35 protein-coding genes (2 of these 35 running past the window's edge) are annotated in these 57,671 nt (G+C 62.3%); 17 read left to right on the forward strand and 18 right to left on the reverse strand.

The features are described from left to right. Positions 1-84, forward strand: partial view of a transcriptional regulator MetR gene (metR, locus tag BMX59_RS01605; RefSeq protein WP_071488687.1) — the 3' portion only. 834 nt of this gene lie to the left of the window's left edge; 84 of the gene's 918 nt are visible here — the last part of the coding sequence; its start codon lies off the left edge, out of view; it ends in the stop codon at positions 82-84. An 11-nt stretch (positions 85-95) separates the two neighbouring features. Here the strand turns inward: metR and BMX59_RS01610 are convergent, their stop codons facing one another. Further along, positions 96-518, reverse strand: coding sequence for an NUDIX hydrolase (locus BMX59_RS01610; protein WP_071488686.1), 423 nt, complete (start codon positions 516-518; stop codon positions 96-98). 141 nt (positions 519-659) lie between these two features. Between BMX59_RS01610 and BMX59_RS01615 the strand changes: the two genes are divergently transcribed. Then, positions 660-4,853 carry a DUF6543 domain-containing protein gene (locus BMX59_RS01615; RefSeq protein WP_139212838.1) on the forward strand — a complete coding sequence of 1,398 codons (4,194 nt, stop codon included), beginning with the start codon at positions 660-662 and terminating at the stop codon, positions 4,851-4,853. 26 nt (positions 4,854-4,879) lie between these two features. Here the strand turns inward: BMX59_RS01615 and BMX59_RS01620 are convergent, their stop codons facing one another. Then, on the reverse strand, positions 4,880-6,181 hold the full coding sequence (locus BMX59_RS01620) for a response regulator c-di-GMP phosphodiesterase, NosR family (protein ID WP_092241029.1): 1,302 nt from the start codon (positions 6,179-6,181) through the stop codon (positions 4,880-4,882). A 219-nt stretch (positions 6,182-6,400) separates the two neighbouring features. On the opposite strand from BMX59_RS01620, the gene BMX59_RS01625 reads away from it, so the two are divergent. Genes BMX59_RS01625 through BMX59_RS01640 form a run of 4 tightly spaced genes read left to right on the forward strand, consistent with a single transcriptional unit; the run spans position 6,401 to position 12,450 of the window. Then, the gene (locus BMX59_RS01625) at positions 6,401-8,275 is read left to right on the forward strand and encodes a putative bifunctional diguanylate cyclase/phosphodiesterase (RefSeq protein WP_093119483.1); all 1,875 of its coding nucleotides are present in this window, start codon (positions 6,401-6,403) and stop codon (positions 8,273-8,275) included. Between the two features lie 58 nt (positions 8,276-8,333). Next, on the forward strand, positions 8,334-9,263 hold the full coding sequence (locus BMX59_RS01630) for a cytochrome-c peroxidase (RefSeq protein WP_371914361.1): 930 nt from the start codon (positions 8,334-8,336) through the stop codon (positions 9,261-9,263). Then, on the forward strand, positions 9,260-11,074 hold the full coding sequence (locus tag BMX59_RS01635) for a DAHL domain-containing protein (RefSeq protein ID WP_093119487.1): 1,815 nt from the start codon (positions 9,260-9,262) through the stop codon (positions 11,072-11,074). Before BMX59_RS01630 ends, BMX59_RS01635 begins: the two co-directional genes overlap by 4 nt. After that, complete coding sequence (locus tag BMX59_RS01640; RefSeq protein ID WP_093119490.1) at positions 11,071-12,450, forward strand: ATP-binding protein; 1,380 nt, start codon at positions 11,071-11,073, stop codon at positions 12,448-12,450. Before BMX59_RS01635 ends, BMX59_RS01640 begins: the two co-directional genes overlap by 4 nt. 21 nt (positions 12,451-12,471) lie before the next feature. Here the strand turns inward: BMX59_RS01640 and BMX59_RS01645 are convergent, their stop codons facing one another. Continuing rightward, positions 12,472-12,744 carry a type B 50S ribosomal protein L31 gene (locus BMX59_RS01645; RefSeq protein WP_071488679.1) on the reverse strand — a complete coding sequence of 91 codons (273 nt, stop codon included), beginning with the start codon at positions 12,742-12,744 and terminating at the stop codon, positions 12,472-12,474. Between the two features lie 158 nt (positions 12,745-12,902). Here BMX59_RS01645 and BMX59_RS01650 point away from each other — a divergent pair, with 158 nt between their 5' ends. The 5 genes from BMX59_RS01650 to BMX59_RS01670 all read left to right on the forward strand — a co-directional run bounded on the left by BMX59_RS01650 (position 12,903) and on the right by BMX59_RS01670 (position 23,191). Further along, the gene (locus BMX59_RS01650; RefSeq protein WP_256572924.1) at positions 12,903-13,283 is read left to right on the forward strand and encodes a fibronectin type III-like domain-contianing protein; all 381 of its coding nucleotides are present in this window, start codon (positions 12,903-12,905) and stop codon (positions 13,281-13,283) included. An 82-nt stretch (positions 13,284-13,365) separates the two neighbouring features. Continuing rightward, positions 13,366-14,985, forward strand: a complete 1,620-nt coding sequence (locus BMX59_RS01655) for an FMN-binding glutamate synthase family protein (RefSeq protein WP_093119495.1) — start codon at positions 13,366-13,368, stop codon at positions 14,983-14,985. Between the two features lie 67 nt (positions 14,986-15,052). Further along, on the forward strand, positions 15,053-15,349 hold the full coding sequence (locus BMX59_RS01660; RefSeq protein ID WP_092241017.1) for a cupin domain-containing protein: 297 nt from the start codon (positions 15,053-15,055) through the stop codon (positions 15,347-15,349). Between the two features lie 131 nt (positions 15,350-15,480). Continuing rightward, positions 15,481-16,608, forward strand: coding sequence for an OpgC family protein (locus BMX59_RS01665; RefSeq protein WP_093119499.1), 1,128 nt, complete (start codon positions 15,481-15,483; stop codon positions 16,606-16,608). Between the two features lie 64 nt (positions 16,609-16,672). Continuing rightward, positions 16,673-23,191, forward strand: a complete 6,519-nt coding sequence (locus BMX59_RS01670) for an NEL-type E3 ubiquitin ligase domain-containing protein (RefSeq protein WP_093119502.1) — start codon at positions 16,673-16,675, stop codon at positions 23,189-23,191. Between the two features lie 3 nt (positions 23,192-23,194). On the opposite strand, the gene BMX59_RS01675 is transcribed toward BMX59_RS01670, so the two are convergent. Next, on the reverse strand, positions 23,195-24,613 hold the full coding sequence (locus BMX59_RS01675; RefSeq protein ID WP_092241013.1) for an amino acid permease: 1,419 nt from the start codon (positions 24,611-24,613) through the stop codon (positions 23,195-23,197). Positions 24,614-24,990: 377 nt separating this feature from the next. Here BMX59_RS01675 and BMX59_RS01680 point away from each other — a divergent pair, with 377 nt between their 5' ends. Continuing rightward, positions 24,991-28,089, forward strand: coding sequence for a transglycosylase domain-containing protein (locus BMX59_RS01680; protein ID WP_093119506.1), 3,099 nt, complete (start codon positions 24,991-24,993; stop codon positions 28,087-28,089). Here BMX59_RS01680 and BMX59_RS01685 read toward each other — a convergent pair. Then, positions 28,076-32,701, reverse strand: a complete 4,626-nt coding sequence (locus tag BMX59_RS01685; RefSeq protein ID WP_093119509.1) for a hypothetical protein — start codon at positions 32,699-32,701, stop codon at positions 28,076-28,078. The two genes, BMX59_RS01680 and BMX59_RS01685, sit on opposite strands and share 14 nt — an antisense overlap. Before the next feature lie 186 nt (positions 32,702-32,887). Here BMX59_RS01685 and BMX59_RS01690 point away from each other — a divergent pair, with 186 nt between their 5' ends. Next, positions 32,888-37,954: a dermonecrotic toxin domain-containing protein gene (locus tag BMX59_RS01690; protein ID WP_093119512.1), complete on the forward strand. Its 5,067-nt coding sequence runs from the start codon at positions 32,888-32,890 to the stop codon at positions 37,952-37,954. Here BMX59_RS01690 and BMX59_RS01695 read toward each other — a convergent pair. The 6 genes from BMX59_RS01695 to BMX59_RS01720 all read right to left on the reverse strand — a co-directional run bounded on the left by BMX59_RS01695 (position 37,916) and on the right by BMX59_RS01720 (position 44,817). Continuing rightward, the gene (locus BMX59_RS01695; RefSeq protein ID WP_092241005.1) at positions 37,916-39,145 is read right to left on the reverse strand and encodes a hypothetical protein; all 1,230 of its coding nucleotides are present in this window, start codon (positions 39,143-39,145) and stop codon (positions 37,916-37,918) included. The genes BMX59_RS01690 and BMX59_RS01695 overlap by 39 nt on opposite strands. Further along, positions 39,146-40,381, reverse strand: a complete 1,236-nt coding sequence (locus BMX59_RS01700) for a hypothetical protein (protein ID WP_175486653.1) — start codon at positions 40,379-40,381, stop codon at positions 39,146-39,148. Beyond that, positions 40,378-40,875: a CS1 type fimbrial major subunit gene (locus tag BMX59_RS01705; RefSeq protein WP_371914358.1), complete on the reverse strand. Its 498-nt coding sequence runs from the start codon at positions 40,873-40,875 to the stop codon at positions 40,378-40,380. The genes BMX59_RS01700 and BMX59_RS01705 overlap by 4 nt, the downstream gene beginning before the upstream one ends. Next, positions 40,872-41,609: a pilus assembly protein gene (locus BMX59_RS01710; protein WP_071488668.1), complete on the reverse strand. Its 738-nt coding sequence runs from the start codon at positions 41,607-41,609 to the stop codon at positions 40,872-40,874. Before BMX59_RS01710 ends, BMX59_RS01705 begins: the two co-directional genes overlap by 4 nt. A gap of 55 nt (positions 41,610-41,664) precedes the next feature. After that, positions 41,665-44,187: a CS1-pili formation C-terminal domain-containing protein gene (locus BMX59_RS01715; RefSeq protein WP_093119515.1), complete on the reverse strand. Its 2,523-nt coding sequence runs from the start codon at positions 44,185-44,187 to the stop codon at positions 41,665-41,667. Between the two features lie 129 nt (positions 44,188-44,316). Further along, entirely contained in the window at positions 44,317-44,817 is a 501-nt protein-coding gene (locus BMX59_RS01720; RefSeq protein WP_092241001.1) for a CS1 type fimbrial major subunit, read from the reverse strand. A gap of 516 nt (positions 44,818-45,333) precedes the next feature. Between BMX59_RS01720 and BMX59_RS01725 the strand changes: the two genes are divergently transcribed. Next, positions 45,334-45,870: a PadR family transcriptional regulator gene (locus BMX59_RS01725; RefSeq protein ID WP_071488665.1), complete on the forward strand. Its 537-nt coding sequence runs from the start codon at positions 45,334-45,336 to the stop codon at positions 45,868-45,870. After that, on the forward strand, positions 45,867-46,634 hold the full coding sequence (locus BMX59_RS01730; protein WP_093119519.1) for a siderophore-interacting protein: 768 nt from the start codon (positions 45,867-45,869) through the stop codon (positions 46,632-46,634). Before BMX59_RS01725 ends, BMX59_RS01730 begins: the two co-directional genes overlap by 4 nt. Before the next feature lies 1 nt (position 46,635). Here the strand turns inward: BMX59_RS01730 and BMX59_RS01735 are convergent, their stop codons facing one another. Continuing rightward, the gene (locus tag BMX59_RS01735; protein ID WP_093119522.1) at positions 46,636-47,259 is read right to left on the reverse strand and encodes a Pr6Pr family membrane protein; all 624 of its coding nucleotides are present in this window, start codon (positions 47,257-47,259) and stop codon (positions 46,636-46,638) included. A 4-nt stretch (positions 47,260-47,263) separates the two neighbouring features. Beyond that, entirely contained in the window at positions 47,264-47,497 is a 234-nt protein-coding gene (locus tag BMX59_RS01740; RefSeq protein WP_048720273.1) for a VF530 family protein, read from the reverse strand. Between the two features lie 137 nt (positions 47,498-47,634). On the opposite strand from BMX59_RS01740, the gene BMX59_RS01745 reads away from it, so the two are divergent. Together BMX59_RS01745 and BMX59_RS01750 are read left to right on the forward strand one after the other, a co-directional pair. Beyond that, complete coding sequence (locus BMX59_RS01745; protein WP_093119525.1) at positions 47,635-49,653, forward strand: TonB-dependent receptor; 2,019 nt, start codon at positions 47,635-47,637, stop codon at positions 49,651-49,653. Between the two features lie 550 nt (positions 49,654-50,203). Next, positions 50,204-52,621 carry a glucose/quinate/shikimate family membrane-bound PQQ-dependent dehydrogenase gene (locus BMX59_RS01750; protein ID WP_093119528.1) on the forward strand — a complete coding sequence of 806 codons (2,418 nt, stop codon included), beginning with the start codon at positions 50,204-50,206 and terminating at the stop codon, positions 52,619-52,621. A 61-nt stretch (positions 52,622-52,682) separates the two neighbouring features. On the opposite strand, the gene BMX59_RS01755 is transcribed toward BMX59_RS01750, so the two are convergent. From BMX59_RS01755 to BMX59_RS01775, 5 genes are all read right to left on the reverse strand, one after another. Further along, complete coding sequence (locus tag BMX59_RS01755) at positions 52,683-53,102, reverse strand: group I truncated hemoglobin (protein WP_093119530.1); 420 nt, start codon at positions 53,100-53,102, stop codon at positions 52,683-52,685. Continuing rightward, positions 53,102-53,965: a DUF3034 family protein gene (locus tag BMX59_RS01760; RefSeq protein WP_093119533.1), complete on the reverse strand. Its 864-nt coding sequence runs from the start codon at positions 53,963-53,965 to the stop codon at positions 53,102-53,104. The genes BMX59_RS01755 and BMX59_RS01760 overlap by 1 nt, the downstream gene beginning before the upstream one ends. A 5-nt stretch (positions 53,966-53,970) precedes the next feature. Next, the gene (locus BMX59_RS01765) at positions 53,971-56,319 is read right to left on the reverse strand and encodes a putative bifunctional diguanylate cyclase/phosphodiesterase (protein ID WP_093119536.1); all 2,349 of its coding nucleotides are present in this window, start codon (positions 56,317-56,319) and stop codon (positions 53,971-53,973) included. Continuing rightward, entirely contained in the window at positions 56,303-56,980 is a 678-nt protein-coding gene (locus tag BMX59_RS01770; protein ID WP_093119539.1) for a methylamine utilization protein, read from the reverse strand. Before BMX59_RS01770 ends, BMX59_RS01765 begins: the two co-directional genes overlap by 17 nt. 211 nt (positions 56,981-57,191) lie before the next feature. Next, positions 57,192-57,671: the final stretch of a putative bifunctional diguanylate cyclase/phosphodiesterase gene (locus BMX59_RS01775; protein WP_093119542.1), read on the reverse strand. 1,857 nt of this gene lie beyond the right edge of the window; 480 of the gene's 2,337 nt are visible here — the last part of the coding sequence; the start codon falls outside the window, past its right edge; its stop codon occupies positions 57,192-57,194.

Consider the following 57,671-nt stretch of genomic DNA (forward strand, 5'->3'; position numbering starts at 1 on the left):
GATGCACCGTACATGCGCGACTTCCTGCTGACGGCCAAGGACACCTCGTTCTCCACCCTGGATGGGGTCAGCGCGGTTCGCTGACCGCCCTCCCATCAAGCGGACGTCGCGCAGCCGGCCAGCGATTCGCGGTAGAACGGCAGGATCAGGTCGCGGGTCAACGGCGCCAAGTGCAAGCCGCCGTCGCCCATGGGATCGATCCAGCGTATTTCTTCGATTTCAGCGGCAGGCGTCACCGGTACGTCGATCCGCACCTGGAACAGCTCGGCTTCCACGGTGAAACCCGGCTCGTTGGCGGCCGGCGCCGAGAAGTGCCCCAGGTACAAGGCCTGGCCTGGATCGATATGCAGGTTCAGCTCTTCGTGCAGCTCGCGGGCCAGGGCCTGGGCGGGTTGCTCACCGGCATCGATCTTGCCGCCCGGTTGCATGAAGGCCTGGGTGCCGCGCTTGCGGACCAGCAACGTGTGGCCATCACTGCCGATCAGGAGGGCGGCAGCAATGCGGATAATGGTGGACATGCAATAAACCTCAGGCGCAAAAGCGGCAAGGATCACATGGGCTTGCGTTGCAGGCAATCGCCCCCGGGCACGCGTTCACCCACACACATGCACCGCAACACGTGCAACCGCCAACCCTAGACTCCGAACTCTGATCCAGCCGTGCGCAAGCGCCTTCCATACGAGTTCACCATGTACCAGTCATCGCTTCCCCCCTCAGATGCCCCGGAACCACTCTTGCCGGTCAACGGGCCTGCCAACCTCTCGCAACCCGTGACCCTGCCGGTGGTACCCGCCGCCAACCAGACCGGCGACACCCAGCAAGTGCTGCTTATCCAGGCACTCGGCAGGTTCAATACCCAGACCGACGAACTGCTCCAGCAACAGCCGAATCTTGAAACGGTGTATCAGCAACAGTTGGCTGCCTTGTTTCCTGATTTGCAGCGGCCCATCAATCCCAACCACATTTTCTACAGCCGCTATCGCGAGGACGTACCGGGCCAGAAACAATGGCTGGGCAGCGAACCCCTGGGATCACTGCTGGCCAGGTTACGCGGCTCTGACGCGCAGGCTTATCTGACGCAAGAGAGCGGTGCCTTCTACCGGGAAAGCGGTACCGTGGACGAGGGCAAACGCCTGTCTGCGGCCAGCCCGACCGCCACACTGGCGGGCGTGCTGGAAATCGCCTTCACGGTCAAGCTCAATGAATTCTGGAGAGATCGGGAAGGCGACCAACCGACCCTCGAGGAGCGACTGGTCGACCTGCGCCGGCAGGTCCTGGCCCACCAATTGGCCCTGCGCACGCTGGACGGCACATTGTCGGCCGCGTCACGGACACTGGCGGACACGGTATTGAAATACCCCACCGCCGCGGCGCGCAAAAAGGTGTTTCCCACAGGCCCCAGACCTGCCGTGTACCGGCTGGCGCTGGACAATGGCAGCGAGTTCGCCGCCGCGTTCATCCTGAACGCCACCGGTGGCACACCGCCCGTTGGCAGCGTGCTGCTCTTCAGCCCTGGCGAAGGCTTCGAGGAATTTGAAAACCTGGCGCGGTTGAATGAAACCGTGGCGGCACGTCTGCGCGCCAGCGACCCCGCGGGCCAACGCCTGATTGCCAGCCTGCCGCTGGCCGCTCAAGCACACGCGAGTGACACGCCAATATTGGCGAGCGACCCGGCACGGATCGAGGCCGACGTGATCGCCGACCACGTCCGCTCCCTGCGGGTACGGCAGTACTTCAACACCCGGGCGGCTCTGCGCCAACAGACGTTGCCACTGGCCGGTGAGATCGCTCTGGTTGCCGACCTGGCGCCACACCTGGATGTATCCGCGGCCCTCGCGGCACGCAACCTGCGCCTGGTCGCGCCGCACGACCCCGTCTGGCTGAGCACGGCCAGCCCGGCGGACCAGCAGTTGTACCGACAGCTGGAAACAACCCTGGTCGACAACAATGAGGCGCTGCGCCCACTGCTTGAACAGATTTCGACCCTGCCAGCGTTCGCGGAGGATGAAACCCGCAAGGTGCTCAGCCGCCAGAAACCGGAATATGCCAATGTGGACCTGGACGTCCACAAGAGCCTGGTACGACTGCGTGTGAGCACGTCAATGCCGGTCAAGGTCACGGGTTATCGAGACGACGAATCCGAAACGGTCTACATCTGCGAAGACCCACAGCTCGATATTCCCCTGGTGTTGACGGAGCAGACACTGACCTTCGGCACCTGGAACGCCAAAGAAGTCGTGGACCTGCGCACCCTGGGAAGCTACGCCCGGCGCAACGTCGATGCGTGGTCGCCCCATGAATTGCACAGAACGATCACCGCCACTGCCGACCTTTTCGACACGCGAGGAGAAAAAGTCGGCAGGCTCGACAACGCAGACCTGCGCGCCCTTGCCCTACAGGCCGACATTGGCCAGCAGTACGCGGCGTACCTCAGGGCGGCGTTCGCGCCAGACGGTGAAGACCGCGCTTTCGCCAGCGCCTGGCAGCGCGCGAATGCGGCAAGGATGCGCAAGGACGCCTTGGAGAGCCGGCTCAATCCTGCTGTCAACGACCTGTTTATTTTCAAGACACCCGGCGGTGGACTGGACTGGGTGCAGGCGGTTGCGCAGCATCCCGACCCCACCATCCGGCCCAAGGTCGGCCAGTTCGATATCGAGGTCAATCTCCTGGTCATGGGAGGCGGGCTTGAAGGGGGCCAGGGAGGCCAGGTGATCAACGGCGTGCTGGTCATTCAGCGCAAGGGCACCAGGCCCGGCGGCGTGTGCGTGCTCTACACACCGGAGGCCCCCGATGATGCGCCCTTCAGGGAATTGGTGCTGGGCCTGGCGGAACTCGACACGCTCAAGGCCAAACCCGAATGGCGTGCCTATTTCAGCCAACGGATGGCCACGCACGATGTGCGCGAACTCTCCCGGGTGTTCAATGACACTCGCAGCGTGCACCGTTATGCCCTGACCCCCGTCACCGTCGAGCTGCATGCCTATTTGTATTCGGCACAACTGGGCTTTCAGCTTTCCCATGCCGATTACCGTTCGCGGACCAACGCGGAAATTGCCCTCGAATCGGCAGTCAACGGCTTTCTATTTTCCGTCGAAGTGGCTGACTTCCTCCTCGGACTGTCCCTGTTCAAGGCCCTGCGGCGCCTGGCCCATCGCTACATCGTCCGAGGGGTGCGCAACGCGCAGAAGTTGGGGCGCAGCATCCCGGGCCTGATCCGCAAAATCGGCGAAGACAAAAAAGCCTCCATCGTTCTCGCCAAACCCGCGATCCGCCCGCTGGACCCGGCCTGGGTCGATGTCGCAGAGTACCGACTGCCCCACTCGATCGACGCTCTTTTTGACGTCGAAGCGTTTGCCCAAACCCACCATTTTCGACTGTCGCGCGCGATGGGCGCGCCCAGTTTCATGGACAGTCGCAATCAGCAATTTGTCGCGATGATGGGCAACGACGGTCGCTATTACCTGTATGCGTCCCATGTGGAAGAAGGTGCGCGCTTTATCAAGCACCCGACGGGGAATAAGCCGGATTTCATGGTCGTGCCGGGCGATGCAAAAAGCTGGAAGCCACGCTTTGAGCGTACGACACGCGGGGGCGGGTCGGTGTTGGGCGTTCTCGGGGGGCGTACCGCCGAACAGCAAGTGCACGATGACCTGATCGCAGCGATGCGCATCTACTCCTCTGCTACCCATGGCGAAGCGATGCTCAAGGAGGTGACCGCGTCACAGAAACGTCGACTGCTGGACAACGCGCTGGAGCGCCTGGGTGTTGATGAGGCCGCTTTTCGCCGCATTGTCTGGGGGCAGCGGGGGATTCCCGCGCCGCGACTGCGCGAGACGTTATTGAACATTGAATTCGAAGCGAACCTTTATACACACCTGAACAAGACCACCTACTTCCTGTCCGGACAATTCACCCGTTCCAGCGAGGAGATGGAAAATCTGTTTATTAAAATCAAACGAATCGTTGGCCGGAACGACGACTTCTCAAAACACATCAGGGCATCGATCAGTATTATCGACCACGATACCGGCGCCACTTTCGTCGGTTATGCGTTCACCCAGAAACAGCTGAACAGCCTGACGAAGTTCGATAATAAGTTTCACTTGTCCACCTGGCGCCAGGAAACCCTCGATGCGTTTGTGAGAGAAAAAGGACGCATGAAGATCGTCCAGGACATCGCCACACAACACAACATCAGCTTTAACGAGGCCTTGAAGAAATGGCTCGAGGCCCCGGGTATCCAGGAAGCCTTGAAAACGTTCAGGAACGAACGGCGCCATGAGCTTTTTGTGAAGCTCGGCGTCGATTCATTTTCAGACGATTTCAAAAAAGCCGGCATTCCCTACATTGCCTTGTCCCACGGCGAAAGGACCGGAGCAGTCTCCAGTTTCAAGGCGGTGGACAGCGTGACGGTCGCGGAATTTGAAAGAACCATTCCCAAATTCTCAACGCCTTTGGAATTTCAACCCGCACACCCGCCACTTCCTCGCGGTGAAAGGCTGCCTCAAAGGCCACAATCCCCTGTGCCACCGAGCGCCGTCACCCCCTCGGGCGACGGGGCGGCCCACATCGTCAGGTTCGACGAGCTGATGGAAACCCAACTGTCTCTGCTGCCAGCCAACGCCAAAAGCAAAATCGACGAAATCGTTCAGGACATTCAAGGAGGACGGGTCAGCGGCAAGAAAATCGGCAGCTACAGCTACGTGGATCTGCCGCAACTGGACCCAGGCGCCGGGCGCGGTCGATGGCGAGTGGCGCTCGAGAAAACCGGGAAAGACGGTGAGAAAGACGTGTACGTACTCAGGGGCATCATCGACTATCACGGCAGCCGGCGTAAAACCTGGGGCCTGTAGGCAAGCCGGGCCCCGTACGGCGCGCACTAGGGGAGTTGCGCCTGCTCCTCGGGCGTCTTGATGAACACGCTGTACTTGGCACCCTCCATCGCTTCGAACGCAATCAACTTGTCGACCAGCGGCAGGTTCAACACCTTGCCGGCGTTCAACAACAACATGCCGTTGTCGGCATTGAGGTTGCGGGCCAGGACCATGCCGGCCTCCAGTTCTCGAGTGGTGAGGACTTTTACCGTGGGGTCGCCCAGGGTCACGTCGCTCAGGAACGTTGCGCAGGCCTGCACGAAATCTTCCACCAGGTCCGGATCGTAGAGGCGCCCGGCATATTTGCGGATAAACAGCAGGGCTTCATCGCTGTTCAAGTTGCGCTCGAGGATCAAGCCTTTCTGCAACTCGATGAAGTCCACCGCCAATTTCAACAGCCGTGAACCGGGAGGAATCGACTCGCCCTTGAGGTGGTCGGGAAAGCCCGTACCGTCCCAGCGCTCCTGATGATGGCGAATGATCCGCGCCGCGTCTTTCATCGGTTCAAGGGTCATCAACAGCGATTCACTCTGGGCCGGGTACTCGCGGTAGAGCGTGCGGTCGGTGCTGTGCAATTTGTCCGACGGCGACACCATCATGCTGTCGGTCCAGCTCAGCTTGCCGATGTTGTACAGCGCGGCGGCCATGGTCAGGTCGCGAGTGCTGGCTTCATCCATGGCCTGGGCGGCGCAGTACACGCGGATCAGTTCGATCAGCGCGCGGTTGGTCTGCTTATCCCTGGGCAGACGCAGGTTGGCCAACAGCGAAAACACTTCGGTGCCGGTCACGTAGCTGCGCTTGAGTTCTTCGTAGGCCAGGTCGAGCATGTCGGCGGTTTGCTGCAACTCGGCGGTGCGCGACGCGACGCGCTTTTCCAGGGTGGCATTGAGCGCCTTGAGCTGGTCGTTCTGCACCTGGGTCAGCCGTTCAAGCCGCTGATGTTCAAGCGCCTGCTGCAGGATCAGCTTGAGTTCATCGTCATTCCACGGCTTGCCGATATAACGGTGGATCTGCCCTTCGTTGATCGCCTTGATGATGGTCGGCACGTCAGCGTAGCCGGTCAGCAGGATACGGCTGGTGGCCGGGTACAGCCGGTGGACTTCGGCCAGTAACTGCGCGCCATCCATGCCGGGCATGCGCGCATCGCTCATGATCAGGTCGATGGGCTGTGCCGCCATGATCTCCAGAGCCTGGGCGCCGCTGCCGGCCAGCACTACATCGAAGGCTTGACTGCGCAACAGCCGGCGCAGGCTATTGAGAATCGACTCTTCATCATCGACCAGTAAAACAGTGGGTTTCTCATCCATGGTGACCGCGCCTTCAAATCAAACAAAATTGAGCTAAATTGAACCCTCGTGCCCGGCCAGCTTCCTTCGCCTGAGGCGCGGGGTTGATTTGACGCCAACTGGCCGTCGATATCAAGGGACCTCGACTATGCTGACAGAACAGGTTGGCGCCCCGCTCCGAGGCGAAATCAGGGAAGGAATCGTTATGCAGTCAAACCTTTTGTCGTCAAGGAGCAGGCCATGACTGCTGATTCCGCCAGGGCCAACCGGCGCATTCTGATCGTCGATGATACGGCCTCGATCCACCAGGACTTCCGCAAGATTCTCTGCGCCGATGCCAATGGCGAGCCTTCGTTGGAGAACCTTGAGGAAACGCTGTTCGGCACCGCCCCTAAAGTACGCCAGGCCTTCAAGCTGGACTCCGCCTACCAGGGTGAGGAAGCCCTGGAACTGGTCAACCGGGCCCTGGCCGCCAACGCGCCCTATGCCCTGGTGTTCATCGACATGCGCATGCCGCCGGGTTGGGATGGCCTGCAGACCATCGAACAGCTGTGGAACGTTGACCCCAACCTGCAGATCGCCCTGTGCACGGCTTATTCCGACTATTCCTTCGAAGCCATCGAGGCGCGACTGAAGTACAACGACCAGCTGCTGATCCTGAAAAAACCCTTCGATCATCTGGAGATCCGCCAGATGGCAAGCGCCCTGACCTGGAAATGGCAGCTTGCCCAGGACATAGCGCTAAAGGTGATCGGCCTGGAGCGCACTATCGAAGAACGTGTGCAGGAGCTGCTCAAAGTCTCGCACCTGCTGCAATACGACACCCTCACCGAATTGCCCAACAGCACGCTGCTGGGCGACCGGCTCACGCAGGCGATTGCGTTGGGCCACCGGCATGACACGCAACTGGCGGTGATGTTTATCGGGCTGGACCGCTTCAAGCGCGTCAACAATGCCTTGGGCTACCCGGTGGGCGATGAGGTACTGCAACAGGTCAGCCACAGCCTGGTGGCGAGCGTGCGTGCATCGGATTCGGTGTTTCGCTACGGCGCGGACGAATTTGTGGTTGTGCTCAGCGATATCGAGCATCCGCAGCAAACCCAGCATATCGCACAAAAAATCCTCACGGCCGTGAGTGCCACCCGACATGTCGCAGGGCACGACCTGAGCGTCACCGCCAGCCTGGGCATCGCGATCTACCCCGATGACAGCGGCAATGCCGTGGAACTGATCAAACACGCCGAGACCGCCATGCGCACCCGCAAGGAACAGGGCCCGGATGGCTTCAGCTTTTACACCGAAGACATGAACCGGCGCGCCCGACACCAGCAAAACCTGGAAAGCGCGATTCGCCAGGCGCTGGACCGCGAAGAGTTTGTGCTGCACTACCAGCCGAAGCTTGACCTGAAATCCGGCAAGATCGTCGGCGCCGAAGCGCTGATCCGCTGGTTCCAGCCACGCTCGGGCTGGGTCAACCCCGGCGATTTCATCCCCGTGGCCGAAGACAGCGGGCTGATCGTGCCCCTGACCCAATGGGTGCTGCGCCAGGCCTGCGAGCAAGTGCAGGCCTGGCGTGCGATGGGCCTGCCACCGCTGTGCATCTCGGTGAACATCTCGGCCATCGACTTCCGTCAACGCGACTTCGTCGACAACCTCGTCGCAATCTTGAAGCAGACCGATATGCAGCCACATCTGCTTGAACTGGAAATCACCGAAAGCGTGCTGATGCAGAATGTCGAAGAAACCGTCAAGACCCTGCACACCATCAAGGCCATGGGCGTGCGCCTGGCCCTGGACGACTTCGGCACCGGTTACTCCAGCCTCAGCTACCTGAGACGCTTCCCCATCGACGTGTTGAAGATCGACCAGTCCTTCGTGCGCGGCCTGAACGTAAATAACCAGGACGAGCAACTGATCAGCGCTATCATCGGCATGGGCAGGAGCCTGGAACTGACTATCATCGCCGAAGGGGTCGAAACCCTCGATCAGCTGAGTTTCCTGCAAGCCCAGCTGTGTGAAGAAGGCCAGGGCTTTTTATTCAGCAAGGCCGTGCCTGCCAAAGACTTCGCCCAGTTGCTGCAAGTGGGCTGCGCGACATTGATGCCCACCCCATAGCCCTACGCTTGCAAGGAGTGCTCGCTTGAGCGATGTCTCAACTTACCGTCTTGGCCTGATGTTCATGCTGGGCCTGGCGGCACCGCTGCTGGCCGCACCACTGGATGAAGCGCTCAAACCGCTGCCTGCGGTTCCGGCGCTGGACCCGGCCAGGGTCGAGCTGGGTCGCCAGCTGTTCAACGAACCGCGCCTGTCGGTCAACGGCACCCTCTCCTGCGCCAGTTGCCATCGACTGGCGTCCGGCGGTGCCGACGACAAGCCGTTTTCCCTTGGCTTCGACGGCAAGCCGGTCGCGATCAACACGCCGTCGGTATTCAACGCCAGCCTGAACTTCAAGCAGTTCTGGAATGGCCGGGTGGATACCCTGGAAGCCCAGGTCGAACAGGTGGTGATCAGCCCGGTGGAAATGGGCAGTGACTGGAAAACCGTGGTGCAGAACCTGTCCGCCATGCCTGCCTACCAGACCGCGTTCAGCCAGGCCTACCCCGACGGCGTCACCGCCGCCAATGTGCAAAACGCACTGGCCACCTATGAACGCACCCTGCTGACACCCAACTCGCGATTCGACCAGTACCTGCTGGGCAACACCGAGATCCTCACGACCCAGGAAAAGTACGGCTACCAACGCTTCAAGGACTACGGCTGCATTGCTTGCCACCAGGGGGTCAATATCGGCGGCAACATGTTCCAGAAATTCGGCGTGATGGGCGACTATTTCAAGGCACGGGGCAATCCGGTGGAGTCGGACCTTGGGCGCTACCTGCAGACCCAGGACGAAGAGGACCGCCATGTGTTCAAGGTGCCCAGCCTGCGCAATGTAGCCGTCACCGCCCCGTACTTTCACGACGCCTCGGCCAGGACCCTGGAAGAAGCGGTCGATGTGATGTTCAAGTATCAACTGGGGCGCAACCCGTCCCAGGAAGACAAGGACCTGATCATTCAATTCCTCAAGACCCTGACGGGCGAATGGGCGGGCAAACCACTATGACCCTGTCCAGACGCCGTACCAGCCAACTGCTGCTCGGCCTGATCACCGTGCTGCTGGCCTCGACACTGGTCTTTCTGTACTTCAAGTCAGGCCGTGACCAGACAGCCAGTTACACTCACTCGCGGGACCTGATCCGGCAACTCCAGCAACTCAATGCCCAATGGGACAGTGAGGTGCTCAAGGCCAGGATCTCTATTACCCATAACTACGACCCCCTGGTCGCGCCACTGCTGGAAATGACCCGACTGTGGACCGAGCTGAAAAGCCGCGGTTCCTACCACGAGGCCACCGACCTGCCCCGCTGGCAGGCCGATCAACAAGCCTATGAGGCGGCCATCCAGGAAAAGGCCCGGTTGGTGGACCAGTTCAAATCCCACAACGCGGTGCTGCGCAACTCGCTGGCCTTCCTCCCGACTGCCGAGGACGATATCCAGGCCCAATTCAACCGTGTGGACGATGAGGGCAAGGCGCAACTGCAAAGCGTGGCCACCGACACCTACGACCTGCTGCTCAGCAGCCTGGAGTTCGCCCAGGTCACCAGCGATGATCGAGCCGCCGACATTCTCGTCGGCCTGGGCAAGCTGGCCGTCAACAAAGAGTTGCTGCCTGTCGAGTTCCAGGCGCCGGTCGATATTCTCAGCAATCATATTTCGCTGATCCTGCGCGAACAGCCTTTGGTCAATAGCCTGCTCGAACGAATCGCGGCGGTGCCCGTGGCCGAACGCCTGGATGACCTGACCACCCATCTCAACCAGGACCAGCAGACGGCCGACCTGGTCGACCATCAATACCACCGTTACCTGCTGATTTTCTCGACCTTGCTGGTGGTGCTGTTGCTCTATCTGGCCGTGCGCCTGTTGCGCAGTTTCGCCGAGATCAACCGGGTCAACCGCGCCTTGCAGGCGGCCAATGAAACCCTGGAGCAACGCGTGGAGCGGCGTACGCGGCAGCTCAAGGATGCCCAGAGTGAACTGATGGACAGCGCCCGCCAGGCCGGCATGGCCGAGATCGCCACCAACGTGCTGCACAACGTCGGCAATGTGCTCAACAGCGTGAACATTTCCGCCGACCTGGTCAGCCGCAAATTGCGTAGCAGCAAGGCCCTGGGCCTGGGCAAAGCCATGCAGTTGATCAACGAACGCCAGGCTGACCTGGGCACGTTCCTTACCGAAGATGAAAAGGGCAAACTGTTGCCCGGCTACTTGAACCAGTTGGTGGAGGCCATCGCCGCCGAACAGCAGGGCATGACCGAGGAACTGGCGCAGTTGAGCAAAAGCGTCGACCACATCAAGGACATCGTCGCCACCCAACAATCCTACGCCGGTGCGTCCACGCTGCTGGAGCCGGTCAACATCAGTGCCTTGATGGAAGATGCCTTGCGCATGAATGCCGGTGCCCTGAGCCGTCACCACGTCACGGTGGTCAAGGAGTACGCACGGGTGCCGGAAATCCTCGGGGATAAGCACCGGCTGTTGCTGATCATGGTCAACCTGATCAGCAACGCCAAGTACGCCATGTCCAACCTCACCGACCGGCCACGACAAATGACCCTGGTTGTCCAGCCGGGTGCCGATGACACCTTGCAAATCAGCGTGAAAGACGAGGGCGAAGGCATTCCGCCCGAGAATATGACCCGGATCTTCACCCACGGCTTCACCACCCGCAAGGAAGGCCACGGCTTCGGCCTACACAGCTGCGCCCTGGCCGCCGTGGAAATGAACGGCCAGCTCAGCGCACACAGCGATGGGCCTGGCCTGGGTGCGGTGTTTACCTTGACGATTCCTCTCACTCTTGCCGGAAGCCCCCCATGAACCAGCCTCCCAACCGGCGCATTTTGTTGATCGATGACACGCCGTCGATCCATGACGACTTTCGCAAAATCCTGATGCCAGCCGTCGAATCCAACCAGGCGCTGGATGACATGGAGTCGGCCCTGTTCGGCGACACGGCCAAAGCCCAGGCCCAGGTGTTCGAGTTGCATTCGGCATACGGTGGAGAGGAAGGCCTGCAACTACTCGTCACGGCCATGGCAAACAAACAACCCTACGCCCTGGCCTTTGTCGACATGCGCATGCCCCAGGGCTGGGATGGCGCGAAAACCATCGAGGAACTCTGGAAAGTCGCGCCCGGCCTGCAGGTGGTGGTGTGCACCGCTTACTCGGACTATTCCTGGGAAGACCTGCTGGAGCGCCTGCACGCCCATGATCGCCTGCTGATCCTGAAAAAGCCTTTCGACAATATCGAAGTCCAGCAAATGGCCAACACCCTGGCCAACAAATGGGACATGGCCCGGCGTGCCTCCCTGCAAACCGCACACCTGGAACAGTTGGTGGAACAGCGCACCCAGGCGTTGCAACTGGAGATCAACGAGCGCAAGCACCTGGAAAGCCAATTGGTGCAGTCGGAAAAACTCGCGTCGCTGGGGCAACTGGCGGCGGGCGTGGCCCATGAGATCAACAACCCGGTGGGGTTTATCTCCTCCAACCTCAGCACCCTGGATGGCTATTTCAACCAGCTGCAACAGATGTTGGATGCCTACCGGACGGTCGAGCAAACCCTTGCGCCGGGAACACAGCGCGATCAACTCAAGGCGATGCGCGACGAGGTGGAACTGGACTTCCTCAAGGAAGACATTCCGATCCTGATCAGGGAATCCAAGGAAGGTATCAGCCGTGTGATACAGATTGTGAAGGACCTGAAGAACTTCTCCCGGGTGGACAACGACCAGACCTGGCAATTTGCCAACCTGCAACAGGGCATCGACTCCACGCTCAACATCGTCGCCAGCGAACTCAAGTACAAGGCCGATGTGGTCAAGCACTATGCCCCGCTACCGGAAATCGAGTGCCTGGCATCCCAGCTCAACCAGGTGGTGATGAACCTGGTGATCAATGCTGCGCAAGCCATGGGACCCGAGCGCGGCACCATCACCATCAGCAATGGCGTGGAAGGCGAGCATGTATGGCTGGAAGTGGCCGATAACGGCTGTGGGATTGCGCCTGAGACCGTGCAGAAAATCTTCGACCCGTTCTTCACCACCAAACCGGTGGGTGAAGGCACAGGGCTGGGCCTGTCGCTGTCCTATGGCATCGTCAAGAAACACCGGGGCGATATTTCCGTCAGCAGCGAACTGGGCAAAGGTACGAAATTTAGAGTGGTCTTGCCGATCCGGCAGACGGCGGCGTAGGACACGCCGCCATCATGTCGCTCAGGCCTCGGCTTTTTTCGGGCTAGAGCCAAACGACGCGAACCGCTTGTTGAACCCGGCAATGCGGCCTTCGGCCTGGGTCTTGCGCTGTTGGCCGGTGTAGATCGGGTGCGAGGCGCTGGACACATCCAACGGAATATACGGGTAAGTGTTGCCGTCACTGTGTTTATGGGTGCGGTCGCTGTCGGCGGTGGAGCCGATCAGGAAAAACACGTCGGCGGCGGTGTCGTGGAACAGCACGGTGCGGTAGTCGGGATGGATACCAGCTTTCATAAGGCCTCCGGGGCGTTTGAGTGCATTTGATGCGTTATACAGTAACACAATCCACACACCCAAACGAGAACAGATTGCAATAAGCATATACCTGTCAGAACTCACAGCAGACGTTGTTGGTTGCTAACCAGACACTCCAGGCAAGCGAGTTGCCTCAATTGAGCAGCACGCGCCTCGGCTCCAGCCAGCCCTTGACTGTAACGACCAGCGTCACCAATACCGGCCCACGCGCAGGCGACGAAATTGTTCAGCTTTACCTGCGGGACGCTGTCGCCAGCGTCACCCGCCCGGTACGCCAGTTACGCGGCTTTCGCAAAGTGCATTTAGCAGCCGGCCAAACCCGGGAAGTGGTTTTCACACTCGATGAAAATGACTTTGCCTTACTGGGTGCGGATTTGGCGCCAGTGGTGGAGGCCGGCACCTTTACTGTTTTTGTCGGGGGTGACTCAACCACCGACAACCAGGCCCACGTCGAAGTCACTGATAGCCGCAAGCTCTCTATATCGGGCCAGTCCGTCTCACCCAGCGTGCCAAATTGAATATTCCCACAGGTTGTCTAGGGTTTCCTTACAGGCGCAGAATGCCGTACCGACCAAAAAAGTCTGAACCCAAGGAAACCGTATGAGCCTGTCGTTGTTAAGCCGTTACGCCTTCTTTGCCGTGTGCGTCCTGTTCACCCTTGCCAGCTTGCCCTTTATCGAACACGAATGGCTGTGGCCCATCACGGTGGTCACCGGCGTGTTGAGCCTGATCGGTCTGTTCGACCTGCTGCAAAGCCCCCACGCCGTGCGCCGCAACTACCCGATCCTGGGCAATATCCGTTACCTGGTGGAAGCCATCCGCCCGGAGATCCGCCAGTACCTGCTCGAATCCGACAGCGATGCCCTGCCCTTCTCCCGCGCCCAGCGCTCGCTGGTCTACTCGCGGGCGAAGAACGAAACCGCCGACAAACCCTTCGGCACTCTGATCGACGTGTACCAGTCGGGCTTCGAATTCATCGGCCACTCCATGCGCCCGGCGCCGCTCAGCGAACCCAGCGCATTTCGCGTGATGGTCGGCGGCCCGCAGTGCACGCAGCCGTACTCGGCATCGGTGTTCAATATCTCGGCGATGAGCTTTGGCTCGCTGAGCGCCAACGCGATTCGTGCGCTGAACCAGGGCGCCAAGCTCGGCAACTTCGCCCACGACACCGGCGAAGGCAGCATCAGCCCTTACCACCGCGAAAACGGCGGCGACCTGACCTGGGAACTCGGCAGCGGTTACTTCGGTTGCCGCACCAGCGATGGCCGTTTCGACCCTGAGCGCTTCGCCGTGCAGGCGCAGAACCCGCAAGTGCGCATGATCGAAATCAAGATGAGCCAGGGCGCCAAACCCGGCCACGGCGGGATCCTGCCCAAGCACAAGGTCACCCAGGAAATCGCCGACACGCGTGGCATCCTGATGGGCGAAGACTGCATCTCGCCGTCGCGTCACAGCGCGTTCTCCACACCGATCGAATTGATGCAGTTCATCGCGCAACTGCGTGAACTGTCCGGCGGCAAACCGGTAGGCTTCAAGTTCTGCCTGGGCCACCCGTGGGAATTCATGGGCATCGCCAAGGCCATGCTCGAAACCGGCATCCTCCCGGACTTTATCGTGGTCGATGGCAAGGAAGGTGGCACCGGGGCCGCGCCGGTGGAGTTCACCGACCACATCGGCGTGCCACTGCGTGAAGGCCTGCTGTTCGTGCACAACACCCTGGTGGGCCTGAACCTGCGCGACAAGATCAAGCTCGGCGCCAGCGGCAAGATCGTCAGCGCGTTCGATATCGCCAGCGTACTGGCCATCGGTGCCGACTGGGCCAACTCGGCGCGCGGCTTCATGTTTGCCATTGGCTGCATTCAGTCCCAGTCGTGCCACACCAACAAATGCCCGACCGGCGTGGCGACTCAAGACCCGCTGCGCCAGCGCGCCCTGGTGGTACCGGACAAGGCCCAGCGCGTGTTCAACTTCCACCGCAACACCCTCAAGGCCCTGGCGGAAATGCTCGCGGCGGCGGGCCTGGAGCATCCGTCGCAACTGTCGGCCAAGCACCTGGTGCGACGCATGTCGGCGACCGAGATCAAATTGTTCTCGCAGTTGCATGTGTTCCTCAAGCCGGGCGAATTGTTGACCGGTGAGGTGAATGGCGAGTTCTATTCGCGGATGTGGCAGATGGCGCGGGCGGACAGCTTTGAACCCCACGAAGCCAGCGCCGCGTGATATCAAGATAACGACCCTCACCGCTGAACCGGACCACCGACGGCATCGTTGAAACAAGGAGATTCACATGCCGTTACTGGACTTTTCCGCCATGGCCGCGCAACTACCCGAGAGCTGGAAATCCAAGCGTCTGGGCCAGGTTGGCCCCGCGTGGATCAAGGTGTTGCGTATGGATGAGCAGGCGTACGAGGTAGAAACCCATGACTACAACGAAGGCCTGCTGGTGATCGATGGCCTGTTGCGCCTGAGCATCGGCGACGACGAAATCAGGGTAGGCGCCGGCCAGATGTACCTCGTGGAAGCCGGTATCGCCCACGCAGTGCTCGCCGGCAGCCATGGCACACTGGTCATCATTGATGTCTAGAGACATTCAGTAATATCCAACCTTTGCAATTGCTTACAAATACCGCCAACCTGCGCCCGCCCGACGTGCGCGTACGACAACGCCCACGCTCACCTGTCCTTGTTAAACCTGACATTCAAGAGCCCGTAGCCATGCCTGACGGACGCGACCCACGCATCGATTTTTTTCGGGGCCTGGCGTTGATCTTCATTTTCTGGGATCACGTCCCCCACAACCCTCTCGGCCAGATCACCTTGCGCAACGTCGGTTTCAGCGACGCGGCGGAGGTGTTCGTGTTCCTCGCCGGTTTTGCCGCCGTGCTCGCCTACGGCAAGATCCTGCAGCGCGACGGTTACTGGCTGGCCAGTTTGAAAATCCTGCGACGCACCTGGGTGCTGTATGTGGTGCATATCTTTTTGCTGGCGCTGCTGATGGGCATCGTGTTCTTCGCCAACAGCCATGTGGAAACCCGCGACCTGGTCGAGGAGATGGGCCTGACGCACTTCGTCACCCACCCCCAGCAGGCGCTGACCGACGAACTGCTGCTGCGCTTCAAGCCCAACCTGATGGACCCGCTGCCGCTGTATATCGTGCTGTTGGGCGGCCTGCCGCTGGTGCTGCCGATGATGATGCGCAGGGTCGAGGCCGTGGTGGCCGTGTCGCTGGCGATCTACTTGATGGCGCCCTGGATGGGCTGGAACCTGCGCGCGATTGCCGACGGCGTGTGGTACTTCAACCCGGTCACCTGGCAGTTGCTGTTCGTGCTTGGCGGCGCGGCGGCGGTGTACAGCCAGCGGCCGAAACCTGTGCAGGTACGCCCGTTGTCGCGCCAGCCGCTGTTTGTCGCATGTGCCCTGTATGTAGTGCTGGCGGCGGTGATCACCCTGTCGTGGCGCTGGCCGCACGTGCATGACGCCTGGATGCCGGCCTGGCTCAGTGATGGGCTGTACCCGATCAGCAAGACCGATTTGTCACCGGTGCGCCTCGTGCACTTCCTCGCCCTGGCCTACGTTACGGCGAAGCTGTTGCCCCACGCCGGTTGGACGCAGAACCGCGTTGCCACTGAGGTGTGCCGCATGGGCCGCTACTCCCTGGAAGTGTTTTGCCTTGGGGTCGTGCTGGCGCCCCTGGCAGACATGATCAACGCCTTGGCCCACGATGCCGTCGCCATGCAACTGGCGACCGCCGTGGCCGGTGCGCTGTTGATGGTCGGCCTGGCTATGTGGCTGGACATGCTCAAGCGCCTGGACTCGGCCCCCAAGCCCGCGCTACATAGGTAGCGCCCGGCAAAACCGGCAGGGTGATTCCATTTCCTTCCACTTAACCCGTGAAAGGAAATGGCCCATGCCAACCCATCAACTGCTCAACGGCCTGTCGGGCAACCTGCAATCGAGTGATGCCTGGGGCCGACAGCAAGCCCTGGAGCAGATCCGTGAAACCCTCACGCGCACACTGAACACCCTGAGCCCTGACCAGCAGCGCGATTATGTGCGGCTGCAACGCAATGCCCTCCAGGCCCTGAAAGCGGTAGAGACAGAAAACAACGCCCTGATCGGCACGTTCAAGACGTGGGGGCAGGCCCAATTGCGCGCGCGCATCGGCAACCAGGACCCCAAGCGCGTGTTCCTGCACACCCGCTACCTGGAACAGGTGCAGCCGCCGATGCCCTGGGAACCGCGCACCAGTTCCACCAGCCTCTCCCGGGAACGGCGGCGTTTTCGCCGGGCATACGATGAATGGAAATACCGCTCCCATGTGTCCACCCTCTCGTTGTGGGACGCCGCGTGCCTGAACTTCGACTTCACCACCGGCACACCGCAACGCCAGGGCAGTACCTTCGTCGATGCCTCCTACTTCACGGGCAATGAAAACCCGGTGTTGACCGTCCAGGGTTTTGTCGAGATCGCCCGCGAGCTGGACCTGGGCGGGCAACTGCAACGCACGCTCGATGCAGCCCTGGGCCGGGACGGGAGACTGCAACAGTTGCTGCAGGACAGCGCCCGTGCCTGCCTGCTCTTCGAAGCGTTGGAAGCCTATCGCAACCGCGCCGTGACAGGCGTCACCCTTGAACTCTACCACCGCCTGACCCAGGCCATTGATGGCAGTGGCGCGGCGCTGGAATTCGAAACACTTGGGATGAGCACCGGCATCACGCTGCTGCCGGCGGTGCCGTTCGTGCCCTCCGGCGAGACCATCCCGGTGCCGCTGCTGCTGATCCGGGTGGGCAGCCTCGGGGTAGTGTCCTACTTCCCGTTCCGTCCCGGCGGTGCGCTGCACTATCACATCGACAGCAACGCGGCCCACGCGCACTTCATGCAGCAACTCAAGGACAGCCACCGCCAACATGACCTGGGCTGGTTCGCACGACAACTGCCCGTGACCGAAATGACGGCGTTCAAGCGCCTCGACCAGCAGGAGCGACGCCCGGAGCACCTCAGCGCCCTCGCCGGCTTCCTGTACGACACGTTCCATCGCCTGTTCCCGGCCAAGACCCTGGACAGCCTGCGCTTCAGCCCAGACCCCAAGCACGGGCGTCCCGAAACCCTGGTGCAAGCCCTCACATACCGTCACGTCCAACACTACCAGGCCAATCTCTCCACCCTGGCCACCAGCCGCTCGACCCGCGACTTGCAGGCCGTCATGGACGGCGCTGCCGCCATCGCCGACGAAATCCTGCAATTGCTGCTGACGCCCATGCCCGGCGGCGTCACCGGCCTGAACCGGGTGATGCAGGCGGCGGTATTCGGCAGCCTCACCTACAGCACGATCGTCGGTATCAATGAAGCCGCGAAGGGCCAGGCCATGGACTTTGCCGCCGCATTGGCGGATGTGATGGACCTGGCAATCAACGGTCTGTTGATCACCACCGCCGGGCGGGTGCATCGGCTACGCATCCAAGGTTTGCTGCAACGCCTGGGCAACCCGCAAAAGCTGATGCGCAACGACGAAACCGGGGTGCTCTGGAAACCGGACATAGGCCCCTACGCCATTCTCGATCAGAACCTGCTCAATGGTCAGACGCCCAATGCCCAGGGCGTGTACCAGATCAACGGGCAGCAGTACGCCTGGTTGAACTACGGTAAAGAGCGACGCGTCGTGGAAATCAGCCATGACGCCAAGACCCTCAGGTTCGTGCTCAAGCAGGAAAACCGCGGCGACGCAGCGCCGCCGATCGTGTTCGACCCCGCCTTGCAAGCCTGGACCCTGGACTTGAGAAACGCCCATGACCTGTCCGACGTGCAACTGATCGAGCGCATGCTGCCCAATGGCTCAAGCCCGGTGCCCAGGCTCGACTTGGAACGCATGCTGCGCAGCATCTCGCCCAGCCGCGCCACCCTGGACAACGTCTGGGCCGGAGAGCCCGCCCCCGTCAACCTCACCGAAGGCGTCAGGCGCCTGCAGGTTGACCGGGTCATAGACCAGTTGATCAGCGACTTTCACCGCCGCGGCCACCTGCCGCCCCATGCCGATGGGGCGGTGCTGTGCCTGTTGCCTCACGTGCCCGGCTGGCCAGCAGATGCGTCCCTCCAGGTGCATGACGCCCAAGGCACGCTCATCGAAACCTATGCCGCCGCCGATACCCCACCGGCCACGGGCGCCGTTATCAAGCTCAAGCGCCGCGACGATGGCACCTATATCGCCCTGGACGGTCCGGACACCACCGTCGTCTCCCAGGAGCCGTTGTTCGAGCTGATCCTTGAGCAACAGCCTTCCGGTTCGGTACTGGGCAAAGAAGGCAGCCCGCATTTGACCACGGCGCAACGCATCGCCCGCGTGCGCCTGCAAATCAGCGAGCTGGCCCAGGCCCGGCGGTTGGCGCTGTTCAGCGCGCTGTACCGCTACGCCGGCCATGCCCGGCATGAAGTACCGGCCAGCGATCCCGCGCGCCTCTTTACGCCGCTGAAGGTCGCGCCTCCTTTGGTGGAGGTCACGCCTGTGCTGAAGACTCTGCGCGAGCGATTCGCCCCGTTGACCCCGGCAAACCTGGCACAGTTGCTCAACGACATGCCCTTGAGCGAGCCTGAGCAGGCGCGTTTGCTGCAGACCGGCAAATTGCCGCAGGCCCTGCACGAGCACCTGGAGCATCACCGTACCGCGCTGCGTATCGATGTGGTCATCGACGGCCTCTACCACCGCCGCGCATTCAACCCGGACACCGATCAATGGGCACGGGAGTTCGCCGCCAGCCTGCTACGCGACACCCTGGGACGACATTTCGTGGTCACCGATATGAGCAGCGGCGATCCCGGGCAACGTTACGAGTCCAGCGGACCCGACGACACCACGGTGGAATTGCTGTTCTACGGCGAAGGTCGCTACGAAGCCTACGACATGCGTAACGGCGGAGCGATCCCGGTATCGCCGGCCGTCGACAGTTTCTACCTGGCCATCGGCTCGGTGCTGCAACCCCACGAACGCTTGAAACTGGGTATGCAATCCGCTTCCGATGCCCAGGGGCTGCGCACCACCCTGGGCGACCTGATGAGCGCCCAGCGCAGCCCCAGCGGCTATGTCAGCCTCCTGGACCTTTCGTTGCACCAGTACGAGCAGAACGTGGTGCTGCCGGCACACTTGCAAGCGGGCGCCAATGGCCTGTATGACCTGGACGGGCAAACCCTGCTGCCGCTCTATGGCTCGCTGTATCCGGTTGTCTATGACAACAGCCTGCGCAAGTGGCGGCTCAAGCACCCGGAAAAAATCGGCGTCGACACGCCCACTCTGGAACACAACCGTCGGGGCGCATGGCGCTTGTCCACCGAGAACCCGATGACCTGGAGCGATCATCGCCTGCTCTACCGCCTGGGAGCCCAGGACTACAACGTGGACGAAACCACCGCCGCGCGTATCCTGAAAATCACCGATACCCCGGCACGGGCCCTGCGCGAATCGCACAGCACTCAATTGCCGCCACCGCCGTTGCTGGAAGACACCTGCAAACGCTTTCGCATCGAGCGCGACATCCTGCACTTTATCCAGGCGATGACCACCTATTCTGCCCAACAGAATGCGCGACCGTCCTTGCAACTGCAGCTCGCCAGCCACTTGCCTACCTGGCCGGACAGCCACAGCCTGGAGGTTGTCGACGACAACGGCCGCGTGATCAGCCAGTACCGCTACCACCCCACTACCGAGAAAATACGCCTCACGGAGGCCGAAAGCCGCAGTCGCGAACCGTTGAAAAAGCTGGTGCAGAACGATGCCTTGACTCGCGCCTTGCTCGGCGAACTCCCGGCCACCCAGGAAGAACGCCTGTTCAAACTGGCCAAGGCCATCGCCGAATATGCCTACCGCGAACGCGCGCAACTGTTCGACAACCTGTACGCCCAGAGCGAGCAAGGTGGCAACCGGCTGGAACAGCGCTTGAAATCCAGTTTCCCGCAACTGCCCCGTAGCGCGGTCAGGGCCATTCTCGACCAAGCCACCCCACGGGAACTCAAGCAACTGCAGGACCATGGCCGGGTCGGCCTGCGCCTGGTCGAACAGGCCCGGCTCACCGCCGACGATATGCGCCTGAACCGCGCCTACGAAGGCCTTTACCTCAGGACCCTGGCCAACCCCGACAGCGAAAGGATCACCTTGCACCTGCTCAAGGAACTGCCCGGCTGGCCCCGGCAACTACGCCTGGACATCCACGACGGCAACGCCAGGGGCCGTCTGCTGGAGAGCGCAGGTCACCTCGCCGGTATCGATCGGCGCACCCTGGCGCGATTCAACGGCGGATTCCATGCTTATGACAAGCAAGGCCGCTTGCTCAACGACCCCGCCGATGTCGGCAGCGACCTGTTGAGCGCCATCGCCCTGCTGCTGTCGGAAACCGAGTGCCGGGCACTGGGCATTGCCGACAGCGTTGACCTGTCACCCCTGCGACAGGCGATTGCCGAGCTGGCGTTGAACCGGCGCATTGCAATCAAGGGCCTGCTCGGCCTACGGCATATACCGCCGTGGCTGCAACCGCCGATGCAGGTGGACAGCTCATTCATCGCCTATCCGTTTTCATTGAGAGGGCTGTGGCCATTCGGCGGGGACCAACCGGTGGACTTGCTGAGCAAGGTGCGTGAACTCTACCCCAGCTTCAGCCAATTCCGAGCGCAGGAACTGATCGACAGCCTGGGCATGAGCGAACCCGCCGCCCTGATTGAATTGCAACGCCGCAAAGCCGAGTACCAGGGCCTGCAATTCGAATTGCAACGCTGGATCGGTCCCCCCCAGGCCGTCGACGCCCCGCGCACCGATCCGGTCGCTCGGAACTATGGCGTGCGTCGGCAATTGGCCGACAGCATCCTGCGGGCCTGGCGCCAGGAAACACGTGTGGCCTATATCAGCGGTACGGGTCTGTTCGACGCTCACCAACTGGTGCTGCGCCTGGACGGCAACAGCTTGCCTGACGCTGATTTCATCCTGAATAACCGAGGCTTCGAGCACATTGAATACCTGCGCATCGACGGCGACGCCTTCCCGGAGACCGGCAACGCCTTCCTCGGCAAATTCACCGGCCTGACCCACCTGAAAATCGACTGCATGCTCAATGAGCTGCCCGCCAGCCTGACGCAGATGACCCAGCTTGAGAACCTTGACCTGAGCGACAACACTATCGTGCTGACGGCCGAATCTCGCCAGCGACTGGCCGGTATGACGCGACTGGCCGAGCTCCACCTGGATGGTAACCCCCTGGGCCTGACCCCGGATATTTCCCGCATGACCCGCCTGCGCGTACTGTCGTTGCGTCAGACCAACATTGATCAGTGGCCCATCGGCGCCGAAACCCGCAGCAGCCTGCGCACCCTGTTATTGCAGGAAAACCGCTTGACCACGGTACCTGACGCAGTGTTTTCCGACGTGCGCATGGGGCCGACCAACCGCAACACCATCCTGCATGACAACCCATTGAGCGAAACGACCCTGGCCAGGATTCGCGACTACCGTCGTCGCACCGGCATCGTCATCGGTGGCGCATTGCCGGGGACCTTGCACCAACAAGCCATGTCCAGGGAATTCAGCCGCTGGCTGGCCGGGGTTCCTGTGGCACAGCACAGTGAACGGCAACAGTTATGGGAGCAGTTGCAACACCACGAGGGGGCGAGGTCGGATGACGCGTTCCGGGTACTGCGCGACCTGATCCAGTCCTATGCCTACACCCACAGCCCGGCCAGCCAGCAAACCCTGACCACCAGGGTCTGGCACCTGCTCGAGGCCATGGGCCAATCGACCGAGCTGCGCGAGCAGATTTTCCTGAACACCTATGTCGCCGGTACGTGCGGCGATGGCGCCATCCTCGCCTTCATCGATATGGAGATTCAGCACAAGGTCCACCAGGCCCGGTCCCAGGCCGGCAGCAGCCAGGCCGACCACGATCTGCTGAGCCTTGCCAGAGGCCTGTTCTACCTGCGCAAAGTGGATGAATTGGCCGATACGCACCTGCAAAAGTTGCGTGAAGAGGAGATAGATCCGGACGATGCCGAGGTGAAACTGTATTACCGGCTGCGTTTTCGCGATGAGTACAACCTGCCGATTCTTCGCGAAGAGATGCTGTACTCCGTGGAGGATTGGGTCGACGAGCAAGATATTGTCGAAGCCCGCGATAGTCTGGCCGGGTTGGAGAGAACCCAGGCAGTGCAGAACTCGGTGCTGATGGAGGAGTTCTGGATCGAGTACCTGGCCCGCAGTTACCCGGAACCTTTCTCGACCATCGAGAACGTCGTGAGTCACCAATTGAAAAGCCTGAACCTGGAGATCTCGAACAGACGCTCGGAAGCCTACCTGGAACGTCGGCAATCGCTGATGGAGTTGGAGATCGCCGAACGCAATCGGCTGGTGCGCCAGTTGACCGAAGCGGCGCAACTGGCACAACAGCAGGTCAATTGAGCCTCACGCCGAACGCGTGGCCCCCTGGGCAGTGTTCAACGGCTGCAGCTTGAACACGTAGAACAACACGGTCAGCAGCACCAGGAACGCCGGCCCCACATACAGCGCCACGCGAGTGTCCGGGAAGTACGCCATCAGGCCCACCACCAGCACCAGGAACGCCAGGGCCAGGTAGGAACTGACCGGATACAGCCACATGCGGTATTTGAGCCCTGCCCGTTCGGCGGGGCTCAGGCCTTTGCGGAACTTGAGCTGGGCCAGCAGGATCATCAGCCAGGTCCAGATCGCACCGAAGGTGGCGATGGAGGTGACCCACACAAAGACTTTTTCCGGCACCAGGTAGTTGAGCAACACGCCCAGCAGCAAGGCAAAGATCGACAGCAGCAACGCCTTGCGTGGCACGCCATTGCTGGAGGTCTGGCCGAACGTGGCCGGCGCCTGGCCGTTCTGCGCCAGGCTGTAGAGCATGCGCCCGGTGCTGAAGATGCCGCCGTTGCACGACGACAGCGCGGCGGTGATCACCACGAAGTTGATGATGCCCGCGGCGGTCTTGATACCGAGCCGTTCGAAGGTCATCACGAACGGGCTGCCCTGGGTGCCGATCTCGTTCCACGGGTAGATCGACAGGATCACAAACAATGCGCCCACGTAGAACAACAGGATGCGCCAGAACACTGAGCCGATGGCGCTGGGAATGGTCTTTTGCGGGTTCTTCGCTTCACCGGCGGTGAGGCCGATCATCTCGACGCCCAGGTAGGCAAACATCACCATCTGCAACGACATCAACACGCCCTGCACGCCATTGGGCATGAAGCCGCCGTGGGCCCACAGGTTGGAAATCCCCAGGGCCACGCCGTCATTGCCGAAGCCGAAGGCGATGATGCCGACGCCGCCGATGACCATGGCAATGATGGTGACGATCTTGATCAGGGCGAACCAGAATTCGAACTCACCAAACGCCTTGACCGCGATCAGGTTGATGGTGCCCATGCTGATCAACGCCGCCAGGGCCCAGATCCAGCGCGGCGTATCCGGGAACCAGACGCCCATGTACACCGCCACGGCGGTGATCTCCGCCACGCAGGTCACCAGCCACAGGAACCAGTAGTTCCAACCGGTGAGAAAACCCGCCAAGGGGCCGAGATAGTCTTGGGCATAACGGCTGAACGAACCGGCGACCGGGTTGTGCACGGCCATCTCGCCGAGGGCGCGCATGATCACCAGGATCGCCAGGCCACCGATGATGTACGACAGCATGATCGCCGGGCCGGCCATTTCGATGGCCTTGGCCGAGCCGAGGAACAGGCCGACGCCGATGCAGGCGCCCAGCGCCATCAGGCGGATATGCCGTTCACCGAGTTCGCGTTTGAGCGGGCCGCCTTGAGCGGTCTCGCCATGGGGCAGTGGGTTGCCGACTGGCATAGGGTACAACCTCATTTTGTTATTGGATTGTCCGTCGAGTCTCCAGGGCGCGGGCCGGTAAGCCGGCACCCTTGCCGAGACCGGGGCCGCCTCATGGACGGGCCCTTCTTGCCAGGCAAGATCAGCGGGGCGTGCAGTATAAAAAGCCCGGAGCAGGGTCTTTCACTATAAAAGCGAGGCAATTTAGTGGAAGTGCTCGCTATCTTGCAATTTAACAGGAGCATCTGACCTGCATTGAGCGGCAAAACGTCGCGGCAGGCCCGCCCCCATAACCGCCGGAAGGTTCTGACTCGAAAAACACATTTCCCTCACAAGCAGCGTCCAGCGACTACGCTTCAAGCAAGTCCGATCAATCTGCGTGAATGGATCAATCGACTATGGGCGCACTGTGGCAAACCGAATCGACCAAGGCTGCGAAACCACAAGGCAGTTCGGACCCAGCGCCTTTACCCGAAAGTAAACCCCGGCCGCGCCATGGGCGTCGCCTGTTCTGGTTGATCGTGCTGATGGCGCTGATCGCCCTGGGCTTTGCCGCCGCCAGGGAGATGCGCACCTCGCACCTGCAGGCCGAGGCACTCAGCCGGCTGGCCCGCGACCTGACTTATGACGTCAGACCCGGCCCCAGCGATGCGATCGTTTACCCCGGCGCTGGCCCATTCGATCGTCGCCTGGGCTACAGCGACCTCGATACATTCCTGCCGCGCTTGCTCAAGCGCGGGTACGTGATCGAAGCCCAGGCGCGGTTTTCCCCCGAGTTGATGGACTACAGCGCCAAAGGGCTGTTCGTGCCCTACACGGAAAAAATCCAGGCGGGACTTTCCATCACCGATTGTCGCGCCGTGCCGCTGTATCGGTACGACTACCCGCAACAGTTGTACTCAAGCTTCACGGCTATCCCCTCACTGGTCGTGAACAGCTTGCTGTTCATCGAAAACCGCGACCTGCTCGACCCCGCGCAACCCCAGGCCAACCCCGCCGTGGACTGGCCACGCTTCGCCAAGGCAGCCTGGTCGCAAGTCGCCCGGCTGCTGCACCTGCCAGGCCAGAGTGCCGGCGGCAGTACCCTCGCCACCCAGTTGGAGAAATATCGCCATTCGCCGGACGGGCTGACCGTATCGGGTGGGGAAAAGCTGAGACAGATGCTTTCCGCCGCCGTGCGCGCTTACCACGATGGGCCCGAGACCTTGCCGGCGCGGCAGGATATTGTGCGCGACTACCTCAACAGCGTGCCGCTGTCGGCGGTGCCGGGGCACGGCGAAGTGCATGGCATGGCCGAGGGTTTGCGGGTGTGGTACGGCGCCGACTTCAACCAGGTCAACCAGGCCTTGCGCGGCCCAGTGAATGCGCAGCAAGGCCTGGCGTTGCGTCAGGTGCTGTCGTTGATCATCGCGCAGCGTCGTCCTTCCCATTACCTCGCCAAAGGGCGGGACGAACTTGCCGACCTGACCGACAGCCATTTACGCCTACTGGCCCAGAATGGCGTGATCGGACCTGACTTGCTGAAGGTCGCCCTGGCGAGCAAGGTCACTTACCGCGACTGGGCACAACAACCCACGCTTCAACCGATAGAAACCAATAAAGGCATCAGTGTGGCCCGCAGCCGTTTGGCCGCATTACTTGACCGGCCGCTGTACGACCTCGACCGCCTGGACCTGTCCGCCACCACGACCCTGCAAGCGCAGTTGCAGGGCCAAGTCAGTGACTACCTCAAGCACCTCGCCGACCCCGAGTATGCACGCCAGATCGGCCTGATCGGCGAGCGCCTGCTCACTCCCGCCAGTACCGCCCAGGTGCGCTACAGTTTCACCCTGTTCGAACTGACCCCGGACGGTGCGCGGGTGCGGGTACAGACCGACAACACCGACCAGCCCTTCGACATCAACGAAGGCAGCAAGCTGGAGCTGGGCTCCACCGCCAAGCTGCGGGTGCTCACCACCTACCTGCAAATCATCGCCGAACTACACGGCAAGTACGCCGCGCAAGCGCCCGCCGCGCTGAAAAAAGTCGCCGTCGACGACCAGGACCGCCTGAGCCGCTGGGCCCTCGATTACCTGATCCAGGCCCCGGACAAATCCCTGGCCGTCATGCTCGACGCGGCGCTGGACCGCACCTACTCGGCCAGCCCCGGCGAGCGCTTCTTCACCGGCGGCGGCTTGCACAGCTTCCATAACTTTCGCAGCCAGGACAACGACCGCAGCCCGACCCTGCGCGACGCCTTGCGCGAATCGATCAACCTGCCATTTATTCGGCTGATGCGCGACGTGGTGCGCTATGTCACCTATTCGGGCGAGAACAACAGCGCCGAGTTGCTCAAGGACGACAGCGACCCGCGCCGCCAGGAATACCTTGCCGGTTTCGCTGACCGCGAAGGCACCACCTTCCTGCGCAAGTTCTGGAAGAAGTACCAGAAGAAAGACACCCAGGCACGCCTGGACACCTTCCTCGATAGCCTGCGCCCCACGCCGATCCGCCTGGCGGCCGTGCACCGCTACCTGTTGCCCGACGCCAGCCAGGCGAGCTTCAACCTGTTCGTGCGCTCACACCTGGCCGGCGTCAAGACCCACGAAAAACTCACCGACGAACGCCTGCAAAAACTCTACAAGGACTACGGCCCCGGCACCTACGACCTGCCCGACCAAGGCTACATCGCCAAGGTGCACCCGCTGGACCTGTGGTTGCTCGGCTACTTGCTCAACCATCCCGAGGCAACGTTCAGCGAGGTGGTCAAGGCCAGCCAGTTCGAACGCCAGGAGGTGTACAGCTGGTTGTTCAAGAGCCGCCACCAGAGTGCGCGGGACAGCCGCATTCGCACCATGCTGGAGATCGAAGCCTTCCTCGACATCCATCAGCGCTGGCAGGCCGTGGGCTACCCCTTCGATCACCTGGTGCCGTCCCTGGCGACGGCGATCGGCAGCTCTGGCGATCGCCCGGCGGCCTTGGCTGAACTGATGGGCATTATTCTCAACGACGGGGTGCGCCCCAAGGTGCTGCGTATCGACAGCCTGTTGTTTGCCGCCGGCACGCCGTACGAAACACGCTTCGTCAACGACCCGGCACCCGGCAAACAGGTGATCCCGGTCGAGGTCGCCAGGGCCCTGCGCGGCGCCTTGTCCCAGGTGGTGGACGCCGGCACCGCCAAACGCGTCGCCGGCAGTTTCAAGCTGGCCGACGGCACGCCGCTGGCCATGGGCGGCAAGACCGGCACCGGCGATAATCGCATCGAGGCCATCGGCGCCGGTGGGCGCATCCTCAGTTCCAAGTCGATCAACCGCACTGCCACGTTTGTGTTCTACCTGGGCGAACACCACTTCGGCACGTTAACCGCGTTTGTCCCCGGCCAATCCGCCGAGCACTTCACCTTCACCTCGGCCCTGCCCGTGCAGGTGCTCAAGGGCATGGCGCCGTTGCTGATGCCGTACTTGCAACCCGGCAGCCAGACCCTGTGCCGGGCAAACGCTGACCTCAGTCGAGGCTGAAAAACAGACGCCTGGCCACGGCCAAGGAGATGGCTTGACGTTCGATCTCAGGCACAGGTTGCAACTGACCAGTCTGCCCGCGACGAATACGCGCAAACCTGTCCGCCTCGACTTCGGCCTGGTCCTGGCGGCCCAGGTGTTCCTGTTCGGGACGCTTGAGGTGGGCGGCCACGAAATGATCGTCCAACGCCTTCTGCGTCGGGTAATGGAAATGGGCGACACACAGCGCTTCGCCGTTCGCGGCATCGACGACGGCGTAGACCTGCAGATAGTCGTCGCGGTGCCCCTTGAGCGCCACCCGCCCGCCGCGCCGGGTTATCCGAACCTCGTGGTGGCGATGCAGGAACTCCAGCGTGTCCTGGGTGATGGGCCGTACCTTGCTCGCCTGTATGCGAGCCTCCAGGCCGGCGGCCTCCAGGCTCGCCACCGAGGCGTGCAAGCGGCTGACCATGGCCCGGGCGTTGGCCTGTTGCACCACTGCCAGCCGCGTACTGTCGAGCACACTCAGCTTCTTGTTGATGTCCTCGGCCACCCAGCGTCGACGGGTGGCCTGGGACTCCAGCAGGTATTGCAGGCTCGACGGCTGGTTGACGCCAGGGATCATGGCCTTGACCTGATTGATGGCTTTATCGACCGTCGCCAACAGGGCTTCGCCTTTTTCCATCAGGCTGCTCAATGCCGGATCGGGGCGGCGCCGGGCGGGTGTCGGCCGGGCATCCCACACGCCGTCTTCGGCTTCGGTGAAGGCGGCGATGACTTGGCCCGAAGGGTCACGCAGTTCGGCGGCTGGGTGGTCGGACGGCAGGTCGCTCAGTTGGGCAACATACAGGTCGCGGTTACGCGTGCGGATGATCTTCTTGCGCCTTGCCCCTGGTACGGGTGCGGGCGGCTTGGTCCGTGGCCTGGTCTTGGCGACCGGTTGCGTCAGGTCGTTGAGTTGGCCCTCGATGTACAGATGCAGCTGTGTCAGTAACGCCTGGAGTTTTTGCAGGTAATCCACGTTGAACTTGTCCGGCTCCATGGCCCGCCAGAACTCGATCTGATCGTCGGTTTGCGCGTAGACCTGGTCAACGCTCTCCAGCAATTCGATGCGCTCCTGGTCAGTGACCTCCACGTGACGCAAGTCCGCCATGGAACGGTTGGCCCGACGCGCCCGGTTGATGGTTTCGCTGATGCTGTCGAAGAAGGCGTCCTCCAAAGGCGGCCCCGCCACATCGATGGCGATACCCCATAACGTGGTGAACTGCAGGGCTTGCAGGTCCTGCACCGATGGCCGTGGGGGCAAGCCTGCCGTCAACGCCTCGGCCTTGTCGCGGCCAAGCCTGGGAACCTGCCGCAATTCGTCCAGGTGAAGGTCCTCCAGGGTTCGCCAGTGAATAGCGTGGTCGTGCAGCGTCGCCAATTCGCGCAGGCCCTGTCCCAACTCCACATGGGCCTGGCGGTTGATGTCGGACTGAGCCTCATCCTCGGTTTCGTCCTCCAACAATTTGAACACCGGATCGAGTCGCGCGTTGGTTGCCACCATCTGGTCGCGGGTCAGGGAGCTGAGCAATTGCGTGCTCAACACAACCGACTCCAGGGCGCCGCACAGCTCTTCTTCATAACGCGTGCGCGGTGCCAACTCGCGCAAGGCGCGCAGGGTGTGCAGTTCCTTGCGGGCGAAACCACAGGCGCGTTCGGCTTCCTGGTGATAACGCTGCCGGGCTTGCACCCGACGTTGCTCATCAATGGCGCCTTCAGGCTGTTCGACCAGTGCACGGGCCACCGCCATCGCCTGGCGGGCCCGCGCCTGGTCCTGGCGTGCCTGCTGGTAGTCGCGGGTCAGGCTTTCACGCCGTGTACTGGCTGCCTGGCGGGCTTCCTGCCGGGCAGAGTCGGCCGCGCCGCCACGCAGGTGCAGGCCCAGGTCGAGGTCCCAACGCCCGTTGCCCAGGTGTTTGAGCCAGGGCCCCAGGATTTCGCCCGTGGCACCGACCACCCGTACCCGCCCCTGTTGGATCTGAACGCGATAGACCCGCCCGCGTACCAGCGCCTGCCAGTACCCGCCGACAGCCGATGCGGGTTTCAACAACCCTTGCAACGGACCGCTGGCTTCAGCCTGTTTCAGATCGTCGGGCGTGGGCTGCGACTCGAGGCTCAAGGCCGTCAGCCGCGCCTGCATGGCCGGGGTCAGGGTATCCCGTGCGTTGGCCCAGCCAAGCGGCGCACTGAACGATGCCGGGGCCACCACCCGCACCGGCGCGGCAGGCAACGGTTCGGCGCGGGCCAATGGCGCAAACGCCGGATGTTCCAGGTCCAGATGGCGCTGCACGTCATGGGGGGCAGCCTGATGCGCTATCACGGCTATCAGGTTGACCAGCATGTCCGTGACGGCGGCGGCTCGGGCCTGGGCATCGGTACTGTGCAGGCTCTGAAGATCCTCTCGTACGCTGTCCGTCAACTGCAGCAGCCACCCGGACAACGCCGCCGGCCCACGCAGGAACGGCAGCAGGTTGGTAAACAGCAGCCAACCGAGTTTTTTCAGGGTGGCCCAGCGCTGTTCGGCATTGGACTGTGACTGACGGTCGGCCAGGGTCACCAGCGCCTCGGCGGTTGCAATGAAAACCTGTTGCGCCGGGTCGCCCTCGACCACCTGTTTGTGCAGTTGTGCGGGAGCCGGTTTGGTGTAGACCGTGAACTCATCCGTCGGTAAAAAATGCCGGATGTGCGGCTCGATGAAACCACCCTTGACATAGATCGCCTGGCGTCGTGCATCTATCCAGCTCAGCACCTGATCCTGCAGTTCGCCAGGGGCCCTGATCGCCTCGAGCAAAGCCGCCAGGCTTTCATACTCCTGCAACGTCGGGCTCAGCAGTGGCCGGTACAACAGGTGCGGCCCTTCGTGCCCGGCCTGGGGCCCGATGATGAACTGGTTGGCAACCACGTCCGCCACCTGATCGGGCGCAGCGCGAAACGCCAGCGGCCACAGGGCCATGCCTTTTCCATCGAGCAGGCGTTGGGCCGGAGTAGCTTGCAACGCGGCCTGCAAGCGCAGGAAACCGGTGCGGGTCAGGCCGTGCAGCCCCTGGATTTTGTATTGCAGAGCCAGCAGCGGCAGTTGGTTACGCAGTTGCCGGCTGAACAACCGCCGGCGGCGCGTGGCTTCAGATTGGTCCTCCACCAGCTTGCGCTTGAGCAACAGCGGATAGGCTTGCCCGATATCGACCTGCTCGATGCAGGTGCTCAGCAGGTTGTACGTCAACCACGTCGGGGCCTTTTCGCCCTTGAGGCTGATCGACTTGGGCGTGTGTGGAAAGCCGGCGAGGTTTTCCAGGGCCAATTGCACCAGTGTCACGGTGACGGGTTCGACTTCCCCGGCAATGAAGCCGCCCGGCAGCGGCACGGCAGCGGCAATCACGCGATCGAACCGCAGGCTGATGTCTTGTGCTTTCAGCTTGGCCGTCAAGGGCTGCTGCTGCAAACACCCTTGCAATTGCTCGATGGCAAACTGCTCAATCGTCGGGATACCTTCCAGGTAGTCGTGTGCGCCCTCGGCATGCCCGGCCAGCACCCAGCCACGCAGCAATTGGGCACAGGCGATACTGTCGGCGGCATCGGCCTGGCTCAGCCACAGCGGCAAGCCAGCACGCAACTTCTGTTGAAGAGAACTCAGGCGCGCGACAAACCAGTGAAAGGGGTCAGTGATGTCGTTCAGCAACTGTTGCAAAGCCTGGGGCGTGCGTGGCACCCGGCGGTCGATGCGGTCGAGGTCGCGCAACTGCCGCTCCAGGTAACTGGCCGCCAAAGCATCGAAGGGGTCCCCCTCCACCGGCTGGGAAAACCACTGTGCGACTTGCCCTGACGGTGACGGTTCCACCTCGGCAGCCAGCAAAGCCCCTATATCGTCTATAGCTTCAATGGGGGTGATTCCCGAGGCCGGGTTGTAGACCAACAAAGACGAACGCCCCAGCGCCAGGGTCCGCTCAAGCAACAGCCAAGGCAGCGTGCGCAGCTGGTTTTGCTGCAGGTGCAGCGTTTGCACGCGCAATGCCGCGCTGTGCAGGCTCCACTCACGGTCGGGCCGGGTCGCACGCAACAAGGTTTTCGGAAACAGCTCGGCAAAGCGCGCCGAGCTCATGCCAGGCGGCATGGGGGCATCGTAGAACAGCGCCAACAACTCATCGGACAAATACCCCCAGCGCACGCTGTCCACGGGCATTGCCTCATGCCACCACGCCTGCAATCGCTGGGAAAAAGCCTCCAGCAGAAAGCTACCGCATTCGTTGATCAATACCTCCAGTTCGGCAAGGCTCGGCCCACCCGGCTCAATCACCTCGCGTACGCGTCGGACCACCTTTTGATAGTCCTGCACCAGCAACACTGGCCGAGCAGTCGCCAGGCGCTCCACCACCATCTGCGCCAATGAGGCATAGCGCCAGGCGCCTTCATCGGGGTGATCTTCAGGGGTTGCGATATGGAGCCATCGCGCGTGCTCGTTACGCGCGCTGAAATGACGGTCCAGGTAAGCCTGGGCACTGTCCAGAGCGACTGCCAACAAGGAGGGAGGGTCGTTGAACAGGGTTTCGATCTGTTCAATATGAGCTTGGCGCAGGGCGCTGGCAGTGAGGGGCATCCAGGTCTCTCCATGGGGTGGGTCCACTCAAGCTAATCCCTTGCGCCACCTCCGAAGACGTAGACAGTTAACACCGCCGACCGAGCCCCAGGAATAAAGCGCAGGCGACTTCAACTATCTACTGCCTCGCCCCCACCCCAGGGCACCTAGGCTGACGACCTTTTCTACACCTCAAGGTCATCTGCCATGCACCCGCCACCGCAGCCCGCGCCCGCGTCGTCCCTCCACTCAGACAAAGGCCCGCACTATGAATTGATCAAACAGAAGATCCCGCCATGGCTGCTCGCAACCTCGCCGGCCAGAGCTGAAGCCTTGAGCAAGGCCCGCCTGGACCTCGCGTCCTGGTATCACAGCGCGCCCCCTCAGGCTCACGCCAGCCTCAAGACGGCCAACGCCCAGGCATGGGTCACCCAGAACACGGTGGATGAGCGCCTCGAACAGGTCCAGGACGTCTATGCCTTCGCCGAGCCGTTGCTGACCCAGGCGCTCAAGACAACATACGGCGTGGACGCCAGCGTCCGGGACACCTTCCTGTTCCTGTACAGCGTCAAGGGCACGTTCATCCAGGGTGTCACCAGCCGCAGTGTGTCTCTGCTGGACGCCGCCCTGCACAACTTTGCCAAGGATGAGCACTTCACCGACGACTCCAGCTACACCAGCCGGCCCGACGCCCGCGGTCACTTCACCCTCAAGCCCCTCAAGCAGCAGATGAGCATTGCGCAGTTCACCGCCCTGTGCCGACAACTGGATCTGGGTGCCCAGTACCAGCGCCACCTGCAACAGCACCTGCTGCCCACCGACGAAACGCAACTGGCCGCGCTGCACGATGCGCTCATCGCCAGCCAGAAAGCCGCCCTGAACGCCGCGGCCCACCACGCCTTGCTCACGCACGCCATCGACGCCGCCAGTTTCCATGTGCTGCAACGCGCCCTCAACGGCGAGCGAGGCGTGCTGCAGTTTTATGAGTTGCAGATGATGGACTCGCGCCTGACCGGCATCCTGCTGATCGCCGCCGACCTTGAGCGCGCAACGGTCACCGTGCCGGTACTGGCGTATATCCCCCATGACCCACAGGCACCACTGATGGCATACCCCAGCAGCGCGGCGTTCATGCAAGCGCTGACCGATAAGTTGCGCACCGCCGCGTATCGCCAGTTCTTCAGCCAATTCGTCGACCAGCAACAGCGCGGGCACTTTTTCGCCAACCTCGAACAACGCCTGAACCGCGTCCAGTGGTATCGCCGCACCGATCCGCTGGACACGCGCCCTACCTGGCGGGACACGCCGGTGGACCAGCCGCGCCTGCAATACGCCGCCGTGCCCATCGACGGCGACCTGTGGCGCCATCGCCTGCAACGCGGCCTCGACAAGATCTTCAATGACGCCCGCGACATCGTGGTATCCACCGCCGACAGCGACAGCCGCGCCCGCTGGGCCTGGTGGGATAATTTCAGCCGCGTGCTCAGCGAGATCTTCAACGCCGCCTTGCTGGTGGTCACACCTTTCGTGCCGTGGCTGGGTGAGCTGATGCTGGCCTACACCGCCTACCAGTTGCTCGATGAAGTGGTCGAAGGTGTGGTGGACCTTGCCGAAGGCCAGGCCAGGGAAGCGGCCACGCACCTGGTCGGCGTGGTCAACGAAGTGGTGCAGTTGGGTGCGTTTCACATCGGCGGTCAACTGGTCAAGCTCATCCCTTCGCCCTTCGTCGATCAACTGCAGGCCATCGAACACAATGGTCAACCGCGCTTGTGGAACCCCGACCTGCGCCCCTACGCGTTGAAGGCCCCCGGCCTGCCCGGCGATTCGGCACCCGACGCGCTGGGCTTGCACACCCACGCAGGCCGCAGCGTGCTGCCCCTGGACGGCGAGCACTATGAAGTCAGGCTCGACGACGCCGGCCACCGTATCCAACACCCCAGCCGCCCCGACGCCTACGCACCGCGTTTGCAACACAACGGCCAGGGTGCCTGGACCCACGAGGCCGAAGACCCCAGGACCTGGGACGACCCCCAATTGATGCGGCGCCTGGGTCACAGCGTCAATGACCTGGACGCGGCGCAACTGGAACAACTGCGCCAGACCAGTGGCACCGAGTACAACGAACTGCGTGCGCTGCATCGCGACAACGCAGCCCCCTCTCCGCGCCTGGCCGACAGCCTCAAGCGCTGGCGGCTGAGGCAGCACACGGAGCGCCTGGCCCACCGTTTAAAGGTCGGCGAGGCGGTGGATGATGACACCTACTGGAGCCCTCACTTGGCCACCGAACTGCCGCAATGGCCAGCGGACCAGGCGATTGACGTGTACGAAGAAGATGACCTCGGCGGCGCGCCCCTGCGTTACGGCGCCACCGACGCCAACGCCGTGCTGCCGATCAGCCGCCAGGCCCTGAACAGGGGCGAGCTGGCGCCGCGCCTGCTCGACGTTCTCAACGAAGCGCAACTCCAGGCCCTCGCCGGCCCCTTGCCGCAGACACGGGCGGCGCGTATCGATGCATTGCGCCAGCGCCTGGCCGATCAGCTCGCCGTACGTCAACGGGCAGTGTTCGACTACCTCTACCAGCACAGCGAGAGCGTGAACCAGGCAACGGCGCTGCGGGTCCGCGAGGCGTTCCCCGAACTGCCCAAAAGCCAGGTCGAATATCTGCTGGAACAAGCGCGCCCGGACGAACGGGCGCTCATGACCCACGGCCATCACTTGCCTCTGCGCCTCAAAAGCCTCGGGCGCGCACTCCAACTGCAAGCCCGGGCCACTCACGCGTATGAAGGCTTCCACGCCGCGCCGCTGCTCAACGAGCACAGCGAGCGCATGATGCTCGGTGCGCTTGAGCAACACAGCCCGGCCCTCGCCGCGCTGCACTTGCAAGTGCGCAGCCAGTCCACCGGCGGTGCAGTGCGCGCCGAGGCGGGTCGCGGCGACGCCCGGCGTATCCTGGTACATCGCGAAGACGGCCAGTACGCGGTCTACGACGGCGCTCACCAGAGCCTGCACCCCGCCAGTGACTTTTACAGCGCATTGCTCAACGCCCTGCCCAGGCCAACGCGTACCGCGATGGGCGACGCCGCCGCCGACGGCCCGGCGTTGCGCAACTGGTTGATGGAGCGCCTGGTACCGCTGGAGGATCGCTGCCGAGTGCTCGCCGACCCCATCGGCGCGCCGCCCGAACGCGAGACCCTGCGCCTGGTGCAGGCGCCAAGGTTCAAATGGGCGAGCAAGCTGCTGGGGCTGTCGCCAGGCTCGGTGGAAGAACGCGTCAAAGCCTTGTACCCGGGATTGAGCGCGGCAAAGGTGCAGGAACAGGTGCAAGCGTTTGACTCACCGGATGGCCTCACGGCGCTGCGTGAGCTGGAGCGGGAGAAAAAGCAGCTGGCCAAGGACCTGAAGAAATGGGTGGAGGCCCCCACGAGCCGGCATCAGGGCAACATCGAAGAACAAACCGCCGAGCGACTGGTGCGCTCTCAACTGTCCCAGGCCTTGCGGCGCAGTTGGGAGAAATCGGCAAGTGGCTACCGCGACGGGTTTGGCGAGCGCCAGCCAGGCAGCCGCCTGGACCTGGAAGGCTGGCCGCTGGGTACCTACCTGTTGCATATGCCGACACTGCGCACACCGCTCAAACACATCACCAGTCTGAACCTTGGCGACACCGGACTGGGCGATGCGCAGGCCAGGTTCCTGGAATTGTTTCCAAACCTCATCACTCTGGAGCTGGCGCAGAATCGCCTGACGCGGCTGCCGGAAACACTCACCACTCTGCCACGCCTAACCCAACTGGGGCTGAGCGCCAACCCCTTGCAATGGGACGCCCATTCCCTGGCCCAACTCAACACCCTCAGCCGCCTCAAGGTGCTGGACCTGTCCTACAACCGCCTGCTGCGCGAGCCACCGGACATCAGCGGCATGCCCGACCTGCGCGAGCTGTACCTGACGAATACGCAGTTGACGCAGTGGCCGCAAGGGTTGTTCGAACAGCCACGGCCCGAGGATTTCCTGCTCGACCTGCAAAACAGCCCGATCAAGAGCGTGCCGAAGTTTCTGCCCTGGCAAGCCGAGGCGCTGTTGGTGGCGCGCACGCGGTTGGACCGCAACCAGCTCGGCCTGGACGACGAAGAACGCATGGTCAGCTATCGCCTTGGCGCCGGCCTCGACCCTTATCGCACCTACCCGCCGCGTGGCGAACAGGACAGCGCGTTCTGGCTGCAGGACCTGCCGGCCGAACAGGGTCCATCGCGTCAGCGCCAATGGGACGAGCTGGAACAGGAACACGGCTCCCAGGGTTTCTTCGAAGTGATCCGCAGCCTGCAGACGCCCAACTACTTCGAGACCGAGGGCGATCGGGCCGCGTACCTGGCCAACCGGCGGGCGCTGAGCCTGAACGTCTGGCGCATGCTCGACGCGATGCACGCCGATGAAGCGCTGCGCAGGCGCTTCTTCACCCTGGCCAGCGCGCCCGCCAACTGCGCCGATGCGGGTGCGCAGGTGTTCAATAGCCTGGGCGTGCAGACCCTGGTGTACGAGGCCTACGCTGCGCGCCCGGCCCTGGAAGAAGGCGCCTTTGCCCGGCGACTGGCGCACCTGGCCTGGCAGGCCGCACGCCTGAGCCGCGTCACCGCCCTGGCCCGCCAGGAAGTGGCGCACCGACTGGCGCCGATTGACCAGGGTGGGCTCGGGTTGCGACTGACCAGCGAAGTGATCGATGGCGTACCGGGCAGCGTGGATGAAGTGCAGGTACACACGGCGTTGCAGACCGCCCTCAAGGCACGCCTGCACTTGCCCTGGCTGGCCGAACATATGGTCTATCGTGTCACCGCGTCGGTGAACCCCGCACTGATCGAGAAGACCTACAAGGCCGTCATCGAGAGCGAGGCCGGCGACGGCCGGGTGGATGCATTGTTGAACGTCGAGTTCTGGGACCGGTACCTGGAAGCCACTCACGCCGAAGCGCTGGCGCTGAACACCCAGGTCCATCAGGACAAAGCCGCACGCCTGGACGACTTGCTGCAGGCCCAGCACGCCTGGGTGCAGGGCCAGGGTTCGCGGCAAAGCGTTGAGACCCTGGCCGACGCGTTGGGCGTGCCCCGTGCCAGCGTGCTGACCGACGCCCCCGTCAGCCAGGCAACCTATGAACGCTGGCTGGAAGACGTGGGGCAGGCCCACAAGGCCCTGCGCCGACAATTGACCCGCGACGCGCTGGGACCGCTGCAAAGCGAGGCCGCGCCCTCAGACTTCGGAGTCCCAGACCACCGTAGCCGTTCCTGAATAGGTGGTGCCGCTGCCGTGTTCGAGCATCTGTGCCACACCGTCGGCCAGTACCGAAAAGTGCAAGGTGCTGGGTTGCCGGTAGATGTAGATGCGCGGCTGGAAGCGCTCGGTGCCGCTGCCGTCCAGGCGCAGCGGCAAGCGGTTGACCGGCCGCCCGGCACTGTCATACAAACCCGCCGGCAGGCTGACGGCCACCTCCAGCGGCACCTGGTGCGTGCCGTTGCTGACGCTGCAGGTGTTGCCCAGCGGCTGCCCGCACTCCAGGGTCATCTTGAAGGGGCCGCCCGACCACAGGCTGACGGTCTGGTCCCTGGCCAGGCGCGTCGGTTTGCGCCCGTTCTGCAGCCAGTTCTGCCAGCCGCCCTGGGGTTCCAATTGCACCCGGTTGCCGCCCGGCGGCACCTGTACGCGCAGGTGATGGTCCACTGTCAGGGTGAAGTTGAACGTCAGGACGTTATCGTTGGGGATCATCACATCGCCGAAATCGAAATCCCCACCCGGGCCTAGCACATAACTGATGCTGCCCGTGTATTCACCCGGCGCCATGGCCAACGGGTTCGGGGTTTTCAGGCCGTAGGCATACTCCATATTGCTGTAGTTGAACCAGTCGATGGTGGTGGAAGGCACCCGGTGACACACGCCAGCGTTTTCCGGGACCAGCCAGAAGAACAACACGAAGTTGGTTCCAGCGGCAAAATAGTTGATGCCGCGACAAGGGCTGGGCGCATCCCGCCACGCGCTGCTCCAAGGCAAGCCGGGTTGCCCCCAGGCACTCACGCCGGGGCGGCTGTTCCAGCGATGGCCGATGCCTGCGATGCGCATCTGTACCGTATCGGTCTGCCCGGTTTCGGTATGGGTGACCTGCACCGCACGCCACTCCGAAGGCACCTTCCACATGGCCCCCTGGCGGGGGCTGGGGTGGTTTGCGGGAATGGGCCCGTTGGCCTCGGCCGTGAAGGCGTTGGTGCGGATGGTGAAGATCCCCAGCGCGTTGCAATGCCCCGGGATATGCCCCGGGCAAATGCCGCTCTGGGGCGTGGTGTTGACGAACTCGTTGACCGTCGGGTTGGACGGGTCGGGGCGGAACTTGGCGGTGATGTCCTGGGTAAGTGCGCTGGCCAAAGGGCTGATCAACGCGGCCGTCAGCCCGGATGCCAGAATCAGTCTGCTGATCCAATAGTGACTCATTTAAACCTCCGAATCCCAGATCACGGTGGCTGTGCCTGCATAGGTACTGCCGCTGCCGTGTTCGAGCATCTGCGCCACCCCCTCGGATTGAATGGAAAAGTGCAGCGTGCTGGGCTTGCGGTCGACAAAGCGGGTCGGTTTAAACAGCTCGCTGCCACTGCCGTCAAGGCGCAGGGGCAAGCGGTTGACCGGACGTCCGGAGGCATCGCTCAAACCTGCGGGCAACGTGACAGCGATGTCCAGCGGCACCTGATGCGTACCGTTGCTTACGCTGCAGGAATTGCCCATGGGCGCCCCGCACTCCAGGGTCATCTTGAACTGAGTACTGGTCCACAGGTTGAGGGTCTGGTCGCGGTACAACCGGGTCGGTTTGCGCCCGTTTTGCAGCCACGCCTGCCACCCCCCTTGAGGCTCAAGCTGTACGCGATTGCCACCGGGGGGCACCTCGACCTTGAGGATATGGTCCACATCCAGTACGAAGTCCAGGATGGCGACGTTGTCGAACGGAACGACGCGGTCGCCGAAATCGAAGTCCATCCCCGGGCCTACGGTGTAGAGCTGGCTGCCACGGTAAATCCCGGCGGGCATATCCAATGGGTTGGGCGTACGCAGCTCGTAAGTGAAATACAGGTCGGGGAAATCCATATAGGGCAGATCAAACAGCGCCTGGGTGGCGCAGGCGCCCGCATTTTCCGGCACATGCCAGAGCCACTGGACCCAGTAAGCGGTGCCATTGATCATTCCGGTGGGGATACACGGTGCCGGCGCTTTATGCCAGCGTCCGGTACTCCACAATTGTTCGTAGTCTCCACCATTGGTGATCAGCGTCACATGCCCGCCGTGACGCTCGGTGCCACCGATCCCCGAGATACGCACCTCCAACTGACTGCTGTCGCCAGCAGCGCTGGTGACCGTGATGGTTCGCCATTCGGACGGAACCTTCAGGTATACGCCCTGACGCGGGTCGGCGTGGTTGGCGGCAACCGGTCCGCCAGTGGTTTGCGGCCTTGGGCCGATGGGCATGTCCAGACTGAACCAGCCTCTAGGCTCGCAGTAATTAACGAAGTGCTTACAGAACCCCGTACTGGGCGTGACGTTGGTAAAGCGGTTGACCATCGGGTTGCTGGGGTCGGGACGGAATTCGGCACGGACCTCGGCGGAACCGGCCTGGGCTGCACTCGCAACCAGCGTGAGAACCAGGCCAAGGCCCCATTGGATATGACGTAAATACCTCATGGATTCGCCCCCGGCGCCAGCGCATCGAACACCATGTGCACCGTGCCGTAATAGTTACCCGGGGCGTAGTCATCCGCCGGTTTGATCGCGGCGATTTCCAAAGCCACGCGCTTGCCCGGCGCGGCATCGGTGCTGGACACCACTTCGCTGGAGGTCAGGCCCAGCTCTTGATTGTTGAAGGTCACGCGCAGGTCGATACGCTCCCTGCCGTTGAACAGAAACGGTTCGGCATCCAGCCGTGCGCCAATGGCGCCGCTGACGTTTTTCACATCGAATTGCGCACGCAGCGGCTTGAGTTGCGATGACACCGGGTTGTAATCCAGCGGCTGGTCGCGCTGCACCAGGGTCGGATCCACCGGGAGCACATAAAACTGCGCCGTGGGGATTTCCACGAACACCTCGAAGGTTTCCCGCTCTACCGCCGCGCGGGCCGAGGGCAACACGCAAATGGCACTGAGCGAGGCGAATGCCAGCGTCTTGAAGAGTGTGATCACCCCTTGACCTCCATCGGTTTTTTCTCGCTGCCTTCGATCAGGCTGAAGCGGTAGGAGCGGCCAGGCTCTTTATCGAATCCATAGGAACGACCGGCCATGATGTGGTGCTTGACCGTCGGCCGGCATTCCAGGGTATTGGCCGCCGAGCAGTCCTTGAATTCATCGACCACCACGACACTGTTGCCCTTGTTGACCAAGGTGTAGCGCTTGCCTTCGTCACGCACCTGGGTGTCAAACCGCACGTTGCTGGGGCGTACGAAAAACACCGTGCCGTAACCCGCCAGCACGCGCACGCCAGCGGCCAGGCTGTCTTTGTATTGCTTGCGCTCTTCTTCGGTGACGGCGAACTCGTCTTCGGTCTCGGGCACCACCGGTACGAAGCGCACGCGGAAGTAGCGTTCCTTGTCACGGTTGCCCATGAACAGCAGGCGCGTGCCCTGGGTGCCGTTGGCCGGTACGATCAGCCGCGCTGGGCTGGCCATCAGGCCATCGCGCGCAGCGGCGCCGGGCTGGTTCTGCAACGGTACTTCACGGTAGGAGCCATCGGCGTCGTAGATCATTTCCAGGATGTTGACCTTGACGAATGCCGTGGAGGTGCCGCCATTGAACACCCGTTTCATATAGGTGCTCTTACCCGCCTCCAGGTAGTCGTACACCACGCCTACGTTGATCTGCGGGCCCGCCTGGGCCCCCAGGGAGAAAAGACATACGCATAACAACCAAAAACGTTTCATGCCACAACCTCATGTTTTACAAGCGGCCAAGCGCGGCCATTTATCCAGGAACTATTCAACCCGCTGTTGCCGTCCCCAGGGTGGCCTCGGCCAGGGTGTCGGGGGTACAGCGCAGGTCACCGATCATCAGCACATCGCTCTCCTGGCGCGCCTGGCTGGGGTCAAGGCGGAACTGGCAGAGCAACTGGTTGGCGTAGCGCACTTCCAGGGTGGGCGAGCTGGCGTTCATCTCCATGGAGAAGAACCCGTCGACCTCGCTGACCCCGCGACTGGCGTGATTGATCACGTGGTGCCCCTTGAGCGGCCGGCCCTGGGCATCCAGCAGGCGACCGAGCACCGTGACGGTTTTCATCACGCTGATCTTGCGGTAGCCCACCCCGCCCTTGTTCAAGTGGTAGCTGGACCGCGCCGGCTGAATGTTGGCCGCCGGTGGATGGTTGCCCTCGAAGTCGAAACTCAGGGTGCTGTTCTTGTAGGCGGTGATGGGCACGAAGTTGCGCCCCGGCCGCAGGGTGCTGCTGCCGCCGGTAAGGTCGTCGGCGCGCAGGGTGATGTCGTCCAGGTCGGTCTCCACGTCCACGATCATCCCGGCGCCGTGGCCTTGGGGCTGGCTGCTCAGGGCAACTTTCTGCCCGCCCACCGCGACGGTGCTGCTCAGGTTCAAGCCACCGGTGATCTTGTTGTTGAAGGAGGAACGCTGGGCAAAGGCATCGCCGTACAGCGCATCGGTCTGGAAGCTGGTACGACCGGACAACCCGACGCCGTAAGTATCGGCAATCGCCGTGGCCGACACGCTTTGCAGCACGTGATCGTCCAGGGTGCGCTGGTAGGTCAGCGAGCCATTGTTGTCGCGGCTGCCGTCACGGGCAGTGCGCGTACCGAGGCTTGCGGACCATTGCTCGTTGGGCCCGCCCAGGGCCAGGCTGACGCTCACGTCGACGCCCACGTTGCGTTTGTCGCCGGTGCTGGAGGTGGCCGGGCGATCGAACACCGAAAAACGCCAGTTGGCGTCGCTGCCGAGAAACTTGCCGCGCTGGTTCCAGCCCAGGTCCAGGCCCAGCCCTTCGATGTTGCCCTGGCTGTAGGACAGGCGCGAGTTGATCGAACTCTTGTTGCTCAATCGATGGTTGATCGACAGCGACGAGTTGCTGGTCTGGCCGATAAAGGTGGTCCGCGGCCGCAGCCGTGTGCCGTCGGGGAGGATCTCGTAGGTGCGGCGGGTGTCCAGCCAACTGCGGTTGTGGCTGAGTACCACGCTGCCGTGCCCGTAGCTGTAGAGGCCTTGCATATCCAGGCCGGTGCCATGGTCCTGGGTCTGGTAGACGTTGGCGTAGAGGCTGGTGCTGTTGGCCAGGGTCCAGTCGATGGACGTGCCGTATTGCATCTTCTCGCGCACTTTGCGCGCGGACAGGCCCAGGATCACCCGTGGATGGGCCAGGTAGTTGGCGCTGGCGCCGTAGGTCACGAACCCGGTGGCCTGTTCGTCCCAGTTACTGAGCAGCTTGGTTTCCCGACCGACGAAGGTGTTATAGCGCCAGCGTTCGTCGGCATTGCGCCAGTTGTTGGGTTTGTACACCAGTTCCTGGGTGGTGGCCGTGGTCAGCCCGTCTTCAATCAGGCGCACTTCGACTTCATAGATGCCCCCCGGCAGCGAGCGCGTGTCGAGGGTCTGCAGGCCCGCCGCCACCGGCTGGCTATTGATCAACAGGCCATTACGGTAGATCTCCACCGACGCCTGGCGGCTGGCGGTGACGTAAATCGGGTACACGCTGGGCTTGGGGTTGTTGATCAGCAGGCTGTCGGAGCTGCCGTACATCAGGCCCACGGCGGTGTCGGGGTTGGCGCCGAATGAGCGGACCTGCCGCGTGAGGCCATCGGAGCCAGGGGTGAAGTAACCCAGGCGCAGGAAGTTGCCTTCCATTTCACGCTGGCTGTAAAGCTCATGCACGGCGTGGTACAGCGTGGTATCGGTGCCGCCGAAACGCGACAGTTGCAGGTTCAGTGCCTGGGTCCAATTGCCGACGCTGGCGCTGGCTTCCAGGCCGTAACGGCCGCCCAACGCTTCATCCTGCCCACCATTGAGGTTCAATTGGTTATTGACGATCAGGCCCAGGCTTCCGGCCTCCGGCTGGTCGTAATAACGCTTGGTCTGCGTGGTGCGCTCGACGTTCTCGGTGAGGATCGAGACCAATGAGTTTTCCAGGCTGTAGTGCATCGCCAGGAGTTGCTCTGGGCAACTTCTTTCGCAACTTCCAAGGGTCATGCCCTGTTGCAGGAGTTGCTGCCACTTGGCCCGTTCTGAAGCCGCGAAGGGACTGTCGTTGGCGTCTGTGAATTCCAGTAAGGTAATACGGTCATTGCGATCCAGCACAATCATGGCCTCGCCGAGAAACTGTTGGTCCAGTTCCACGCGCACGGCCAAGGGCACGTCAAAAAAGTGCTCTTCGAAATCGTTTGGCAATCCCTTGGACTGTGACAGCAAACTGCCCGGCGTCGTGCCAGGCGCTGTCGGCGCGGCCAGGGCGCCGGCGCACATCAATAGCGCCAGCGCGCCCGCAATAGGCGTCTTCGAAAACATGAACGGAATACTCGTAAATACGCACAGTCAGGGCTGCTTGACAAGGTCGGCAGCCATTGCCGGCAACCGACCTTGGGTCAATGCCCGCGTGATCGTCGCGATCACGGGGCCAGGGGTGCTCCGCGTCGGTTACGGATTCGGCGTACGCGGCACGGCGTCGAAGATCACCGTGTAACTGGCGGTGTACAGGCCATTCTGGGTGTCTGTCGGCTTGGCCGGAGTGATCACCAGGTCGGCCTGGGTGCCCGGGGTGGATTGAGGGTCGTCCACCACTTCCTGCGGGGTGCCAGTCAGGGTGACGCCGTTGAAGGTGTTGGTCAGCGCAATGCTGTTGGAACCGTTGTACAGCGCGGCCGACGTCGGGCCGCCTTCGATGTAGGCATGCACCGAACCGTCGGTGTTTTTCACGTCGAACGTGGCGCGCAGGGAACTCAGCTCACCGCTCACCGGGTTGTAGTTCATGGTTTCGTCTTTACCGAAGTTCGGGTCCCGTGGCTGCGCATGAAACTGCTTGGTCGGGATGTCGGCCTTGATGTTGATGGCGGTGCGCGCGTCATCGGCGGCAACGACCAGGGACGAATTCAAGGCGACCGCGACCAGAGCGGCCGCGACGGAAAGTTGTTTCAACATAGCGATATACCTGTTGGTTAAAAACAATTTAGTGAAGTCATTAAAAACCTGCATTACGCAAACTTTTCAACAACTTGCATTGACGAACGCACCGTCTCGCCTTATGCCCAACAAGTATTCTCAAAATAAAAGTTCAAGTAAGCAGTCCGCTTCTCTACTTCATGTAGCCGAGACACACCTAGTAATATGGGAAAAAAGTGGCATTTTGCCAAAACTTTAAAATCACCTGTAAGAAAAAGACTACTTGATAATAAACGAGAATAATTACGCACCGAACAAGTATGTAAGAACAATACGACATGCGCATAAAAACTCCAACATTCGCGTACCGACAACGCGTGTAAGAGAACACCACTGACTACTTGAGTAGTTACTCTATTTATACAGAGTTGAATAACTCGAAACTTTCAGCCTGCTTTTCAGGCTCGTAATGCCTTGCGTGCCGTTGGTCGGGTGCGTTTGCCCTAGTCATAAGATATATCTTACGTTGTATCTAACCACGACAGGAGAAGCGCAATGAGAGGACACCCTCACCACGACAGCCACGACGGCTTCGAAAAACGCGGCGGTCGCGAACGCGGTGGCCGCGGCCCGCGGGTCTTTGCCCCAGGCGATCTGAAATTGCTGCTGCCGGCGCTGATCGCCGAACAGCCCTGCCATGGCTATGACCTGATCCGTCAGATCGAAAGCCTGTTCGACGGCGCCTACAGCCCCAGCCCCGGGGTGATCTACCCCACGCTGACCTTTCTTGAAGAAAGCGAGCTGATCAGCGGCGACACCGAAGGCGGGAAAAAACGCTACACAATCACCGACGCCGGTCGTCTCTTCTTAAGCGAGCAGACGGTTGCCCTCGACGGTATTCGCCTGCGCATGGACGTGAGCAAGCGCGCGCTGCGCGGCCAGGACCGACCGCCGGAAATCCACGAGGCGGTGCACAACCTGCGCCATGCCTTGCATTCGCACCACGGGCGCTGGAGCCCGGAAGAAATCGTGCGTGTCGCGGCGCTGCTCAACAGCACCGCCCAGGCCATTGTCGACGGGGAAAACCAATGAATACGCAAACCATCCATCGCGTTACCCACGAAATCAAACGTCGCCGCCTGCAGGTGCTGCGGGTGGTGGACATCACCCCGCGCATGCGTCGCATCACCCTGGGCGGGCCAGAATTGGCCGGGTTTGTCAGCCTGGGCAGTGACGATCACATCAAGCTGCTGTTCCCCCAGAACGCCGCCGAACAGGCCGCGCTGGAAAGCCCGACGTTCGCCATCAAGGGCGACGGGCCGCAACCGGCCATGCGCGACTACACGCCACGGCGTTTCGACCTGAGCATCGGTGAGCTGGATATCGACTTCGTGCTGCATGGCGACGGCCCTGCGTCTACCTGGGCCGAGCAGGCGCAGGTCGGCCAACACCTGTACATCGGTGGGCCACGGGGCTCGATGATCGTGCCGGATATCTTCGACAGCTACCTGTTGATCGGCGATGAAACCGCCATCCCGGCCATCGCTCGCCGCCTGGAAGAGTTGCCGGCCGGGCGCACCGTGCTGGCCGTGATCGAGATCGCCAATACAGCCGAAAAGCAGGCGCTGCAAAGCGCGGCCGACGTTCAGGTGATCTGGGTGATTCGCGGCCAGGACGACCTGCTCGACACCGTCCGCAAACTGACGCTGCCGAGTGGCTCGCTGTACAGCTTTGTCGCCACCGAAACCAAGCTGTCGCGCCAGGTGCGCCGCGTGCTGCTGGACACGCACCAGGTCAAGGAGGAGTTCCTCAAGGCCGTCGGTTACTGGCGCGCCGAAGGCAGCGACGAAGAATGAATCAGGGCTGGGGCTTGATGAGCTTGTCCAGCCCCACCACTGCCGCTGCAATCGCGACAAACCCCGCCAGAATACCCCCCGCATTCACGAACACCTGTGGATAACCAAGGGTGCCCACATCAATGAACGGGTACTGATACTGCCCGAGCAAATCCCCCCGCAGCAGCACATAGGCAAAGTACACCAGCGGGTAAATCACCCAGCCGGCGATGTGCCTGAGGTGCAGGTTGCCCTTGGGCACGCACTGCCACCAGTAGATAAAAAACAGCACCGGCATTACGTCGTGCAGCAACTCGTCGGCGATGAACTGGAAGCCTTCGGGTTGCCACAGATGCCGCAGCAACAGGTTGTAAGCCAGGCCCACCACCAGGATGCTCACGGCGATCCCACTGCTGATGCCGGGCGCGAGGAAAAACCGCTTCGCGGCTGAATCGCGCCTCACCAGCGCATAGCTCAACACCACCACCGCGAGGGTGTTGGTGAGCACGGTGAAGAAACTGAAAAAGTTGACCAGCCCGCCCATCAGGCTGGCGCCGGATTCCCAGCGCGAATAGAAAATCAGGTATTGCTGAATCACCAACCCCACCCAACCAGCAAGCGCCGCCGCAGCCACAAACCGCTTCATGGGATCAGTCCAGCGGGCGTTTGGTACGCATCAGTTTCACGTACAACCCTTCGACTTTTTCCCGCGCCCACGGGGTCTTGCGCAAGAACGTGAGGCTCGACTTGATGCTCGGATCGCTCTTGAAGCAGCGCACGTCAATGCGTTCGGCCAGGCCGGCCCATTCGTAATGCTCCACCAGGGTGGTGAGGACGTGTTGCAGGGTCACGCCGTGGAGAGGGTCGTTGCTTGTCGCGGTCATGCCAGGCCTTTAGAAAAGAGAACACACAGCTGCGCACTTTAGCACGATCAAAAAAGTTCCCGTTTTCAGCGAAAAAGAGATGTTATATTGTAACCATAAATCTCAAATCTTTTCGTTGCTTTACAAAGGAATGCCCAATGCTCTTCTCTTCCCTATGGCGCCTGTCCCCGCTCGCCGCCGCCCTGCTGATCGGCTCCGAAGCCCATGCCCTGGAGCTGCAACCCCAAGTCATCACCGGCAACCCGCTGGGCAGCGAGCAGCTCGCCTCGCCGACCACCGTGCTGGAAGGCGATGACCTGACCCTGCAACAAAAGGGCAGCCTCGGCGAAACCCTGAACAAGCAGCCAGGCGTGTCGTCGTCGTACTTTGGCCCGGGCGCCAGCCGGCCGATCATCCGCGGGCAGGATGGCGACCGCATTCGCATCCTGCGCAATGGCGTGGGTGCGCTGGATGCGTCGTCGCTGTCCTACGACCACGCGGTGCCGCTCGATCCGGTCAACGTGGATCGCGTTGAAATCGTGCGCGGCCCGGCGGCGCTGTTGTACGGCGGCAGCGCCATCGGTGGCGTGGTCAACACCTTTGACAACCGCATCCCCACCGAAGCCATCGAAGGCATCCACGGTGCCGGTGAATTGCGTTACGGCGGCGCCGACACCACGCGCAGCAGCGCCGGCAAACTGGAGGCTGGCAACGGCACGTTCGCCTTGCACCTGGACGCCAACGCGCGGGAATTCAACGACCTGAAAATCCCCGGTCAGGCGCGCAGCCGCCACGCCCCGGCAACCGACGACGCCCCCGGCAAGAATGGCCGCCTGGGCAACAGCGACGGGCGCCAGGACGGCGGTGCCGTGGGCGGTTCCTATACCTGGGACGACGGCTATGCCGGGTTGTCCTACAGCAACTACGACGCCAACTACGGCTCCCCTGCCGAACAGGATGTGCGCATCCGCATGAAGCAGGATCACTACGCCTTCGCTTCGGAGATCCGCAACCTGCAGGGTCCGTTCACCTCGGTGAAACTCGACGCGGGCTACACCGACTACGAGCACCGCGAAATCGAAGGTGGCGAAACCGGTACGATCTTCAAGAACAAGGGGTATGAAGCCCGGATAGAAGCCCGCCACCAGCCGCTTGGCCCGTTCGATGGAGTGGTGGGCGCGCAAGTGACCCGCAACGAGTTCTCCGCCCTCGGCGAAGAGGCCTTCGTGCCGCAGACCGACACCAACGCCGGCGCGCTGTTTATCCTCGAAGAAATGCAGGCCACCGAGCGCCTCAAACTCAGCCTCGGCGGGCGCCTGGAACACACCAGCGTCGACCCGGATGCCAAGGGCAACGCGCGTTTTGCCAATGCCGACAAATCCAATGACTTCACCGCCGGCAGCTTGTCTTCGGGTGCGGTCTACACCCTCACACCCGTGTGGTCCCTGGCCGCCACCCTGGGCTACACCGAGCGTGCACCGACCTTCTACGAGCTGTATGCCAACGGCGCCCACGTCGCCACCGGCACCTACGAGCTGGGGGATGCCAACCTGAAAAAAGAAAAAGCCGTGTCCAGCGACCTGGCGCTGCGCTTTGACAATGGCACCCACAAGGGCAGCTTCGGGGTGTTCTACAGCCGCTTCTCCAACTACATCGGGCTGTTGGGCAGCGGTCGCACGCTGAACGATGAAGGCGAAGAAGACGCGGGCGGTATCCCTGAGTACAAGTACTCTGGCGTGCGGGCACGCTTCGCCGGCTTTGAAGCCCAGGATCACTGGAAACTTGGCGAAAGCGCCTACGGTAAGTTCGCGCTGGAACTGTCAGGCGACTACACCCGTGCGACCAACCTCGACACCGGCGAAGCCCTCCCGCGTATCGCACCTTTGCGCTTGAACAGCGGCTTGCTGTGGGAACTGGACCGCTGGCAGGCACGTATCGATGTGGAACACGCGGCGGGCCAGGGTCGCGTGCCGGATAACGAAAGCGGCACCGATGGCTACACTACGCTCGGCGCAAGCATGGGTTATCACTTCAATATGGGTGGCAGCCAGTGGCTGGCGTTCGTGAACGGCGAGAACTTGACCAACCAGACCGTGCGCTATGCCAGCTCGATCCTGCGCGATATTGCCCCGGCACCGGGGCGCAGCGTGCAGTTCGGCATCCGCACCACCTTCTAAAAAACCCCGCAAATCCAATCTGTTGGTCTGCTGTGGCGAGCGGGCTTGTTGTGGCGAGCGGGCTTGCCCCGCGTTGGGCTGCGCAGCAGCCCCAAAACCAGTCACTGAGTCTTTCTCAAAGAATGCGGTGAATTGACAGGGGGCTGCTTCGCAGCCCAACGCGGGGCAAGCCCGCTCGCCACAACAAGCCCGCTCGCCACAGGGCAGGGCTTCATGAAGCCAACGTTGCAGCGACTATCTGTCACTGTTACCAAATCTGAAATGATGCATCTTGCGATTTACGCTTTCTCTCGACGCCCTCTCCCTTTATCCTTGCCGCAACAAACTGAAACGTTTCACGCCCCCGGTCGACCTCATCTTGCTGATTATTCCCACCTGCAAAGACAGCGCTGTCTTACCCCGAGCTGCGCCTGGGGATAAATCGCCCCTCTGTGGATAACCCCACTTATCCCCAGAAAAACCGAATTAACGCTGAACCAAGCCCGTGCCGAATCGTCATCTACAGTGAAGCACGGGGTCACATAATTCCAACGTCACGGAGAAACACACTATGAGCACTGATGGTGCTTCGAGCCGAAGCCGCCTGCTGCCCAGGTTGCTAGGCGTCTTGCTGCTGATCATGGGCCTGGCCTTGCTGGCCGGGGGTATCAAGCTGACGATGCTCGGCGGGTCGCTGTACTACCTGCTGGCCGGTATCGGCATCACCCTGACCGGCATCCTGTTGCTGGCCACCCGCCGCGCCGCGCTGGGCCTGTACGCACTGGTGCTGTTCGCCAGTACCGTGTGGGCGCTGTGGGAAGTCGGCCTGGACTGGTGGCAGTTGGTGCCGCGCCTGGCGCTGCTGTTCGCCCTGGGTATCGTCATGCTGCTGCCGTGGTTCCGCCGTCCGTTACTGCGCGGCCAGCCTGCCCCACTGGGCACTGGCGCGCTGAGCGTCGCCGTGGTGTTGGCAGGTGCTACCGCCCTGGCCAGCCAGTTCACCAACCCGGGTGAGATGGTCAAGACCGGCCAACTGGACCGCGACGCGGTGCCAGGCATGGCCAGCGCCGCGCCGTCCCAGGCCGATGGCGACTGGAACTCCTACGGCCGTTCGGCCTACGGTGACCGTTACTCGCCGCTGGCGCAGATCACCCCGGAAAACGCCCATAAGTTGGTGCCGGCGTGGACCTACCGCACCGGTGACATCCCTGGCCCGAATGATCCAGGCGAGACCACCGCGGAAAACACCCCGCTGAAAGTCAACGGCATGCTCTACGTGTGCACCCCGCACAGCCAGGTGATTGCCCTCGACCCGGACACCGGCAAGGAAATCTGGCGCTTCGATCCGAAGATCAGCAGCCAGGGTGCCGAGAACTTCAAGGGCTGGGCACACATGACCTGCCGTGGCGTGTCGTATCACGATGACGCCGTGTACGCTTCCGAGCAAAGCCCGACCGGCAGCGCCAGCCCGGCCGCCGCACCGAACGCCTGCCCGAAACGCATCTTCGTGCCAACCGCCGACACCCGCCTGATCGCCCTCAACGCCGACACCGGCAAGATGTGCGAAGACTTCGGCGACAAAGGCCAGGTCGACCTGCGTGCCAACATCGGCAGCTTCGCCCCAGGCGGTTACTACTCCACCTCGCCACCGGCCGTCACCAAGAACCTGGTGGTGATCGGCGGCCACGTCACCGACAACGTCTCCACCGACGAGCCCAGCGGCGTGATCCGCGCGTTCGACGTGCACACCGGCAAGCTGGTGTGGAACTGGGACAGTGGCAACCCGGACGACACTACCCCGTTGGCCGAAGGCAAGACCTACACCCGCAACTCGCCGAACATGTGGTCCATGTTCGCCGTGGATGAAAAACTCGGCATGCTGTACCTGCCGATGGGCAACCAGATGCCCGACCAATACGGCGGCGACCGTACCGAAGACTCGGAAAAATACAGCGCCGGCCTGACCGCCTTGGACATCGACAGCGGCCATGTGAAGTGGACCTTCCAGTTCACTCACCATGACCTGTGGGACATGGACGTAGGCGGCCAGCCGTCGCTGATCGACATCAAGACCGAAGCCGGCGTGAAGCAGGCGGTGATGGCGTCGACCAAGCAAGGCAGCATCTACGTGCTGGACCGTGCCACCGGCCAACCCGTGGTGCCGATCCACGAAGTGGCCGTGCCGCAAGGCGCCGTCGCGGGCGACCACACCTCGCCAACCCAGCCGAAGTCGGACCTGAACTTCATGCCGCCGCCGCTCAAAGAGCGTGACATGTGGGGCGTGACACCGTTCGACCAACTGCTGTGCCGCATCGATTTCAAATCCATGCGCTACGACGGTGCGTTCACCCCGCCATCGCTGCAAGGTTCGATCGTGTACCCGGGCAACTTCGGCGTGTTCGACTGGGGTGGCATTTCCGTCGACCCGGTGCGTCAGATTGCCTTCGTCAACCCGAGCTACATGGCGTTCAAGTCCAAGCTGATCCCGGCGGCCGACATCGCCAAGCAAGGCCCGCGCGTCAGCGAAACCGAAGGCGTGCAGCCAAACAAAGGCGCGCCGTACGGCGTGATCCTCGAAGCCCTGCTGTCGCCAATGGGCCTGCCGTGCCAGGCACCGGCATGGGGTTATGTGGCCGCGGTCGACCTGACCACCCACAAAACCATCTGGATGCACAAGAACGGCACCGTGCGTGACAGCTCGCCGGTTCCGGTCCCGCTGACCATGGGCGTGCCCAGCCTGGGTGGCACCTTCACCACCGCCGGTGGCGTCGCGTTCCTCAGCGGCACCCTCGACCAGTACCTGCGTGCCTACGACGTGAAAAACGGCAAGCAACTGTGGGAAGGTCGCCTGCCAGCCGGCGCGCAGACCACCCCGATGACCTACACCGGCAAGGATGGCAAGCAGTACGTGCTGGTCATGGCCGGCGGTCACGGTTCCCTGGGCACCAAGCAGGGTGACTATGTGATGGCGTTCAAACTGCCGGAATAAGCGACACCGGCAACAGAACTGTCACTGTGGGAGGGGGGCAAGCCCCCTCCCGCATTTTTTATCAGTGTTCTATGACTTCACCGCGCATCACCGCCAACCGCGCAATCAAGCGGTTCTGCACCGGCACCGCAATTGCCTCGCTGTCCATCGCCTTGATCAAGTCCTCCACCAACGCATTGAAATCACTGCGGCTCACATTCTGGCCCTTGTGACTCTCGGCCATGCTGTCACCGGTGTAGGTGCACGGCCCACCCGCCTCCACACAGAACTGCTCGATCAGCTTGTTGCGCAGGCGCTGGATATCAATGCGCCGGAAGCGCTCGACGATACGATCATCCCGGGCGATGTTGAGCAACATGCCCTCCACGATCCGCGTGATGCCGGGCATGGCGCCGAGGTCGCGATAGAGGCTGTCGTCCTTGGGCGGTTGCTGCGCGCAGGCGCTGAGCAGCAGGACGAAAACCAGCGGTAGACAGCGCATCAGAAACTCCCCTGCACGGACAAATACGTGCCGTTCTGGTGGTCCAGCGTGGCGATTTCGCCAAGCCGTGCATAAGCCAATACAAACGACACATGCTTGTTGGGGAAGTACCCCACGAACAGATCCGCCCAATCACTTTCGCCGGCAAACGACAGGTTGTCGGGCTTCTCACGGTACTCCACGCCCACCGCCCAACGCGGGTTGAGCAGCAACGCCAGCGAGCCTTCCTTGAGCAGGCTGCGGCTGTCGCGGCGGTCGCCGCCAAAGCCGAGCAAGCCGGTTTCATTGGCCCGACTGTAGCGCAGGCTGCCGTTGACCAGCACGTTGTAGCCAAACGCGGCGCCCATGAACAGGCGGCTGGCGGCCAGGTAGCCTTCGACGTCGCTGTCGCGCCTGGCGCCCACCAGGCTGGGGATATCAAAGTTCGTCTGGTGCTTGTATTCCAGGCCCAGGGAAACCTGGGGCAGCGCGTCGTAGATCACATCACCGAACAGGCGCACCTTGAGGCCGAGCACGTCCTGGCCCAGGTTGTCCTCGGGCAGATTGAGCTTATGCACCAGGCTGCCGAGGTCGAAGCGCTGGCGGGCGAAAGACACCTCGACGCGGTTGTCATAGGCCAGCGCCAGCCCGGCCACGTCCAGCCGATAATCCGGCAGGTTGACCGTGGTCGCGAACGCCGTGGCGCCCCATTCGTGCTGTTCGCCGTATCCGGCCAGCACTGCCCAGGGTGTGATCCCACCGCCCGCCGTGCCTTCGATACTGCTGGCGCCACCGGTAGCGATCAGGCGGCCGTTGTCGGCCAGTGCCGTTTGCAGGGCCAGTGCGCCAAGGCAACCGATCAGGAAAGAAAAACGCACGGTCATGTCACTCAATGAACCAGGGAAGTCTGCGCACTGAGCGGCAAGGCCATCCAGGCTTCGAAGGCGTCGGCACTCAACGGCCGGCTGATCAGGTAACCCTGGGCTGTGTCGCACTGCCAGCGCTCCAGCAGGCGCAGGCTGTGGGCGTATTCGACGCCCTCGGCAACGACCTTGAGGCCCAGGTTGTGGCTCATCTCGATGGTGGAGCGCACGATCACTGCGTCTTCACTGGTTTCATCGAGGTTGCGCACAAAGGATTGGTCGATCTTCAACTCCTGCACCGGCAGGCGCTTGAGGTGCGCCAGTGACGAATAGCCGGTGCCGAAATCGTCCACCGACAGGCCGATACCGCAATCGCGCAGCAAGTTGAGCACCTTGAGGGCTTTTTCCGGCTCACGCATCACCGCGCTTTCGGTGATTTCAAACAGCAGTTGTTCGGCCGGCAAACCATAGCGACACAGCAATGCCGAGACCCGGTGGGCCAGCTCATCGCCGAGCAGATCGTCCGCCGAGATGTTCAGCGACAGTTGCAAGGACAGGCCGCGCCGGTTCCATTCGCACAACTGGCGAATGCCCTGCTCGATCACCCATTGGGTCAGCAACTGGATACTGCCCGAGCGTTCGGCCAGCGGGATGAATTCCCCCGGCGAGACCATGCCGAACTGCGGATGCTGCCAGCGCAACAGCGCTTCGGCCTGACGCACATGGCCCTGGCGGATATCCAGCTTGGGCTGGTAGTGCAGCAACAGTTGACCCTGGTTGGCCGCGTGGCGCAGGTCACGGATCAGCGTAATCTGGCGGCGGTGCGCCAGGTCGCGGCCCTGCTCGTAGATTTGCAGGCGGCCGGGCATTTGCGCGGCGTCCTTCATGGCGATGGCCGCGCGTTCCAGCAAGGTGTGCGGGCTTTCACCATCGACCGGGTACACCGCGATGCCCAGGCGACAATCCAGCGCCAGGTCATGGCCGTTGATGCGCTGGGGACGCAGCAGCAGCTGTTGCAGTTTGTCGGCCATGCCCACCGCTTCGTCGCTGCCTGCCCCTTCGAGCAGCAGCAGGAATTCGTCGGCGATCAGGTGCGCCACGGTATCGCCGGGGCGCAACGCCGCTTGCAGGCGCTGGCTGACCGTGATCAGCAGTTGGTCCACCGCTTCGGGGCCGGCGGTTTCGCTGGCGGCGCGCAGGTTGTCGATGCCCAGGTAGATCAGGGCCACCGGGCGTTGCAGGGCAATCGAACTGCCCAGGCGTTCCATGGCCAGCGCACGGTTCGGCAGGCCGGTGACGCGATCATGCAAGGCATTGTGCGCCAGCTGTTGTTCGCGCTCGGCAATGCCGTTTTGCATCGCGTTGACCGCCAGGGCCAGGCGCCCCAGTTCATCACTGCGCGCCAGCACCACCGGGGTCTGATAGTCGCCGCTGCCGATGCGTTCGGCCGCCTGCGCCAAGGCCTGCACCGGACGCGACACCGTGCGCGCCAGCAGCAAGGCACCGATCAATGAAGCGATCAGCGCGACCAGGGCAATCCCGAGAATCTTTTCATCCAATGGCACAAAGGCCTGCATCGCTGCATCCAGCGGGCTTTGCAGCAGGGCCAGGACTTTGCCGTTTTCATCACTGGCCAATACCAGCGATTGACTGAGGAAGCGGTGCTCAAGGTGATCGGTGGTGGACACCCCACGCCGCGTCGAGTCGCCCAGCATCAGCGCGCTGATGCTCTGGCGCAGTGCTTGCGGCTGGGTACTGACCAGCTCGCCGGGGCGGTCATGATCAATCGCCAGGAACGAGACTTCCAGGTTGCTCAACGAACGCAGCTCATCGGCAAATGCCGCGTCCATGCTGAACCCCATTACCACCCGCGCGATAGGCAACGGCGCCAGCACCGAAGCTTCCACCAACAGATGCGGCTCGCCCTGCAACGGCACCATCAGCATCGCCTGACGATTGCGCCGGGCTTCGCGCAGGGCCTGGTCGTAGCGAAAGGTCGAGCCCTCCGGAACGTCCTCCAGGGTGCTGGCCAGGACTTTTCCGTCCATGCCCAGCAGGATCATGTCGCTGGCGTTGATGCGCTTGCCGTGGTTGAGCAGCACCGAGCGCAGGGTTGCCGAATCGCCACTGGCGACCGCATCGCGAAAACCGAAGTCGGCCGCCAACAACTGCACGCCATCGGCCAGGCGCCGACCGCGTGTGTCGAGCAAGCGCTCGAACACCCGCGTGCCCACGTCCAGCTGGGCCAGGGCCTGGCCGTGGACCGCCGAGCGGGTGGCGGCCTTGACGCTGAAATACAGCGCGCCGATCACCACCAGTGACAGCACGATCAACACGCAGGCGACCCGCGCCTGGAAGCTACTGCGCAGTTTCATGGGCGGCTCGATTGAAGGCATCGCCAAAGGCGCTGGGCGGCGGCGGCAAATCCGCCGGTGCGGGCTCCAGGCTCAACGTCACACGGTGGCTGAGTCCGGCAGCAGGCATGTGCAAGGTGCCGCCATCCAACGGCTGCATATCTGCCAGTTGCGGATGCCACACGGTGAGGTGGTAGTCACCGGCCGGCAACTGTTCCAGGCGCACACGGCCCTGGGCATCGCTGACGCCGAAACGTGGGTCATCGGTGACGTAGATATAGCCGAGCATCCAGTCATGGATATTGCAGCCCAGCACCACCACGCCGGGCCTGTCGAACAGCAGCGGGTCAGTGGGCGTGCCTTCGTAAAGGCGCAGTTCGAAGCGCTTGGCAGCGGAGAACGAATACACCTGATGGCGAATATTGTCGCTGTTGGGGAAGCGCACCTGGGTACCGGTGTGCACTGCCAGTACATGGGGCGCGAAGCGTTGACCGCGCTGGTCCATATCCGCCTTGAGCACGCCTTGCGGCGCCTGCGCAGGGCCGTGCAAGGTGACCACGGCATCGGCAACAGGCTGACCGTCGACCTGCTGGGCCAACACCTCAAGCGTCGCCGCCGATGCGGGGCCGGCCACAGCCAGCAACAGCGCCGTACGAAGTAACGAGTGAAAAATCCAAGCCATGGTCGATCCGCAGGAAATGAGCTGAAAGAGCAGCCTGCCTTGGCACAGAAACATTGAAGTGCATGCATGATGACGCAAACAAGGCCAATTGCCATCATCGGTTTTACAGCAATACATAACCGCCTGTCGGCAAAAAACTATGCATTCGGTCAAGCCTTGTAGAGGTTATCGACGCTGTTTTGAAAATCTGCAGTCGAAGGGAAAGGCTTTTCTAGATCGGCACCCGCTCACGCCGCATCCACATCTCGAACGCCATCGCGTTCAGCGGGCGGCTGATCAGGTAGCCCTGGGCGGTATCGCAATTCCACTGCTTGAGCAGCTTGAGGCTGGGGGCAAACTCCACGCCCTCGGCCACTACCTTGAGTCCGAGGTTGTGGCTCATCTCGATGGTGGAGCGCACGATCACGCCATCGCCGCTGGTGCTGTCGAGGTTGCGCACGAAGGACTGGTCGATCTTCAACTCCTGCACCGGCAAGCGCTGCAATTGCGCGAGGGACGAGTAGCCGGTACCAAAGTCATCCACCGACAGGCTGATACCGCAACCGCGCAGTTGCTCCAGCACGCTGAGGGCCTGTTGCGGGTTGTGCATGATCGCGCTTTCGGTGATTTCGAAGATCAGTTGCCCGGCGTCCACCTGGTACTGCATCAACAGCGCGGTGACGCGAATCGCCAGGTCATCATCGGCCAGGTC

Source organism: Pseudomonas sp. NFR09 (assembly GCF_900111535.1).
Classification (GTDB): Bacteria; Pseudomonadota; Gammaproteobacteria; order Pseudomonadales; family Pseudomonadaceae; genus Aquipseudomonas; species Aquipseudomonas extremorientalis.

Excerpts from the sequence above, each read along its gene's own strand:
- BMX59_RS01730 (WP_093119519.1), top strand. The coding sequence starts at position 45,867 with ATGAATACGCAAACCATCCATCGCGTTACCCACGAAATCAAACGTCGC.
- BMX59_RS01645 (WP_071488679.1), bottom strand. The coding sequence starts at position 12,744 with ATGAAAGCTGGTATCCATCCCGACTACCGCACCGTGCTGTTCCACGAC.
- BMX59_RS01765 (WP_093119536.1), bottom strand. The coding sequence starts at position 56,319 with ATGAAACTGCGCAGTAGCTTCCAGGCGCGGGTCGCCTGCGTGTTGATC.
- BMX59_RS01640 (WP_093119490.1), top strand. The coding sequence starts at position 11,071 with ATGAACCAGCCTCCCAACCGGCGCATTTTGTTGATCGATGACACGCCG.
- BMX59_RS01770 (WP_093119539.1), bottom strand. The coding sequence starts at position 56,980 with ATGGCTTGGATTTTTCACTCGTTACTTCGTACGGCGCTGTTGCTGGCT.
- BMX59_RS01755 (WP_093119530.1), bottom strand. The coding sequence starts at position 53,102 with ATGCGCTGTCTACCGCTGGTTTTCGTCCTGCTGCTCAGCGCCTGCGCG.
- BMX59_RS01655 (WP_093119495.1), top strand. The coding sequence starts at position 13,366 with ATGAGCCTGTCGTTGTTAAGCCGTTACGCCTTCTTTGCCGTGTGCGTC.
- BMX59_RS01745 (WP_093119525.1), top strand. The coding sequence starts at position 47,635 with ATGCTCTTCTCTTCCCTATGGCGCCTGTCCCCGCTCGCCGCCGCCCTG.
- BMX59_RS01685 (WP_093119509.1), bottom strand. The coding sequence starts at position 32,701 with ATGCCCCTCACTGCCAGCGCCCTGCGCCAAGCTCATATTGAACAGATC.
- BMX59_RS01700 (WP_175486653.1), bottom strand. The coding sequence starts at position 40,381 with ATGAGGTATTTACGTCATATCCAATGGGGCCTTGGCCTGGTTCTCACG.
- BMX59_RS01725 (WP_071488665.1), top strand. The coding sequence starts at position 45,334 with ATGAGAGGACACCCTCACCACGACAGCCACGACGGCTTCGAAAAACGC.
- BMX59_RS01610 (WP_071488686.1), bottom strand. The coding sequence starts at position 518 with ATGTCCACCATTATCCGCATTGCTGCCGCCCTCCTGATCGGCAGTGAT.
- BMX59_RS01695 (WP_092241005.1), bottom strand. The coding sequence starts at position 39,145 with ATGAGTCACTATTGGATCAGCAGACTGATTCTGGCATCCGGGCTGACG.
- BMX59_RS01665 (WP_093119499.1), top strand. The coding sequence starts at position 15,481 with ATGCCTGACGGACGCGACCCACGCATCGATTTTTTTCGGGGCCTGGCG.
- BMX59_RS01625 (WP_093119483.1), top strand. The coding sequence starts at position 6,401 with ATGACTGCTGATTCCGCCAGGGCCAACCGGCGCATTCTGATCGTCGAT.
- BMX59_RS01720 (WP_092241001.1), bottom strand. The coding sequence starts at position 44,817 with ATGTTGAAACAACTTTCCGTCGCGGCCGCTCTGGTCGCGGTCGCCTTG.
- BMX59_RS01750 (WP_093119528.1), top strand. The coding sequence starts at position 50,204 with ATGAGCACTGATGGTGCTTCGAGCCGAAGCCGCCTGCTGCCCAGGTTG.
- BMX59_RS01715 (WP_093119515.1), bottom strand. The coding sequence starts at position 44,187 with ATGTTTTCGAAGACGCCTATTGCGGGCGCGCTGGCGCTATTGATGTGC.
- BMX59_RS01635 (WP_093119487.1), top strand. The coding sequence starts at position 9,260 with ATGACCCTGTCCAGACGCCGTACCAGCCAACTGCTGCTCGGCCTGATC.
- BMX59_RS01620 (WP_092241029.1), bottom strand. The coding sequence starts at position 6,181 with ATGGATGAGAAACCCACTGTTTTACTGGTCGATGATGAAGAGTCGATT.
- BMX59_RS01675 (WP_092241013.1), bottom strand. The coding sequence starts at position 24,613 with ATGCCAGTCGGCAACCCACTGCCCCATGGCGAGACCGCTCAAGGCGGC.
- BMX59_RS01680 (WP_093119506.1), top strand. The coding sequence starts at position 24,991 with ATGGGCGCACTGTGGCAAACCGAATCGACCAAGGCTGCGAAACCACAA.
- BMX59_RS01660 (WP_092241017.1), top strand. The coding sequence starts at position 15,053 with ATGCCGTTACTGGACTTTTCCGCCATGGCCGCGCAACTACCCGAGAGC.
- BMX59_RS01740 (WP_048720273.1), bottom strand. The coding sequence starts at position 47,497 with ATGACCGCGACAAGCAACGACCCTCTCCACGGCGTGACCCTGCAACAC.
- BMX59_RS01760 (WP_093119533.1), bottom strand. The coding sequence starts at position 53,965 with ATGACCGTGCGTTTTTCTTTCCTGATCGGTTGCCTTGGCGCACTGGCC.
- BMX59_RS01630 (WP_371914361.1), top strand. The coding sequence starts at position 8,334 with ATGTTCATGCTGGGCCTGGCGGCACCGCTGCTGGCCGCACCACTGGAT.
- BMX59_RS01690 (WP_093119512.1), top strand. The coding sequence starts at position 32,888 with ATGCACCCGCCACCGCAGCCCGCGCCCGCGTCGTCCCTCCACTCAGAC.
- BMX59_RS01735 (WP_093119522.1), bottom strand. The coding sequence starts at position 47,259 with ATGAAGCGGTTTGTGGCTGCGGCGGCGCTTGCTGGTTGGGTGGGGTTG.
- BMX59_RS01710 (WP_071488668.1), bottom strand. The coding sequence starts at position 41,609 with ATGAAACGTTTTTGGTTGTTATGCGTATGTCTTTTCTCCCTGGGGGCC.
- BMX59_RS01670 (WP_093119502.1), top strand. The coding sequence starts at position 16,673 with ATGCCAACCCATCAACTGCTCAACGGCCTGTCGGGCAACCTGCAATCG.